This window comes from Micromonospora sp. NPDC048871 (assembly GCF_043198155.1).
GTDB lineage: Bacteria > Actinomycetota > Actinomycetes > Mycobacteriales > Micromonosporaceae > Micromonospora.
In genome coordinates, this window is sequence record NZ_JBICUM010000006.1 from 55,650 (window position 1) to 113,320 (window position 57,671).

52 protein-coding genes (2 of these 52 cut by a window edge) are annotated in these 57,671 nt (G+C 72.1%); 6 read left to right on the top strand and 46 right to left on the bottom strand.

All coding sequences use genetic code 11. The annotated features are described in order from the left end of the window. Nucleotides 1–542, top strand: the 3' portion of a protein-coding gene (locus ACGFIK_RS15690) for a septum formation family protein (protein WP_393339905.1). Its footprint begins 343 nt before the window's first position; 542 of the gene's 885 nt are visible here — the last part of the coding sequence; the start codon falls outside the window, past its left edge; the stop codon is at nt 540–542. A 42-nt stretch (nt 543–584) separates the two neighbouring features. On the opposite strand, the gene ACGFIK_RS15695 is transcribed toward ACGFIK_RS15690, so the two are convergent. From ACGFIK_RS15695 to pyrR, 18 genes are all read right to left on the bottom strand, one after another. After that, nucleotides 585–1,937, bottom strand: coding sequence for an RsmB/NOP family class I SAM-dependent RNA methyltransferase (locus ACGFIK_RS15695; protein ID WP_393340158.1), 1,353 nt, complete (start codon nt 1,935–1,937; stop codon nt 585–587). A 59-nt stretch (nt 1,938–1,996) separates the two neighbouring features. After that, nucleotides 1,997–2,923: a methionyl-tRNA formyltransferase gene (gene fmt, locus ACGFIK_RS15700; RefSeq protein ID WP_393339907.1), complete on the bottom strand. Its 927-nt coding sequence runs from the start codon at nt 2,921–2,923 to the stop codon at nt 1,997–1,999. A gap of 5 nt (nt 2,924–2,928) precedes the next feature. Next, nucleotides 2,929–3,489 carry a peptide deformylase gene (gene def, locus ACGFIK_RS15705; protein ID WP_327026735.1) on the bottom strand — a complete coding sequence of 187 codons (561 nt, stop codon included), beginning with the start codon at nt 3,487–3,489 and terminating at the stop codon, nt 2,929–2,931. A gap of 107 nt (nt 3,490–3,596) precedes the next feature. Then, a complete protein-coding gene (locus tag ACGFIK_RS15710; protein WP_327026736.1) occupies nt 3,597–4,586 on the bottom strand; it encodes an AAA family ATPase in 990 nt (329 codons plus the stop codon). A 292-nt stretch (nt 4,587–4,878) separates the two neighbouring features. Beyond that, entirely contained in the window at nt 4,879–6,882 is a 2,004-nt protein-coding gene (locus ACGFIK_RS15715; RefSeq protein ID WP_393339911.1) for a primosomal protein N', read from the bottom strand. Nucleotides 6,883–6,947: 65 nt separating this feature from the next. Further along, nucleotides 6,948–8,141 carry a methionine adenosyltransferase gene (metK, locus tag ACGFIK_RS15720; protein WP_327026738.1) on the bottom strand — a complete coding sequence of 398 codons (1,194 nt, stop codon included), beginning with the start codon at nt 8,139–8,141 and terminating at the stop codon, nt 6,948–6,950. Between the two features lie 93 nt (nt 8,142–8,234). Further along, the gene (coaBC, locus tag ACGFIK_RS15725; RefSeq protein ID WP_327026739.1) at nt 8,235–9,461 is read right to left on the bottom strand and encodes a bifunctional phosphopantothenoylcysteine decarboxylase/phosphopantothenate--cysteine ligase CoaBC; all 1,227 of its coding nucleotides are present in this window, start codon (nt 9,459–9,461) and stop codon (nt 8,235–8,237) included. 14 nt (nt 9,462–9,475) lie between these two features. Continuing rightward, nucleotides 9,476–9,739 (bottom strand): DNA-directed RNA polymerase subunit omega, encoded by a 264-nt coding sequence (gene rpoZ, locus ACGFIK_RS15730; RefSeq protein ID WP_007075826.1) that lies wholly within the window; start codon nt 9,737–9,739, stop codon nt 9,476–9,478. 51 nt (nt 9,740–9,790) lie between these two features. Further along, the gene (locus ACGFIK_RS15735) at nt 9,791–10,324 is read right to left on the bottom strand and encodes a guanylate kinase (RefSeq protein WP_327026740.1); all 534 of its coding nucleotides are present in this window, start codon (nt 10,322–10,324) and stop codon (nt 9,791–9,793) included. Nucleotides 10,325–10,349: 25 nt separating this feature from the next. Next, entirely contained in the window at nt 10,350–10,667 is a 318-nt protein-coding gene (mihF, locus tag ACGFIK_RS15740) for an integration host factor, actinobacterial type (protein WP_327026741.1), read from the bottom strand. A 171-nt stretch (nt 10,668–10,838) separates the two neighbouring features. After that, nucleotides 10,839–11,675, bottom strand: a complete 837-nt coding sequence (gene pyrF, locus ACGFIK_RS15745; RefSeq protein WP_327026742.1) for an orotidine-5'-phosphate decarboxylase — start codon at nt 11,673–11,675, stop codon at nt 10,839–10,841. Between the two features lie 77 nt (nt 11,676–11,752). Continuing rightward, entirely contained in the window at nt 11,753–13,027 is a 1,275-nt protein-coding gene (locus tag ACGFIK_RS15750) for an adenosylmethionine--8-amino-7-oxononanoate transaminase (protein WP_327026743.1), read from the bottom strand. Between the two features lie 141 nt (nt 13,028–13,168). Then, nucleotides 13,169–14,209: a quinone-dependent dihydroorotate dehydrogenase gene (locus tag ACGFIK_RS15755; RefSeq protein ID WP_393339918.1), complete on the bottom strand. Its 1,041-nt coding sequence runs from the start codon at nt 14,207–14,209 to the stop codon at nt 13,169–13,171. 139 nt (nt 14,210–14,348) lie between these two features. Next, nucleotides 14,349–17,708 carry a carbamoyl-phosphate synthase large subunit gene (carB, locus tag ACGFIK_RS15760; protein WP_327026745.1) on the bottom strand — a complete coding sequence of 1,120 codons (3,360 nt, stop codon included), beginning with the start codon at nt 17,706–17,708 and terminating at the stop codon, nt 14,349–14,351. Then, the gene (carA, locus tag ACGFIK_RS15765; RefSeq protein WP_327026746.1) at nt 17,701–18,864 is read right to left on the bottom strand and encodes a glutamine-hydrolyzing carbamoyl-phosphate synthase small subunit; all 1,164 of its coding nucleotides are present in this window, start codon (nt 18,862–18,864) and stop codon (nt 17,701–17,703) included. Before carA ends, carB begins: the two co-directional genes overlap by 8 nt. Nucleotides 18,865–18,967: 103 nt before the next feature. Beyond that, nucleotides 18,968–20,245: a dihydroorotase gene (locus ACGFIK_RS15770; protein WP_327026747.1), complete on the bottom strand. Its 1,278-nt coding sequence runs from the start codon at nt 20,243–20,245 to the stop codon at nt 18,968–18,970. Further along, on the bottom strand, nt 20,242–21,168 hold the full coding sequence (locus ACGFIK_RS15775; RefSeq protein ID WP_327026748.1) for an aspartate carbamoyltransferase catalytic subunit: 927 nt from the start codon (nt 21,166–21,168) through the stop codon (nt 20,242–20,244). Before ACGFIK_RS15775 ends, ACGFIK_RS15770 begins: the two co-directional genes overlap by 4 nt. Further along, nucleotides 21,165–21,752 carry a bifunctional pyr operon transcriptional regulator/uracil phosphoribosyltransferase PyrR gene (gene pyrR / locus ACGFIK_RS15780; RefSeq protein WP_327026749.1) on the bottom strand — a complete coding sequence of 196 codons (588 nt, stop codon included), beginning with the start codon at nt 21,750–21,752 and terminating at the stop codon, nt 21,165–21,167. Before pyrR ends, ACGFIK_RS15775 begins: the two co-directional genes overlap by 4 nt. Before the next feature lie 317 nt (nt 21,753–22,069). Between pyrR and ACGFIK_RS15785 the strand changes: the two genes are divergently transcribed. Continuing rightward, a complete protein-coding gene (locus ACGFIK_RS15785) occupies nt 22,070–22,558 on the top strand; it encodes a transcriptional regulator (protein ID WP_117229180.1) in 489 nt (162 codons plus the stop codon). A 79-nt stretch (nt 22,559–22,637) separates the two neighbouring features. On the opposite strand, the gene nusB is transcribed toward ACGFIK_RS15785, so the two are convergent. The 4 genes from nusB to aroB form a co-directional block, all read right to left on the bottom strand. Further along, nucleotides 22,638–23,048 (bottom strand): transcription antitermination factor NusB, encoded by a 411-nt coding sequence (nusB, locus tag ACGFIK_RS15790; RefSeq protein WP_327027166.1) that lies wholly within the window; start codon nt 23,046–23,048, stop codon nt 22,638–22,640. A gap of 23 nt (nt 23,049–23,071) precedes the next feature. Further along, nucleotides 23,072–23,629, bottom strand: coding sequence for an elongation factor P (gene efp, locus ACGFIK_RS15795; RefSeq protein ID WP_327026750.1), 558 nt, complete (start codon nt 23,627–23,629; stop codon nt 23,072–23,074). Between the two features lie 329 nt (nt 23,630–23,958). Beyond that, a complete protein-coding gene (gene aroQ, locus ACGFIK_RS15800) occupies nt 23,959–24,399 on the bottom strand; it encodes a type II 3-dehydroquinate dehydratase (RefSeq protein ID WP_327026751.1) in 441 nt (146 codons plus the stop codon). After that, nucleotides 24,396–25,490, bottom strand: a complete 1,095-nt coding sequence (gene aroB / locus ACGFIK_RS15805; protein WP_327026752.1) for a 3-dehydroquinate synthase — start codon at nt 25,488–25,490, stop codon at nt 24,396–24,398. Before aroB ends, aroQ begins: the two co-directional genes overlap by 4 nt. Nucleotides 25,491–25,621: 131 nt before the next feature. Between aroB and ACGFIK_RS15810 the strand changes: the two genes are divergently transcribed. Both ACGFIK_RS15810 and ACGFIK_RS15815 read left to right on the top strand, forming a co-directional pair. Beyond that, nucleotides 25,622–26,164, top strand: a complete 543-nt coding sequence (locus tag ACGFIK_RS15810; RefSeq protein WP_327026753.1) for a DUF2243 domain-containing protein — start codon at nt 25,622–25,624, stop codon at nt 26,162–26,164. Continuing rightward, entirely contained in the window at nt 26,161–26,946 is a 786-nt protein-coding gene (locus ACGFIK_RS15815) for a cytochrome c oxidase assembly protein (protein ID WP_327026754.1), read from the top strand. The genes ACGFIK_RS15810 and ACGFIK_RS15815 overlap by 4 nt, the downstream gene beginning before the upstream one ends. Here ACGFIK_RS15815 and ACGFIK_RS15820 read toward each other — a convergent pair. From ACGFIK_RS15820 to ACGFIK_RS15885, 14 genes are all read right to left on the bottom strand, one after another. Further along, the gene (locus ACGFIK_RS15820) at nt 26,939–27,451 is read right to left on the bottom strand and encodes a shikimate kinase (protein ID WP_327026755.1); all 513 of its coding nucleotides are present in this window, start codon (nt 27,449–27,451) and stop codon (nt 26,939–26,941) included. The two genes, ACGFIK_RS15815 and ACGFIK_RS15820, sit on opposite strands and share 8 nt — an antisense overlap. Then, nucleotides 27,448–28,626 carry a chorismate synthase gene (gene aroC, locus ACGFIK_RS15825; protein ID WP_327026756.1) on the bottom strand — a complete coding sequence of 393 codons (1,179 nt, stop codon included), beginning with the start codon at nt 28,624–28,626 and terminating at the stop codon, nt 27,448–27,450. Before aroC ends, ACGFIK_RS15820 begins: the two co-directional genes overlap by 4 nt. Nucleotides 28,627–28,764: 138 nt before the next feature. Continuing rightward, nucleotides 28,765–29,418 carry a class I SAM-dependent methyltransferase gene (locus ACGFIK_RS15830; protein WP_327026757.1) on the bottom strand — a complete coding sequence of 218 codons (654 nt, stop codon included), beginning with the start codon at nt 29,416–29,418 and terminating at the stop codon, nt 28,765–28,767. Between the two features lie 35 nt (nt 29,419–29,453). Further along, nucleotides 29,454–30,374: a glycosyltransferase family A protein gene (locus ACGFIK_RS15835; RefSeq protein ID WP_327026758.1), complete on the bottom strand. Its 921-nt coding sequence runs from the start codon at nt 30,372–30,374 to the stop codon at nt 29,454–29,456. Next, on the bottom strand, nt 30,371–31,048 hold the full coding sequence (locus tag ACGFIK_RS15840; protein WP_393339930.1) for a glycosyltransferase: 678 nt from the start codon (nt 31,046–31,048) through the stop codon (nt 30,371–30,373). The genes ACGFIK_RS15835 and ACGFIK_RS15840 overlap by 4 nt, the downstream gene beginning before the upstream one ends. After that, a complete protein-coding gene (locus ACGFIK_RS15845) occupies nt 31,045–31,524 on the bottom strand; it encodes a UDP-N-acetylglucosamine--LPS N-acetylglucosamine transferase (RefSeq protein WP_393339933.1) in 480 nt (159 codons plus the stop codon). Before ACGFIK_RS15845 ends, ACGFIK_RS15840 begins: the two co-directional genes overlap by 4 nt. A gap of 71 nt (nt 31,525–31,595) precedes the next feature. After that, nucleotides 31,596–32,843 carry a hypothetical protein gene (locus tag ACGFIK_RS15850; RefSeq protein WP_393339935.1) on the bottom strand — a complete coding sequence of 416 codons (1,248 nt, stop codon included), beginning with the start codon at nt 32,841–32,843 and terminating at the stop codon, nt 31,596–31,598. 37 nt (nt 32,844–32,880) lie between these two features. Beyond that, complete coding sequence (locus tag ACGFIK_RS15855) at nt 32,881–33,783, bottom strand: sulfotransferase domain-containing protein (RefSeq protein WP_327026761.1); 903 nt, start codon at nt 33,781–33,783, stop codon at nt 32,881–32,883. Nucleotides 33,784–33,790: 7 nt separating this feature from the next. Continuing rightward, nucleotides 33,791–35,389, bottom strand: coding sequence for a lipopolysaccharide biosynthesis protein (locus ACGFIK_RS15860; RefSeq protein ID WP_393339938.1), 1,599 nt, complete (start codon nt 35,387–35,389; stop codon nt 33,791–33,793). Between the two features lie 67 nt (nt 35,390–35,456). Further along, nucleotides 35,457–36,800, bottom strand: a complete 1,344-nt coding sequence (locus ACGFIK_RS15865) for an O-antigen ligase family protein (RefSeq protein ID WP_393340161.1) — start codon at nt 36,798–36,800, stop codon at nt 35,457–35,459. 9 nt (nt 36,801–36,809) lie between these two features. Beyond that, nucleotides 36,810–38,405 carry a lipopolysaccharide biosynthesis protein gene (locus tag ACGFIK_RS15870; RefSeq protein WP_327026763.1) on the bottom strand — a complete coding sequence of 532 codons (1,596 nt, stop codon included), beginning with the start codon at nt 38,403–38,405 and terminating at the stop codon, nt 36,810–36,812. A 149-nt stretch (nt 38,406–38,554) separates the two neighbouring features. Beyond that, nucleotides 38,555–40,477, bottom strand: a complete 1,923-nt coding sequence (locus ACGFIK_RS15875) for a hypothetical protein (RefSeq protein ID WP_393339939.1) — start codon at nt 40,475–40,477, stop codon at nt 38,555–38,557. Between the two features lie 227 nt (nt 40,478–40,704). Further along, complete coding sequence (locus ACGFIK_RS15880; protein ID WP_393339942.1) at nt 40,705–42,417, bottom strand: glycosyl hydrolase; 1,713 nt, start codon at nt 42,415–42,417, stop codon at nt 40,705–40,707. A gap of 192 nt (nt 42,418–42,609) precedes the next feature. Then, on the bottom strand, nt 42,610–43,443 hold the full coding sequence (locus ACGFIK_RS15885; protein ID WP_393339945.1) for a shikimate dehydrogenase: 834 nt from the start codon (nt 43,441–43,443) through the stop codon (nt 42,610–42,612). 45 nt (nt 43,444–43,488) lie between these two features. Between ACGFIK_RS15885 and ACGFIK_RS15890 the strand changes: the two genes are divergently transcribed. Continuing rightward, the gene (locus tag ACGFIK_RS15890) at nt 43,489–44,745 is read left to right on the top strand and encodes an endo-1,4-beta-xylanase (protein WP_393339948.1); all 1,257 of its coding nucleotides are present in this window, start codon (nt 43,489–43,491) and stop codon (nt 44,743–44,745) included. Nucleotides 44,746–44,775: 30 nt separating this feature from the next. Here ACGFIK_RS15890 and mltG read toward each other — a convergent pair whose 3' ends face one another. From mltG to ACGFIK_RS15930, 8 genes are all read right to left on the bottom strand, one after another. Further along, on the bottom strand, nt 44,776–45,972 hold the full coding sequence (gene mltG, locus ACGFIK_RS15895; RefSeq protein ID WP_327026768.1) for an endolytic transglycosylase MltG: 1,197 nt from the start codon (nt 45,970–45,972) through the stop codon (nt 44,776–44,778). Further along, entirely contained in the window at nt 45,973–46,431 is a 459-nt protein-coding gene (ruvX, locus tag ACGFIK_RS15900; protein WP_327026769.1) for a Holliday junction resolvase RuvX, read from the bottom strand. 72 nt (nt 46,432–46,503) lie between these two features. After that, nucleotides 46,504–49,182 carry an alanine--tRNA ligase gene (gene alaS, locus ACGFIK_RS15905; protein WP_327026770.1) on the bottom strand — a complete coding sequence of 893 codons (2,679 nt, stop codon included), beginning with the start codon at nt 49,180–49,182 and terminating at the stop codon, nt 46,504–46,506. After that, nucleotides 49,179–49,484: a hypothetical protein gene (locus ACGFIK_RS15910; protein WP_327026771.1), complete on the bottom strand. Its 306-nt coding sequence runs from the start codon at nt 49,482–49,484 to the stop codon at nt 49,179–49,181. The genes alaS and ACGFIK_RS15910 overlap by 4 nt, the downstream gene beginning before the upstream one ends. A gap of 24 nt (nt 49,485–49,508) precedes the next feature. Then, on the bottom strand, nt 49,509–49,970 hold the full coding sequence (locus ACGFIK_RS15915) for a DUF948 domain-containing protein (protein ID WP_327026772.1): 462 nt from the start codon (nt 49,968–49,970) through the stop codon (nt 49,509–49,511). 153 nt (nt 49,971–50,123) lie between these two features. Beyond that, nucleotides 50,124–50,732 carry a hypothetical protein gene (locus ACGFIK_RS15920; RefSeq protein WP_327027169.1) on the bottom strand — a complete coding sequence of 203 codons (609 nt, stop codon included), beginning with the start codon at nt 50,730–50,732 and terminating at the stop codon, nt 50,124–50,126. Between the two features lie 2,567 nt (nt 50,733–53,299). Beyond that, on the bottom strand, nt 53,300–54,817 hold the full coding sequence (locus ACGFIK_RS15925) for a replication-associated recombination protein A (protein ID WP_327026773.1): 1,518 nt from the start codon (nt 54,815–54,817) through the stop codon (nt 53,300–53,302). Nucleotides 54,818–54,892: 75 nt separating this feature from the next. After that, a complete protein-coding gene (locus tag ACGFIK_RS15930) occupies nt 54,893–55,090 on the bottom strand; it encodes a hypothetical protein (protein WP_327026774.1) in 198 nt (65 codons plus the stop codon). Nucleotides 55,091–55,219: 129 nt separating this feature from the next. Between ACGFIK_RS15930 and ACGFIK_RS15935 the strand changes: the two genes are divergently transcribed. Further along, complete coding sequence (locus tag ACGFIK_RS15935) at nt 55,220–55,963, top strand: GNAT family N-acetyltransferase (RefSeq protein ID WP_327026775.1); 744 nt, start codon at nt 55,220–55,222, stop codon at nt 55,961–55,963. Here ACGFIK_RS15935 and ACGFIK_RS15940 read toward each other — a convergent pair. Beyond that, a complete protein-coding gene (locus ACGFIK_RS15940; protein ID WP_327026776.1) occupies nt 55,921–57,309 on the bottom strand; it encodes an MFS transporter in 1,389 nt (462 codons plus the stop codon). The two genes, ACGFIK_RS15935 and ACGFIK_RS15940, sit on opposite strands and share 43 nt — an antisense overlap. Further along, nucleotides 57,306–57,671, bottom strand: the 3' portion of a protein-coding gene (locus tag ACGFIK_RS15945) for a helix-turn-helix domain-containing protein (protein WP_327026777.1). Its footprint extends 228 nt past the window's final position; only the last 366 of its 594 coding nucleotides appear in the window; the start codon falls outside the window, past its right edge; it ends in the stop codon at nt 57,306–57,308. The genes ACGFIK_RS15940 and ACGFIK_RS15945 overlap by 4 nt, the downstream gene beginning before the upstream one ends.

Consider the following 57,671-nt stretch of genomic DNA (forward strand, 5'->3'; position numbering starts at 1 on the left):
GCGCCGACTGGCGGATCGCTCGGGTCAGGTTGAGTGTGGTCCTGCCCTCGCCGCAGGGGTGGACCGGCGGAGCACGCTGGTTCCGCTGCGACGTTCGCGAACTGTCCGACCTGGAGGACTCGACTTCGGTACGCCGCACCGCCAGCCTGGCCGGGGCCCTGTCCGGGTCCTCCCCCCTGCGGCACGGGTGTTTCCGGGCCAAGACCGACGGCAGCCTGGTGACCGAGATGGTCGCCGTGAAGTGCACGGCACGGCACCGGGCCGAGTTCGTCGGTGTCTGGAAGGCCCCGAACAGCAGCTACGAGAAATTCCTGAACAACTCCACCCGCAACCATCGGGCCTGCCGCAGCCTGGTCGCCAAGTACGCCAAGGTGCCGGACGACGGCAACCTCGAGTACCGCACCGGCACCATCTTCTACCACCCCGACGAGGACGAGTGGCGCAGCGGCGACCGGGGTGTGCGGTGCTTCCTGTGGAGCAACCGGCGGGAGCTGACCCGTTCGGTGAAGGGGGCCGGCACCCGAACCCTGCCGATCGGCTGAGTGCGACCGGCAGGGCTCGGCGTCAACCCGCCCCGCAGGGGGTCAACCGCGGCGCAGCATGGCGAGGAACATGGCGTCCGTGCCGTGCCGATGCGGCCACAACTGCACCGTGGGCCCGTCCCCTAGACCCGGCATCCCCGCCGGCAGCAACGGCCGGGCGTCGATGAAGTCCACCGGGGTGCCACTGCGGCGGGCCGCCTCGGTGACGGTCACATGGGTCTCCACCGTGTGCGGTGAACAGGTCACGTAGGCCACCACCCCACCCGGGCGGACCGCTCGGATCCCGGCGGTGAGCAGTTCCCGCTGCAACCGGGTCAGCGCCGGCAGATCCGAGGGCTGACGCCGCCACCGCGACTCCGGTCGACGGCGCAACGAACCCAGCCCGGTGCACGGGGCGTCGACGAGCACCCGGTCGAAGTGCCCCTCCGGCAGCTTAGGCTCGGCACCGACCAGCCGTCCGTCGGTGTGCAGCACCGTCACCGGCAGACCCCGGGTGGCGTTCTCGACCAGACGCGCCCGGTGCTCGGCCACCTCCACCGCGGTCAGCCGGGCCTCGCGCTGGGCCGCCAGGGCCCCCAGCAGCCCGGACTTGCCACCCGGCCCGGCACACAGGTCGAGCCAGCGACCGTCCGGGCCCTCCACCGGTGCCTGCACCAGGGCGGCGGCCACCAGTTGGGAACCCTCGTCCTGGACGTGGGCCCGCCCGTCGACCACCGCGGCCAGGTCCCCGGGGGCGCCGCCGGCGAGATAGACCGCGTACGGCGAGAAGGCACCCGGGGCGCCACCGGAGGCGTCGGCCAGCTCGACCGGGTCGGCCAGACCCGGCCGGGCGCACAGGTGCACCGGTGGGCGTTCGTTGTTCTCGATCAGCAGCCGGGTGGTCTCGCCGAGGTCCCCGCCGAGCGCCTCCGCGAAGGACCGGACGATCCACTGCGGATGGCTGTGGGCCAGGGCCAGGTGACCGATCGGGTCGGTCTCCATCGACGGCGCCAGCCGGGCCACCCACTTGTCAAGGTCAGATGCCGACACCTCGCGCAGCACCGCGTTGGCGAACCCGGTGGCCCCCTGACCGACCATCCGCACCAGGTCGACCGTCGAGGAGACGGCCGCGTGCGGGGGCACCCGGGTGTGCAGCAACTGGTACGCGCCGATGCGCAGGGCGTCGCGGACCGGCGGGTCGATGCGCTCCACGTCCCGCCCGGCCGCGGCGGTGAGGATCGCGTCCAGGGTGCCGGAGTGTCGCAGGGTGCCGTAGGTCAGCTCGGTGGCGAAGGCGGCATCCCGCCCGTACAGCCCCTCGTCCCGCAGGATCGCCGGCAATACCAGATTTGCGTACGCGTCGTCCCGGTTGACCGCGGCGACGGCCTGGTACGCGGCGTACCGGGGGCGGTCCATGGCCGGGCGCGGGGCACGCGGGCCCCGGCGGTCCGCCTCCCGGCGGGGTGCGGCGTCCCTCACGCGAAGTCCTCCCCGGCGCTGACCCGGGCGCCCCGCGCCCAGTCGGTGGCCGACATGGCCCGTTTGCCGGCCGCCCGCACCTCGCCCAGACGGATCGGGACGGTGGCCGTGCCGACGAGTACCCGCGACTTCTCCACCAGCAGCTCACCGGGCTTGAGGGCGGCGGCGTCCGGGGCCGCTACGACCGGTCCCAGCTTCACCCGCTCGCCCCGGAAGGTCGTCCAGGGGCCGGGTGCCGGGGTGCAGGCGCGGATCCGGCGGTCCACCGCGAAGGCCGGGTCGGACCAGCGGACCCGGGCGTCCTCCACGGTCAGCTTCGGGGCCAGGGTTACCCCCTCGGCGGGCTGGGGCTCGGCCCGGGCGGTGCCGTCCTCCAAGGCGTCCAGCACCGCCACCAGCAGCCCGGCGCCGGAGTGGGCCAGCCGCTCCAGCAGGTCACCGGAGGTGTCGGCCGGCCGGATCTCGTCCGTGAGGGTGCCGTAGACCGGGCCGGTGTCCAGCCCCTCCTCCAGTTGGAAGACGCTGGCCCCGGTGATCTCGTCACCGTGCAGCACCGCGTGCTGCACCGGGGCGGCCCCCCGCCAGGCGGGCAGCAGCGAGAAGTGCAGGTTCACCCAGCCCAGCCGGGGGATCTCCAGCGCCACCGGCGGCACCAGGGCCCCGTAGGCCACCACCGGTACGCAGTCCGGGGCCAGCTCGCGTAGCCGGTCCAGGAACTCCGGCTCGCGGGGGCGGGCCGGGGTGAGCACCTCGATGCCGTGCTCGTCGGCCCAGGCACCCACCGGGGAGCGGACCAGGCCGCGACCGCGACCGGCCGGGGCGTCCGGGCGGGTGACCACGGCGACCAGCTCGTGCCGGGACTCGGCGACGGCGGCCAGGGCGGGTACGGCGACGGCCGGGGTTCCGGCGAAGATCACACGCATGCCGGTCACCGCCCCAGACCGAAGGGGCTGCCGGCGCTGTGTGGGCTCAGCTTGACCGTGGGCGGGGCGGCGTCGTCGTACCACTCGGCCTGGCGGATGGCCTTCATGGCCTCCTTGCGGCCGGCCGGGTCCAGCCGGTCGATGAACAGCACGCCGTCGAGGTGGTCGGTCTCGTGCTGCACGCAGCGGGCCATCAGGCCGGTGCCGACGATCTGCAGGGGGTCGCCGTAGCCGTTGAACCCCTTGGCGATGACGTTCTGCCGGCGCTTGGTGTCGAAGTACATCCCGGGGATGGACAGGCAGCCCTCCGGGCCGTCCTGCTCCTCGGCGTCCGGGAACTCCAGCACCGGGTTGACCAGGTGGCCCACCACGTCGTCGACATCGAAGGTGAACACCCGCAGGCCCACGCCGAGCTGTGGCGCGGCGAGACCCGCCCCGCTGCTGTCACGCATGGTGTCGGTCAGGTCGGCGATGAGCTTGCGCAGCTCGACGTCGAAATCGACCACCGGATCGGCCGGCGTGCGCAGCACCGGATCGCCGAACAGACGGATGGGCTGGACGGTCACGCGGTTTGACTCCTTAGCGGCGGACAGCAGTGCCTCACCAGTCTACGGAGTGTCCCGGGTCGGCCCGACCGGCGCATCATGATCGCCGGCCGGGCGGCGGGCCGTGGTCAGCCGATGCTGCCGGGCTCCCCGGCCAGCACCGCGTCCCCGGCCAGCAGGGCGTGCTCCGGCAGGGGCAGGCGGATGTCGTGCGCGGCCTCCCAGTCGTGGATCAGGCTGGGGCGGGCCTGCGCGGCGAAGAAGTCGACCGCGCTGGTCGTACCCACCACCGGCTCGTCGACCTCGGCGACCAGGCGGCCGGGGACCATCCGGAAGCCGTTGCGCAGGGCGGCGCTGAGCCGCCGGTGCCCGTTGACCACGAAGAAGTACTCACCGGTGTAGCCGATCTCCAGCGGCTCCAGGCCGGTCTCGCCGGCCTCGGCCACCTCCCCGAGGAAGGTCGAGTCGGAGTCCCACAGGCCGCGCAGACCGGAGACGTCCTCGGTCGGGTAGACCCGCGCGGGATCCAGCAGCAGCAGCGGGGGCGCCTCCCGCAGCACCTCGGGAGCCAGCCGCCCCTCGTAGGCGTCGATGATCCGCTCGATCACCTCGTCGGCCGGGGCCCGGGTGGTGTCGCAGATCAGGTCGTAGTTGCGCAGCCGGGCCTTGTCCACGCCGTAGCGGATCAGGAACCGGCCCCGCTCACTCTCGCTGCGCTCCCGGAGCTTGGCCTTGGCCTCCTCCATGGAGGTGTAGCTCTCGGCCGGCCCGGAGGGGCGCAGCAGCACCCGACGGGCCGCCTCACCCGGCTCGGTGATCATGTGCACCTTGAGGGCGTCCGTGAAGAAGTGCCAGGCCAGCCGCGAGTCCATGACCAGGCTCTCACCGGAGGCGGCGATGTCGCGCTGAAGCTGGTCGACATAGCCGTCGACGGCCTGGTCCAGCTCGGCGTGCAGATTGAGTTGCAGGGCGGTCATCTGACGATCCTGGGCCATCTGCCGGTAGAGGTCCCCGACACTGACCCGGCGCAGCCCCAGCCGCTTGGAGATCTCCACCGACACGGTGCTCTTGCCGCTGCCGAGGTCACCGTTGAAGACGATCGACTGACGAACGGTCACGACTGGCCACCCCTGATCACGGCTGAATTGAAGCATCGATTTCGCGCCGGACCGACGCGGTCGCGCCGTCCTGCGACAACCCCTACCCTGCGCGCCTGCCGCCGCACCGTGACCTGGAGCGGTCGTGCGCCCCGGCATGACGGGCGACTCTATCACCTTCGGCGGGACCGCCCCGAAGACACGACCAGCGATGGGGGCATCGCCACAGAGGGCGTTGATCGCCTCACATATGGCGACAATTGCCGTGCCGAGCATCACATTCCGTGATCACCCGACCGTAGGGGTGTCCGGGTCAGAACATCGCCAGGGGGTCGATCTGCAGGCGTACCGGATCGGCCGCCTTCCGGGCGCTGCGCACCCCGGCCGCGACATGCAACGCCTCGGCCAGCGCGGCGGCCCGGGCCCGGGGCACCCGGATCAGCATCCGCTCCCGCTCACCGTCGGCCGGCACCGGACCCAGCAGTTGTGCCTGCTCGGGCAGGCGGGCCTGCGCCAACAGGTCGGCCACCGCCTCCGGAGCACCGGTCAGGCTGGCCATCCGTACCGCCGGTGGGAAGCCCAGTTCCCGCCGCTCGGCCAGCTCCCGGGCGGCGAACCAGGCGGGATCCCAGCGCAGCAGCGCCTGCACCGGGGCCAGGGCCCCGTCCGCGACCACCACCACCCGGCCACCCTGGGCAGCCGGGCGGGCCAGGGCGGCCGCCGCCGCCCACCGCCGCAGCGCCTCCTCCCCCGCGCGCAGGTCGGCCCGGGTCAGCAGGGCCCAGGTGTCCAGCAGCAGCACCGCCCCGTAGCCACCGGCGGCGACCGGCTCGGCCCCCGGGGTGGCGATCACCAGTCCGGGGCCGCCGGGAACCTCCACCAGCACCTCCTCCCGACCGGAGGTGCGTACCGGCACCCCCGGGAAGGCCCGGCCCAACTCCTCCGCGGTGCGGCGGGCCCCGGTGACGGAGGCCCGCAGCCGCCGTCCATGGCAGTGCGGGCAGGCGTACGCGGCCGCCACCCGGGCGCACCAGCGGCAGTGCGGGGCCCCACCGGCCGAGGGCAGCGCCAACGGCCCGGCGCAGTGCGGACAGCGGGCCGGGGTACGACAGTCGTCGCAGGCCACCGACGGCAGGTAACCCCGCCGGGGCACCTGCACCAGCACCGGGGACTCCGCCCGTAGCGCCTCCCGGGCGGCGGTCCAGGCCAGGCTGGGCAGCCGGGCGGTAGCCGCTCCCGGGTCCCGGGCCAACTGGGGGTCGTCCCCGGTCGGCGCGACCGCCGGGGCCCGCGCCCGCAGCACCTCCCGGGTCGGCACCACCTCGCGGGCCCACCCGGTCTCCACCAGCAACTGCGCCTCGGCGGTACGGGCGTAGCCGCCGACCAGCGCCGCGGCCCCGTCCAGGTGGGCGCGGGTGAGCAGCACCTCCCGGGCGTGCGGGTACGGCGCCCGGGGCTCGGCGTGCAGGTCGTCACCGTCGTCCCAGATGGCCACCAGGCCCAGCCGGGACACCGGGGCGAACATCGCGGCCCGGGTACCGATGACCACCGGGGCATCGTGGTGCCGGGCGGTGAGGAAGGCGCGGTACCGGCGGGCCGGACCCAGCGCGGCGGACAGGCAGACGTGCCGGTCCGGTCCCAGGGTGGCGGTCAGGGCGGCGTCCAGCCGGTCCAGGTCCCGGCCGTCGGCGACCACCACCAGAGCGCCCCGACCGGCGGCCACCGTGGCCGCCACCGCAGTGGCGTACCGCGCCGCCCAGTCCTCCCCCGGCAGGGCCGACCAGACGGCCCGGGGTGCCCGCCCGGCGGCCAGGGCCCGCAGCAGGGCCGGCCCGGCCGGATAGTCCCCCCACCCCCCCGGTTCCGGCCCGCCCGAACCGCTCGGCTCGGTGGGCTCGCTCGGCTGGTTGGCCTCACCCGACGCGGTGGGCTGACTCGAATCGGCGGGCTCGCTGGGTTCGGTGGTCGGGTCGGTCGGGGGTTCGCCGGTAGCGGTGCGGGCCAGGAAATCCTTCTCCACCCGGGCATGCCGGGGTGGGACGGCCAGGCGCAGCACATCGGCCAGGCTGCCGGCGTACCGGTCGGCGACCGCACGGGCCAGCCGACGCACCTCGGCGGCGAGCACCGGCACCGGCGAGACCACCTTCTCCAGGTACGCCAGCCGGGGATGCTCGGAGCTGTCGTGGCGTTCCAGCAACCAGCCGTCGACCAGCTGACCGGCGAAACGCACCTTGACCCGCACCCCGGGGCGCGCCTGCGCGTCCAGCGCCTGCGGGACCAGATAGTCGAAGGGACGGTCCAGGTGGGGCAGCGGCACATCGACACAGACACGAGCGACCGGCGACCCGTCAGCGGGTCGCCGGTCGTCTCGCCTGGTGCCGGTCAGGCTCCCGCGGCCGACTTGAGGTCGGCGGCCCGGTCGGTGCTCTCCCAGGTCAGCTCCGGCAGTTCCCGGCCGAAGTGACCGTAGGCGGCGGTCTGCGCGTAGATCGGACGCAGCAGGTGCAGGTCCCGGATGATCGCGGCCGGACGCAGGTCGAAGACCTCCGTGACGGCCTTCTCGATCGAGGCCACCGGCACGGTCTCGGTGCCGAAGGTCTCGATGAACAGGCTCACCGGGTGCGCCTTGCCGATGGCGTAGGCGACCTGCGCCTCGCACCGCTCCGCCAGGCCGGCGGCGACCACGTTCTTGGCCACCCACCGCATCGCGTACGCGGCCGACCGGTCGACCTTCGAGGGGTCCTTGCCGGAGAAGGCGCCACCACCGTGCCGGGCGTACCCGCCGTAGGTGTCGACGATGATCTTCCGCCCGGTCAGGCCGGCGTCACCCATCGGGCCACCGATCTCGAAGCGGCCGGTCGGGTTGACCAGCAGCCGGTAGCCCTCGGTGTCCAGGCCCAGGCCCTCAAGCTCCGGGGCGATGACGTGGTCCCGGACGTCCGGGGTCAGCAGCGACTCCAGGGAGATGTCCGCGGCGTGCTGACTGGAGACCACGACGGTGTTGAGGCGTACCGGCCGCAGGCCCTCGTACTCGATGGTGACCTGGGTCTTGCCGTCCGGCCGCAGGTAGGGGACGGTGCCGTCCTTGCGGACCGCGGCCAGGCGACGGGCCAGGCGGTGGGCCAGGGCGATCGGCAGCGGCATCAACTCCGGGGTCTCGGAGCAGGCGAAGCCGAACATCATGCCCTGGTCGCCGGCGCCCTGCGCGTCCAGTGCGCTCTCCGAGGCGCCGGTGCGCAACTCGAAGGCGTTGTCGACACCCTGGGCGATGTCCGGCGACTGGGAGCCGATCGAGACGCTGACGCCGCACGAGGCGCCGTCGAAGCCCTTCTTCGACGAGTCGTAGCCGATGCCGAGGATGGTCTCCCGCACGATGGTCGGGATGTCGGCGTACGCCTTGGTGGTCACCTCGCCCGCGACGTGCACCTGACCAGTGGTGATCAGGGTCTCCACCGCCACCCGGCTGTGCGGGTCCTGGCTGAGGAGGGCGTCGAGGATGCCGTCACTGATCTGGTCGGCAATCTTGTCCGGGTGGCCTTCCGTGACCGATTCGGACGTAAATAGGCGGCGTGTCACGGCACTCCTAAGTCAGTGGAAGTCGTTGGGAGTCAGTGGATGTCGTTGGGCGGCAGTGTAGTCACCAAACGGTACGGGTACGTCGATCGTCGTCTAGGGGGCCACTCGTACGGAGGATCGCCCCGAAAGCCTGACGACGACCAGATCCCACACCTCGTCGGCAAGCTCCTCCTTGGACTGTTCGGCCAGCCGGGTGACCGAACCCGCCACGTCGATCACGGTGGCCGCGTTGGTGTCCGCGCCGAAGACCTTGTCCAGCCCCACCTCGTTGATGACGATGAGGTCAGCCCTCTTGCGGGCCAGCTTGGCCCGCCCGTTGGCCTCGGCGTCACCGGTCTCGGCGGCGAAGACCACCAGCACCTGTCCCGGCCGCCGCCGCTGGCCCAACTCGGCGGCGATGTCCGGGTTGGTGACCAGTTCGATGGTCGGGGCCACCCCGTCGTCCGCCTTCTTGATCTTGCCTTCAGCGTAGCTGGCGGGTCGGAAATCCGACGGAGCCGCCGCCATCACCACCACCTCGGCGTCGGCCGCGGCCCGCACCGTGGCCTCCCGCAGCTCGGCGGTGGTGCCCACCCGGATCAGGTCCACCCCGGCCGGATCGGGCAGTGACACGTTGGCCGAGATCAAGGTGACCCGGGCACCCCGGGCCACTGCGGCGCGGGCGAAGGCGTAGCCCTGCTTGCCGGAGGAGCGGTTACCCAGGAAGCGCACCGGGTCCAGGGGTTCCCGGGTGCCTCCGGCGGTGACCAGCACGTGCCGACCGGCCAGGTCGGCCGGGGCGGCCGCGCCCCGGGCCAGGGTCCGGCGGGCTACCGCGAAGATCTCCGCCGGATCGGGCAGCCGACCCTTGCCGGTGTCGGCCCCGGTGAGCCGCCCCACGGCGGGCTCGATGACCCGTACCCCCCGGCCGCGCAGGGTGGCCACGTTGTCGACCGTGGCGGGGTGCTCCCACATCTCGGTGTGCATGGCCGGTGCCAGCAGCACCGGGCAGCGGGCCGTCAGCAGGGTGTTGGTCAGCAGGTCGTCGGCGATGCCGTGGGCGGCCTTGGCCAACAGGTCGGCGGTGGTGGGTGCGACCACCACCAGGTCGGCCTGCTGACCCAGGCGTACGTGCGGCACCTCGTGCACGTCGGCCCAGACCTCCTCGGTCACCGGCTGACCGGAGAGCGCGGCCCAGGTCGGGGCGCCGACGAACCGCAGCGCGGCGGCGGTCGGCACGACCCGCACCTGGTGTCCCGACTCGGTGAACAGCCGCAGCAGTTCACATGCCTTGTACGCGGCGATCCCGCCGCCGACCCCGAGGATGATCCGGGCGCTCATCGCACGCGCAGGGATTACGGCTGGTCGGTCGGCTCAGCGGTGAGCAGGCCCGCGTTGATCTCCCGCATCGCGATGGAGAGGGGCTTCTCCTGAGGGGTGGTCTCGACCAGCGGGCCGACGTACTCCAACAGACCCTCACCGAGCTGGCTGTAGTAGGCGTTGACCTGACGCGCGCGCTTGGCCGCGAAGATGACCAGAGCGTACTTCGACGTCGTCTTCTCCAGAAGCTCGTCGATCGGCGGGTTGGTGATGCCTTCTGGGTTGGCGATGGATCCCACGGATTAACCTCTGCGTCTTTCGCACGGACCGCGCTAGCGCGGTGCCGGCGCTCAACCGCGCGGGCGCGGCCGGGCCGGAGCCAGGAAGGAAGAACCGATGAATCCTACCAGTTCGCCCACGACCCGCTCCGTGCGGTCGTACGACACGGTGTGGTCGAAGGCCGACACCACGGTCATGGCCGGCATTCGGCCGGGCGGGTGGAGCAACACCAGTCGGGCCTGCGGCCAGGCGGCCCGCACCAGCAGGGCCCCGTCCAGATCCAGGGGCAGCAGGACCGGCACTCCGGCGGCGAGCCGGAGACGCAGCGGGGCGGTCTCGGTGCCCCGGCGATGCGCGCCCAGCCAACTCCACTCCAGCAGTTCGCCCGCGGCCAGGCGGCGGTCGAACTCCGGTGGGCTCAGGAAGTGACGATCGACCCCGTCACACTCGCCCTCACGTCGGGGTCGGGTGGTGACCGTGATCGGCCGCCACACGGACGGAGAACGCGCCCGGACCAACTCGACGACACTCTCCCTACCGGCACCGGATGGGCCAGCCAGGACAGTGAGCCGAGCCGCCGGGCGCGTCTCGTCATCCAAGCTCACTGCTTGTTTCTACACGCAGCCTCGCTCAGTTGGCAGCGAACTCCCCAAGCAGGGCCTTGCGCTGCTGCTCGCCGAGGCCACGCAGGCGACGGCTCTCGGCGATCTTGAGCTTCTCCATGATCTGGGTGGCCCGGATCTTGCCGATGCCCGGCATCGCCTGCAGCACGGCCGACACCTTGAGCTTGCCGACGACATCGTCGGACTCGGCCCGCGCAAGAACGGCACCGAGGGTGGTCTTGCCCTGCTTGAGCTGCTCCTTCAGCTCGGCACGGGCTTTGCGGATCTCCGCAGCCTTCTCCAGCGCGGCTGCGCGCTGCTCGGGGGTCAGTGACGGGAGCGGCACCAGTTCTCCTCAGGTCCCTATCGCGACGGGCGGGACGCACCGCCGCATCTGTGAAACGTGGTGTCGCTGTGAACCAAGGGGTTCCCAGCGCCGGGAAAACTAGCGGTCAACGGAGCTTTCGGCAACGTGGGCGCGCGATGATCACCACAAAGTGATCGAGCCATCAGTCAGTCAGGACATCCTCAGCGCGGCCTGGCAGTCGGTTACCGCCCGGTCAGCTGCGGCCCGCAGAGCATCCGGGTGTGGGCCCGCTCCCAACACCTCCCGGGAGTACGACGGCAGCACGGCGGGCAGACTGGAACCGAACACCACCCGCAGATCGGCCGCCGTGGCACCCTGCGCGCCGAGCCCCGGCGCCAGCAACGGACCGTTCATCGCCGACAGGTCGCAGCCGGTCTCGCCGACAGTCGCCCCGATCACCGCACCGATACTCCCGAGCGGTTCCGCACCCGCGTTGAGCTGCGCAATCTCGTCGATCACCGTCTGCGCCACGGTGCGTCCGTCCGCCGTCGTGGCCCGCTGGACCGCAGCGCCCTCGGGGTTGGAGGTGAGCGCCAGAACGAAGACCCCGCCGCCGTGTTCGGCGGCGAGTTCGAACATGGGGGCGAGCGATCCGACCCCCAGGAACGGGCTTGCCGTGACCGCGTCGACATGCATGGGGCTGGATGGATGAAGGTACGCCGTGGCGTACGCGTGGACGGTCGAGCCGATGTCGCCACGCTTGACGTCGAGCAGAACGAGCGCGCCGCGCTCGCGCAACTGTCGGATAGTTGACTCAAGCACCGCCACACCGTGGGACCCGAATCGCTCGAAGAAGGCCGACTGAGGCTTCACCACCGCAACTCGGTCACCGAGGGCGTCCACGACGGTCGCGGCGAACCGGCTGAGCCCCTCGACGTCGTCGGCGAGACCCCAGCGGGCCAGCAGGGCCGGGTGCGGGTCGATGCCGACGCAGAGCGGACCCCGTTCACGGACGGCCCGGTGCAGTCGGGTGCCGAAGCTCTCCATCCTTCGCGCCTTTCTCTCATTGCTCAACTTGCCCTGTCCGGCTACTCAATCGCGGCACCCAGGTCGGGTCCGACTACTCAGGCGACCCGGGCCGCCGCACCGATAGCCGCCGTGATCAGCGCCAGGTCGGCGTCCTCGGTGAGGTACGGCGGCATCGTGTAGATCAGATCCCGGAAGGGACGCAGCCACACTCCCGCTGCAACCGCGGCGGCGGTGGCGGCGGCCATGTCGACCTCGTGGTCGAGTTGCACCACACCGATGCCGCCGAGGACCCGGACATCCGCCACCCCCGGGGTGCCACGCAACGGTTCCAGGCCGACCCGCAGGTTGCGCTCCAGCCGGGCCACCTGCCCGGCCCAGTCCCCGCCGGTCAGCAGGCCCAGCGAGGCGTTGGCGACCGCACAGGCCAGCGGGTTGCCCATGAAGGTCGGCCCGTGTGCCAGCACCCCACCGGCCCGGATGCCGGCCGCGATCTGCGGGGTGCACAGCGCGGCCGCCAGGGTCAGGTAGCCGCCGGTGAGGGCCTTGCCGACACACATCACGTCCGGAACCACCCCGGCGTGCTCGGCGGCGAACATCGTCCCGGTACGCCCGAACCCGGTGGCGATCTCGTCGAAGATCAGCAGCACCCCGTGCGCCCGGGTCACCTCGCGCAGCACCTTCAGGTAGTGGGGGTTGTGGAACCGCATCCCCCCGGCCCCCTGCACCACCGGCTCGACGATCACCGCGGCCAACTCGTCGGCGTGCCGCTGCACCGCCTCGACCAGCGCGGCCTCGTACCCCGGATCGACCGGTGTGTCGAAGCCGCCCGGCGGCACCGGGGCGAAGACCTGCCGGGGCAGCACCTCGCCCCAGAGATGGTGCATGCCCCCCTCGGGGTCGCAGACGCTCATCGGGTGGAAGGTGTCCCCGTGGTAGCCACCCCGCCAGGTGCCCAACCGTCGGCGCTGCGGCCGGCCGGTGGCCCGCTGGTACTGGAGGCACATCTTGATCGCCACCTCGACGCTGACCGAGCCCGAGTCGGCCAGGAACACGTGCTCCAGCCCCTCGGGGGCCAACTCGACAAGGGTGCGGGCCAGCTCGACGGCGGGGGCGTGGGTCAGTCCGCCGAACATGACATGACTCATCCGGCCCAGCTGGTCGGTCACCGCGGCGTCCAGCACGGGATGCCGGTAGCCGTGGATCGCCGCCCACCACGACGACATCCCGTCGACCAGCTCACGCCCGTCCGCCAGCCGCAGCCGTACCCCCTGGGCGCTCTCGACCAGGTACGGCGACATGGCCGGCGGCAGGGCCGCGTACGGATGCCAGACGTGCGCGGCGTCAGCGGCGAGAATCTCCTCCGGCCTCACCGGGTCTCCCCTCCGGCACCGACCGGGCGGGGCCCCGACCCGCCCGCCCCCGGCGCCCGTCGCTCGTACACCTCGGTAGGTGGGTCGGGCCGGTCGCTGTCTCCCCCTCAGGTCCGGCACCGCCCGCCCCACCGTGGTCTGTCATCGTGTGGTGGTGGTCGGCTGCGGGGCGGCCGCCGCCGCGCGGGCGACCGCGCGGGGCAGGGCCGGGCCACGGTAGATGAAGCCGGTGTAGAGCTGCACCAGGCTGGCTCCGGCGTCGAACATCCGGGCCGCGTCGTCGGGGTGGAGGATGCCGCCCACCCCGATGATCGGCAGCCGTCCGCCGGTCTCGCGGTGGACGAAGGAGACCACCCGGCGGGCCCGGTCGGTCAGCGGTCGACCGGACAGGCCGCCCGCCTCCCCGGCCCGCGGCTGGTCGCTCGGGGCCAGGCCCTCGCGGCCCAGGGTGGTGTTCGTGGCGATCACCCCGGCGGCCCCCCGCGCCAGACACACCTCCAGCAGTTCGGCGATGGCGGGCTCGGTGAGATCCGGGGCGATCTTCACCAGCACGGGCTTCTCGCCTACCAGGGCGGCCAGCAGGGCGTCCAGGTGGTCCCGGTCCTGCAGGGCGCGCAGGCCGGGGGTGTTCGGTGAGGAGACGTTGACCGCGAAGTAGTCGCCGTGCCCGCGCAGGGCGCGGTACGACGCCTGGTAGTCGGCCACCGCCTCCTCCAGCGGTGTCACCTTGGACTTGCCCAGGGAGATCCCCAGGGGTACGCCCAACGGGCGGGGCAACGCCGCCAGCCGGGCCGCCAGGGCCTCGGCTCCGGCGTTGTTGAAGCCCATCCGGTTGATCACCGCCTCGCTGTCCGGCAGGCGGAACAGCCGGGGACGGGGGTTACCGGGCTGCGGGTGGGCCGTCACCGTACCGACCTCGACGAAGCCGAAGCCCAGGGCCGGCCAGGCCGGCAGCGCCGCCCCGTCCTTGTCCATCCCGGCCGCCAGTCCGACCGGGTTGGGGAACCGCACCCCGAACACCGTGCGGGGTGCGGCCACCGCGTACCGGGCCCGCAGCACCGCCAACGCGGCCGGCATCCGCGACAGCGCGCTCAACCGCCGCAACGTCCACTCATGGGCCGCCTCCGCGTCCCCGCCCCCGACCCGGAACAACCCCCGCCGAACCGTCCGCTCAAACATCACCCAGCACCTCCCCCGCCCCCGGCATCGCCCCGTTGATCATGAGATTGACGGCGGTGTGGATCTCCTCCACTGCCGCCAACCTCATGATCAACCGACAGGAAGCGGGGTGGGGTGAGGGGGTGGGGGTGGGTGGGGTTTTTCATTGGGGGGTCCGGAGGGTGGCGTGGAGGGCCTGGAGGGGGCGGACCTGCATGTCGCCACGGATGCGGGCCTCGATGCCCATGACCGCGGCGGCGGCACCGGGGACCGTGGTGATGCAGGGGATGTCAGCGGTCACCGCGGCGCTGCGGATCTCGTAGCCGTCGGAACGGGCGCTGGCACCGGAACCCTGCGGGGTGTTGATCACCAGAGCGATCCGGCCGTTGCGGATCAGCGACACCGCGTCGTCGTCGGAGCCGGCCTCGTAGTGCTTGGGGGCAAGCTCGCAGGCGATGCCGTGCCGACGCAGCACCTCGGCGGTACCGGCCGTCGCGACGATCTCGAAGCCCAGATCGGCCAGGCGCTTCACCGGGAAGATCATGCTGCGCTTGTCGCGGTTCGCCACCGAGACGAAGATCTTGCCCTGGGTCGGCAGGTCACCGTACGCGGCCGACTGGGACTTGGCGAAGGCGTACCCGAAGGCAGTGTCGATGCCCATCACCTCGCCGGTCGACTTCATCTCCGGGCCGAGCAGGGAATCCACCCCCTTGCCGGCCGGGGTCCGGAAGCGCTTGAAGGGCAGGACCGCCTCCTTGACCGCTACCGGGGCGTCCAGCGGCAGGGTGCCACCGTCCCCGGTCGCCGGCAGCAGACCCTCCGCCCGCAGTTCGGCGATGGTCGCCCCGAGGGCGATCCGGGCCGCCGCCTTGGCCAGCGGCACCGCGGTGGCCTTGGAGACGAACGGCACCGTACGCGAGGCGCGCGGGTTGGCCTCCAACACGTACAGGGTGTCGTCCTTCAACGCGTACTGCACGTTGAGCAGGCCGCGTACCCCGATGCCCCGGGCGATCGCCTCGGTGTACCGGCGGACCTGTGCCACATGGGAGCCGGCCAGGGTGATCGGCGGCAGGGCGCAGGAGGAGTCGCCGGAGTGGATGCCGGCCTCCTCGATGTGTTCCATCACACCGCCGAGGTACACCTCCCCGTCGGCGTCGCAGAGGGCGTCCACGTCGATCTCGATGGCGTCGTCGAGGAACCGGTCGACCAGCACCGGGTGGTCCGGGGAGATGTCCGTGGCCCGCCCGATGTAGTCACGCAGGGTGGCGTCGTCGTAGACGATCTCCATCCCCCGCCCGCCCAGCACGTACGACGGCCGGACCAGCACCGGGTAGCCGATCGCGTCGGCGATCTCCTTGGCCTCCTCGTACGAGGTGGCGGTGCCGTGGTCCGGGGCCCGCAGACCGGCCCGGGCCAGTAGGGCCCCGAAGGCGCCCCGCTCCTCGGCCAGGTGAATCGACTCCGGGGAGGTGCCGACCACCGGTACCCCGGCGTCCTTGAGTCGCTGCGCCAACCCGAGGGGGGTCTGCCCGCCCAGTTGCACGATCACGCCCACCACGCCCGGCCCTCCGGCCGCCCGGCCGGAGGAGTCCTCCGCGTGCCAGACCTCCAGCACGTCCTCGAAGGTCAGCGGCTCGAAGTAGAGCCGGTCGGCGGTGTCGTAGTCGGTGGAGACCGTCTCCGGGTTGCAGTTGACCATCACGGTCTCGAACCCGGCCCCGGAACCCGTACCCCGCAACGCCTGCACGGCGTGCACGCAGGAGTAGTCGAACTCGATGCCCTGCCCGATCCGGTTCGGCCCGGAACCCAGGATCAGCACCTTGGGCCGGTCCGAGCCGACCACCTCGGTCTCCGCGTCGTACGAGGAGTAGTGGTACGGGGTGGTGGCCTCGAACTCCGCGGCGCAGGTGTCCACCGTCTTGTAGACCGGTCGGATCCCCAGCCGGTGACGCAGGGTCCGTACCCCGTCCTCGGCGGCCAGTTCGGGACGCAGCGCGGCCAACTGGCGGTCGGACAGGCCGGCCCGCTTGGCCTGGTGCAGCAGTTCGCCGTCCAGCACCGGGGCGGCCACGATCTCCGCGCGCAACTCCACCAACGCGGCGATCTGGTCCACGAACCAGGGGTCGATCCCACCGGAGGCCGCGGTGACCTCCGCGATCGAGGCACCCAGGCGCAGCGCCCGCTCCACCGTGTAGAGCCGACCGTCGTGCGGGGTGGCCAGGGCGGCGAGGGTGTTCTCCTTGGTCGCGCCGGCCGGGTCGGGCACCGTCCAGAACCCGGCGGCCTTGGTCTCCATGGACCGCATCGCCTTGTTCAGGGCCTCGCTGAAGTTGCGGCCGAGACTCATCGCCTCGCCGACGGACTTCATCGTGGTGGTCAGCTCCGGATCCGCGCCGGGGAACTTCTCGAAGGCGAACCGGGGGATCTTCACCACCACGTAATCCAGGGTCGGCTCGAAGGCCGCCGGGGTCTTGCGGGTGATGTCGTTCGGGATCTCGTCGAGGGTGTAGCCGATGGCCAGCTTCGCGGCGATCTTCGCGATCGGGAAGCCGGTCGCCTTGGAGGCCAGCGCCGAGGAGCGGGACACCCGGGGGTTCATCTCGATGACCACGATCCGCCCGTCGGCCGGGTTGATCGCGAACTGGATGTTGCAGCCGCCGGTGTCCACCCCGACCTCCCGCAGCACCGCGATGCCCAGGTCACGCAGGCGCTGGAACTCGCGGTCGGTCAGGGTCATGGCCGGTGCCACCGTGACGCTGTCGCCGGTGTGCACGCCCATCGGGTCGATGTTCTCGATCGAGCAGACCACCACCACGTTGTCGTGGCGGTCCCGCATGAGTTCGAGCTCGTACTCCTTCCAGCCGAGCACGCTCTCCTCGATCAGCACCTCGTGCACCGGGCTGGCGGCCAGCCCCGAGCCGGCGATGCGCTCCAGGTCCTCGTCGTTGTGCGCCATGCCGGAGCCGAGGCCGCCCATGGTGAACGACGGCCGGATCACCACCGGCAGGCCCAGCTCGACGACGGTCTCGCGGACCTCGTCCATCGAGTGGCAGACCCTTGAGCGGGGCACCAGGCTCGTGGGATCCGCCATGCCGAGCTGTACGCCCGCCTTGGCCACGATGTCCTTGAACAGCTGCCGGTCCTCGCCGCGACGGATCGCGTCGATGTTGGCGCCGATCAGCTCGACACCGTACTTCTCCAGCACCCCGGCCTCGTGCAGGGCGACCGCGGTGTTCAGCGCGGTCTGCCCGCCCAGGGTGGGCAGCACCGCGTCCGGCCGCTCCTTGGCGATGACCAGTTCGACGAACTCCGGGGTGATCGGCTCGACGTAGGTGGCGTCGGCGAACTCTGGATCCGTCATGATCGTGGCCGGGTTCGAGTTGACCAGGCTGACCCGGATCCCCTCGCTGCGCAGCACCCGGCAGGCCTGGGTGCCGGAGTAGTCGAACTCGCAGGCCTGCCCGATGACGATCGGCCCGGAGCCGATCACCAGGATGTGCTTGAGATCGTCGCGCTTAGGCATTGCTGCGCCCCTTGCTGTGGTTCCGGCCCTCGATCAGTTCGGCGAAACGGTCGAAGAGGTAGTCCGCGTCGTGTGGACCGGCCGCCGCCTCCGGGTGGTACTGCACGGTGAAGGCCGGGACCTCCAGGGCCCGCAGCCCCTCGACCACGTTGTCGTTGAGGCAGACATGGCTGACCTGTACGCCCCCGAACTCGGTCTCGATGACCTGGTCGGGCACGACCGCGCCCGGGGCCACCCCGGGCACCTGCACGGCGAAGCCGTGGTTGTGGCTGGTCACCTCGACCTTGCCGGTCATCCGGTCCAGCACCGGCTGGTTGATGCCCCGGTGGCCGTAGCCGAGCTTGTAGGTGCCGAAGCCCAGCGCCCGGCCGAGGATCTGGCTGCCGAAGCAGATGCCGAACAAGGGCACCTTCCGACGCAGCACCTCACGGGCCAGCTTGACCGGCCCGTCGGCGGTGGCCGGGTCACCCGGGCCGGGTGAGAAGAAGACCGCGTCCGCCCCGGTGGCCAGCAGATCGTCGATGGTCGCCGTCACCGGCAGCACGTGGGTGGTAACCCCCCGGGCGGCGAGCCGACGCGGCACGTTGCGCTTGATGCCCAGGTCCAGAGCGGCCACCGTGAACCGGTGCTCCCCCTCGGCCGGCACCACGTACGGCGCGGTCGTGCTCACCTCGGCGGACAGGTCCGCGCCGACCATGTGCGGCGACTGGCGGACCCGGGCCAGCAGGGCGCGGGGGTCGTCGTCGATGCTGGAGATGCCGACCCGCATGGCGCCCCGGTCGCGCAGGTGCCGGGTCAGGGCCCGGGTGTCCACCCCGCTGATGCCGACGATCCCCTCGGTGGCCAGCCGGTCCTCCAGCCCGCCGGTGGCGCGCCAGTTGGAGCTGATCCGTGCGGGGTCTCGCACCACGTAGCCGGCCACCCAGATCCGCCGGGACTCGTCGTCCTCGTCATTGACACCGGTGTTGCCGATGTGCGGGGCGGTCTGCACCACGACCTGCCGGTAGTACGAGGGGTCGGTCAGGGTCTCCTGGTAGCCGGTCATCCCGGTGTTGAAGACCGCCTCACCGAAGGTCTCCCCGACGCTGCCGTAGGCCTCGCCGTGGAAGGTGCGCCCGTCCTCCAGGACGAGAATCGCCGGACGCCTACGACTCATGCCGCGCCTCCGATCCGGACGACGTTGCTCCGCTGGGCTGCGCTCACTTGAGTACGCCTTTCGTTCGCGACTGCGGGACTCCGCTCCGCTACATTCCTCGCGCTCACCGGACTGCCTTTCCGTCCAGGACCGTCGCCTCGCCGCGCAGGAAGGTCGCCACGATGCGACCCGGCAGCGTCATCCGGGCGTACGGGGTGTTGCGGCTGCGACTGGCCGACTCCGCCGGGTCGATCGTCCGGCGGGCCGCCGGGTCGACCAGGGTCAGGTTGGCCGGGGCTCCGGGGGCGGGGTCGTGCCCGTGTTCGGTCAGCCCGGCGATGCGGGCCGGGGTGCGGGACATCCGCTCGGCGATCAGATCCCACTCGGGGCCGAGCACCTCTAGGGCGATCGACAGCGCCGTCTCCAGCCCGAGCATTCCCGGGCGGGCGTACGCCCACTCGCACTCCTTGTCCTCCACGGCGTGCGGGGCGTGGTCGGTGGCGATGATGTCGATCACCCCCTCGACCAGCGCGGCCCGCAGGGCGGCGATGTCCGTGGCGGTCCGCAGCGGTGGGTTGACCTTGTACACCGGGTCGTAGGTCTCCGCCCGGGTGTCGGTGAGCAGCAGGTGGTGCGGGGTCACCTCGGCGGTGACCCGGACCCCCCGTGCCTTCGCCTGGCGCAGCACCTCGACACTGCCGGCGGTGGAGAGGTGGCAGACGTGCAGTCGGCTGCCGACGTGCTCGGCCAGCAGCACGTCCCGGGCGATGATCGCCTCCTCGGCCACGGCCGGCCAGCCGGTCAGGCCCAGCCGGGTGGAGACCTCACCCTCGTGCATCTGCGCGCCCTCGGTGAGCCGGGGCTCCTCGGCGTGCTGGGCGATGATGCCGTCGAAGGCCTTGACGTACTCCAGGGCCCGGCGCATCAGCCGGGGGTCGGCCACACAGTGCCCGTCGTCGGAGAAGATCCGCACCCGGGCGGCGGAGTCGGCCATCGCCCCCAACTCGGCCAGCCGCTCGCCGGCCAGCCCTACGGTGACCGCGCCGATCGGCTGCACGTCGACCAGCCCGGCCTCCCGGCCTAGCCGCCAGACCTGCTCGACCACTCCGGCGGTGTCGGCCACCGGGGAGGTGTTGGCCATCGCGCAGACCGCGGTGTAGCCGCCCAGCGCCGCCGCCCGGGAACCGGTCTCCACGGTCTCGGCGTCCTCCCGCCCGGGCTCACGCAGGTGGGTGTGCAGGTCGACCAGGCCGGGCAGGGCCACCAGGCCGGTGGCGTCGAGCACAGTGGCCTCCGGCGCGGACAGCCCCGGGCCGGCCTCGGCGACCACGCCGTCGCGCAGCAGCAGGTCGGTAGGTGCCGCGCCGAGCACACTGACGTTCTTGATCAGGTACGAGTTCACCGGTTGTTTCCCCCGAGCAGCAGGTAGAGGACGGCCATCCGCACGGAGACCCCGTTGGTGACCTGTTCGACGATGGTGGAGCGGGGCGAGTCGGCCACCTCCGGAGTGATCTCCATGCCCCGGTTCATCGGACCGGGGTGCATGACGATCGCGTGCTCCGGCAGCCGGCGCATCCGGGTGCCGTCCAGGCCGTAGCGGCGGGCGTACTCGCGGGCGGAGGGGAAGTAGGAGTCGCCCATCCGCTCCCGCTGCACCCGCAGCATCATCACCACGTCCGTCGAGGGCAGCACGGCGTCCAGGTCGTAGCAGACGGCGGTACCGGGGGCCAGGGCGGCGGAGATGTCGACCGGGATCAGGGTGGGCGGCCCGACCAGGGTGACCTTGGCACCCAGGGTGGACAGCAGCAGCACGTTCGACCGGGCCACCCGCGAGTGCAGCACGTCACCGACGACGGCCACGGACAGGCCGGCCAGCCGGCCCATCCGGGAGCGCATGGTGTACGCGTCCAGCAGCGCCTGGGTGGGATGCTCGTGGGTACCGTCGCCGGCGTTGACCACGGAACCGTCGACCCAGTCGGCCAGCCGGTGCGGGGCGCCGGAGGCCGGGTGCCGGACGACCACCGCGTCGGCCCCCATGGCCTGCAGGGTCAGCGCGGTGTCCTTGAGGCTCTCCCCCTTGGCGACGCTGGACCCCTTGGCCGAGAAGTTGATCACATCGGCGCTGAGCCGCTTGGCCGCCGCCTCGAAGGAGATCCGGGTCCGGGTGGAGTCCTCGTAGAAGAGGTTGACCACCGTACGCCCGCGCAGCGCGGGCAGCTTCTTGACCTCACGGCCGGAGACGGCTGCCATCTCCGCGGCGGTGTCCAGGATCTGCAGGGCGGTGTCGGCGTCCAGGTCGGCGCCGGAGAGCAGGTGCCTGATCATGAGAGGGCGTCCTCCGCGTAGAGCCGGACCTCGTCGGCACCGTCGGTCTCGGCGAGGGTCACCTTCACGCTCTCGGCCAGGGCGGTGGGGATGTTCTTGCCGACGTAGTCGGCGCGGATCGGCAGTTGCCGGTGGCCCCGGTCGACCAGCACCGCGAGTTGTACGGACGCCGGGCGCCCCAGGTCCCCCAGGGCGTCGAGGGCGGCGCGCACCGTACGGCCGGAGAAGAGCACATCGTCGACGAGGATCACCCGCATGCCGTCGATCCCGCCGGGCGGCACCTGGGTCGGGCCGACCGCCCGGGTGGCGTTGCGCCGCAGGTCGTCGCGGTAGAGGGTGATGTCGAGCACCCCTACGGGTACCGCTATGCCCTCGAAGGCGTTGATCCGGTCGGCGAGTCGGCGAGCCAGCGGAGCGCCCCGGGTCGGCACACCGAGCAGTACGGTGTCCGACGCCCCCTGGGTCTTCTCCAGGATCTGGTGGGCGATCCGGTCGACGACCCGCTGCACCTCGGCGCTGGTCAAAATCACCTTCACCGAGGGTTGTCGCGGCGGCGACGGGTGGGCAGCCGGTGGGTAGGCCACGGCGGACCTCCTTCCCCGCCTCACGGGACGGGTCGTTAAAGGATGTCGGATCCTCCAGGTCAGCCGGGTTGCGGCCGGCGGGAGGGCTTGGGCCACGTTACCAGTGGTCGTTGCCGTGACCACGGTCGGGCACGAGTGGCTCAGGCCACGTCGGCGGAGGACCGGTCGACGTATCGGTTCAGCGGGCAGAACGGGACAAGTCGACCGGGGTGCCCAACTGGAGTCTCAGCACCACTTGACCACGTTTACGAATCCCCGTACCGTCACGCTCCGTAGCGATCGCTGGGAGAACCCCGAGCAGCACTGGGAGTGTCCGAATGCCCTCTGAATACGCCAAGTCTCTGGGCGCCCGCCTGCGCTCCATCCGCCAGCAGCAGGGTCTGTCCCTGCAGGGCGTGGAGGAGAAGTCGAACGGGCGTTGGAAGGCGGTTGTGGTCGGCTCGTACGAGCGCGGCGACCGGGCCGTCACGGTGTCCCGCTTGGCCGAGTTGGCCGAGTTCTACCGCGTCCCGGTCTCGGAGCTGCTGCCGGACGGCAGTGGGGTGCGGCACGAGCCCACCAGCAAGATCGTTCTGGACCTGGAGCGGCTCTACGACGAGGCCAGCGAGGAACTCGCCTACGTGGCGCGGTACGCCCGGGCCATCCAGCAGCAGCGCGGTGACTACAACGGCCGGGTGCTGTCCATCCGCGCCGACGACCTGCGCGCCCTCGCGATCGTCTACGACGCCTCCCCCTCCGGCCTGATCGAGCGGCTGACCGAGCACGGCGTGCTGGTCGCCGACCCCCGGGCGTTCTTCGCCTCCTGACCCCCCACAGCACGAAAGGCCCGCGCCGGATGGCGCGGGCCTTTCTTCGTTGCGGAGCCCTCCTCGGTGCGAGGAGGGGTCAGCGGGTGGCGTACTCGGCGATGCGGCCGAGCAGGCCGTTGAGGAACCGGGGAGAGTCGTCCGTGGACATCTGCCGGGCCAACTCCACGGCCTCACTGATCGCCACCGCGTCGTCGATCTCGTCGATGTAGAGCAGCTCGTAGACCGCGATGCGGGCCAGGTTGCGGTCCACCACCGGCATCCGGTCCAGGGTCCAGCCCTCGGCGTAGCTGGCGATCAACTCGTCGATCCGGCCCAGGTGACCGGCCACCCCCTCGACCAGGCCGACCGCGTACCCCAGATGGTCCGGGCGCGGCTTCTCGATCCGCTCGATGTAGCCGGCCAGCACCTCGACCGGCGGACGATCACGCAGGTCGGCCTCGAAGAGCACGTCCAGCGCCCGCTTGCGCGCCTTGCGGCGCGCCGGCATCTGCTGCTTCGGACCCTCGGCCATCAGGCGCGGCCGAGGTAACGGCCGTCGCGAGTGTCGACCTTGATCTTCTCGCCGGTGGTGATGAAGAGCGGCACCTGTACGGTCGCGCCGGTCTCCACCGTCGCCGGCTTGTTGCCACCGGTGGACCGGTCGCCCTGAAGGCCCGGCTCGGTGTAGGTGATCTCCAGCACCACGGAGGTCGGCAGCTCGACGTAGAGCGGCACCCCCTCGTGGGTGGCCACAGTCGCCTCGGCCTCGGGCAGCAGGTAGTTGGCGGCATCGCCGACCGTGGCGCCCGGGACGGTGATCTGGTCGAAGGTCTCCATGTCCATGAAGACGTAGTCTTCGCCGTCGGCGTAGAGGTACTGCATGGTGCGCTTGTCCACGGTCGCGGTCTCGACCTTGGTGCCCGCGTTGAAGGTCTTGTCGACGACCTTGCCGGAGAGCACGTTCTTCAGCGTGGTACGCACGAACGCACCACCCTTACCGGGCTTGACGTGCTGGAACTCGACGACGGCCCAGAGCTCCCCGTCGAGGTTGAGTACCAGGCCGTTCTTCAGGTCGTTGGTGGTGGCCATTTCCTGCCTTGATCGTCATTTGGCGGACAGACCTAGCAAGTCTACTAGCCGGGCGCGGACCCACCGGCCGTCCCCTCGACCCATCGAGGTCCCACCCACCACCCTCGGTAACCACTCCCTCTCCCGCAGTCCCACCCCCGCCAACCCACGGCACGATGGCGCTGCTCAGCGGCCGTTGCGTCCGTTGAAGCAGAGCAAAGGAGGCGGGGGCAGTCGGGAGGGGAGGCCAGGATCTCACTCAGCGCGACGAAAGCGGAGGGTAGTCGCGGTGTCCAGCCTCTCCGCGGCTGAGCGGGACGCGTCGACCCAGCGGGATGACCAGCAGGACCTCAGCCGTTCTGGTCGCGGCGGTAGGCCAGGTGGTGCAGGGCCAGGCGGTAGCCGTCCACACCGAGCCCGCAGATCACCCCGGTCGCCACCGCCGAGACGACGGAGTGGTGCCGGAACTGCTCCCGGGCGTGGATGTTGGACAGGTGCACCTCCACCAGCGGCCCCCGGAGCATGGCGCAGGCGTCCCGTACCGCGATGGAGTAGTGCGACCAGGCCGCCGGGTTGAGCACCACGGCGGCACCCTCGTCCGCGGCCGCGTGCAGCCAGCCGAGCAGTTCATGCTCGGCGTCGGTCTGCCGTACGACGACCTCCAAGCCCAGCTTCCGCCCGGTCGACTCGCAGAGCTGCACCAGGTCGGCGTAGCTGGTCGCCCCGTAGACCTCTACCTGGCGGGTGCCCAGGCGGCCCAGGTTGGGTCCGTTGAACACGTACACCTTCATGCCGAGCCACCTTCCGGTGCCGACACCGCAGCGTAGGCGGCTCGCAGCAGGTCGTCGTCGGGCCCCTCCAGCAGCGCCGGTCGGGCCAGGCCGTCGAGCACCACGAACCGTAGCAGGTTGCCGCGGGCCTTCTTGTCGACCCGCATGGTCTCCAGCAGGCGGGGCCAGGCCTCGGCCGCGTACCGGGTGGGCAGGTCGAGCGCGGTCAGCACCGCGCGGTGCCGGGCGGCGGTGTCCGGGTCCAGTCGGCCGGCGAGGCGGGCCAGTTCGGCGGCGTAGATCAGGCCGACCGAGACGGCGTGACCGTGCCGCCAGCGGTACCCCTCGACCTTCTCGATCGCGTGGGCCAGGGTGTGCCCGTAGTTGAGCACCTCGCGTACGCCGGACTCGCGCAGGTCTCCCCCGACCACCTCGGCCTTGACCCGGATGGCCCGCTCAATCAGCTCCCGGGTCGCCGGGCCGGTGGGGTCGACCGCCCCGGCCGGGTCCCGCTCGACCAGGTCCAGGATGGCCGGGTCGGCGATGAAGCCGCACTTGACCACCTCGGCCAGGCCGGCGGCCAGGTCCGCCGGTGGCAGGGTGTCCAGGGTGCTGAGGTCGGCCAACACCCCCACCGGGGGGTGGAAGGCGCCGACCAGGTTCTTGCCGGCCGTGGTGTTGATGCCGGTCTTGCCGCCCACCGCCGCGTCGACCATGCCGAGCAGGGAGGTGGCCACCGGCACCCACCGCACCCCGCGCAGCCAGCAGGCGGCCACGAAGCCGGCCAGGTCGGTGACCGCGCCGCCGCCCACCCCGACAACCGCGTCGGTACGGGTGAAACCGGCCGCACCCAGCCGGTCCCAGCAGGCCGCCGCGACATCGACATGTTTGCCGGCCTCGGCGTCGGGCACCTCGATCGGCAGCGGTGTCAGGCCGGCGGCACCCAGCCGGTCGGAGATCGCATCGGCCAACTCCTTCAGTGGCGGGGCGTGCAGCACCGCCACCCGGGTGGCGTCGGGCAGCAGACCGGGCAGCGTGTCGAGCAGGCCACGGCCGACCAGCACGTCGTACGGCTGCTCGCCGCCGACCGGGATCCGGGTCACCTTGTCCATCGCCGGGAGCCTAGCCCACCGATGACCGCCTCGACCGGATCCGTCCGGGGGTGCCCGAGGTGTGGAACGCAGGTTTACCGCTGCCCGCTCGGGGCAGGGCAGCAGCATCGCAGACCACCAGGGAGACGCCCATGACCGAGCGAACGATCGACGGGGCCGACATCCGGCTGCCGGCCGCCATCCTCGGCGTCGGGCTCGGCGGCTTCGTCGACGGCATCCTGCTGCATCAGGTGCTCCAGTGGCATCACCTGCTCAGCAACACCGGTGCCGACAACATCGGGATCCGCGAGTACCCGGTGGACACCGTGGCCGGGTTGCAGATGAACACCCTGTGGGACGGGCTCTTCCACGTGGTCACCTGGGTGGCGGTGCTGACCGGCCTGGCGATGCTCTATGCCCGGGTGACCCGGTCCCGAGGACGGCTGTGGCGCTCGCCGATGTTGTGGGGCTGGGCGCTGCTCGGGTGGGGACTGTTCAACCTGGTCGAGGGCGTCGTCAACCATCACCTGCTGGCCATCCACCACGTCCGCCCCGGGTCGCATCGACTGTGGTGGGACCTGGGTTTCCTCGCCCTGGGGGTGGTGCTGATCGTGGTCGGCCTGCTGGTGCAGCGCCGGGCCACCGCGGTGGACCTCTGCGACGAGGATTCGTCGACCGTACGTCGGCACCGATGAGCCTGGCGCACACCGCCCAGCACCCCACGACGGTCGGCCCGGCGCTGCTCGTACCCCTGGTGGTGGGGTGGTGTTATCTGGCTGCCGCGTTGCGGCAGCGCGAACCGGACCGGGCCGGTTGGAGTCACTGGCGTACGGCGGCCTTCGCCGCCGGGTGCGCCCTGCTCGCCACCGCCCTGCTGCTGCCGACGAACGGGTTCGCCGCACACATGTGGCAGCACCTGCTGCTCGGCATGCTCGCCCCGTTGGGTCTGGTGCTCGGCGCCCCCGGCACCCTGCTGTTGCGTACGGTCGACCGGCGGTTCGGGCGGGCGGCGCTGCGGGCGCTGAGACATCCGGTGGCGCGGACTCTTCTGCACCCGGTCACCGGGCTGCTGCTCACCGCCGGTGGGCTGTGGCTGCTGTACCTGACTCCCCTGTACCGGGCCACTTTCAGCAGCTCTGCGCTGCACGACCTGGTCAACCTGCACTTCCTGCTCAGCGGGTTGCTGTTCACCTGGTCGATCGCCGGTCCGGAGCCCTACCGGCACCGGGCCCGCGTACCGGTGCGGCTGGTGGTGCTCGGCGCCGCGATCGTCGCGCACGCCAGCCTGGCCCAGCTGTTGTACGCGGGACTACTGGTCGATGTACCCGCTTCGCCCGATCAGCTACGCGCCGGTGCGGCGGTGATGTACTACGGCGGGGACCTGGCCGAGATCCTGCTGGCCCTGGCCCTGTTGGCCAGTTGGCGCCCCCAGCCGCGCCGGGTGCCGACACCGGCCGCCGCGTCAGCGGCTACTTGAGCAGGGGGAGGATCTCGGCGGCGACCTCGGCGGGGGTACGACCGTCGGTCACCACGGTCTCGGTCGCCACCTCGGCGTAGAGGGGGCGACGCTGCTCCAGCAGGTACTTCAGGGTGGCCCGTGGGTTGATCGCCAGCAACGGACGCCCGACACCCAGACCCACCCGCTTCACCGCGTCGGTCAACTCCACCGACAGGTGCACCACCCGGTGCCCGATCAGCGCGGCGCGGGTCTGCTCGTCCAGCACCGCCCCTCCGCCGAGGGCCAGCACCCCCGCGCAGGAGGCCAGGGCCGCGGCCACGGCCGCCCGTTCCAGGGCCCGGAAGTGCTCCTCGCCCTCGTCGACGAAGATCTCCGGGATCGGCTTGCCGGCCTGGCGTTCGATGTCGGTGTCGGTGTCGCGGAACTCCACCCCCAACTCGGCGGCGAGGAGCTGCCCGACGGTGGTCTTGCCGGAGCCGGGGGCGCCGACCAGCACGCAGACCGGACGGGTCGAACCGGTCACCGGATCACCAGCGCGTCCAGGTAGCCGGCCAGGTTACGGCGCATCTCGGCGATCGAGTCACCGCCGAACTTCTCCACCGCCGCCTCGGCCAGCACCAGGGCCACCATCGCCTCGGCGACGACGGCGGCGGCCGGTACCGCGCAGACGTCGGAACGCTGGTTGATCGCGGTGGCCGGCTCACCGGTGGTGATGTCCACCGTGGCCAGGGCCCGGTTCAGGGAGGAGATCGGCTTCATCGCGGCCTTGACCCGCAACGGCTCGCCGGTGGTGATACCGCCCTCCAGGCCACCGGCCCGGTCAGTGACCCGGCGTACCCCGGTGGCGGTGTTGATGATCTCGTCGTGGGCCTCGGAGCCGCGTGAGCGGGCCTGCTGCCAGCCGTCGCCGATCTCCACACCCTTGATCGCCTGGATCGACATCAGGGCGGTGGCCAGCCTGGCGTCGAGCTTGCGGTCCCACTGCACGTGGCTGCCCAGGCCGGGCGGCACACCGTAGGCCAGCACCTCGACCACCCCACCCAGGGTGTCCGCGGCCTTCTTGGCGGCGTCGACCTCGGCGACCATCCGGGCGCTGGCCTCCGGATCGAGGCAGCGCAGGGGGTCGGCGTCGATGCGCTCGGCGTCCTCCGGTCGGGGGCGCAGCCCCGCCTTGACGCTCACCGGGCCCAGCTCCACGACGTGCGAGACGATCTCCACGTCGAGGGCCTGCCGCAGCAGCGCCTTGGCCACCGTGCCGACGGCCACCCGGGCGGCGGTCTCCCGCGCGCTGGCCCGCTCCAGGATCGGCCGGGCGTCCGTGTGGCCGTACTTCTGCATGCCGGCCAGGTCGGCGTGGCCCGGCCGGGGTCGGGTCAGCGGGGCGTTGCGGGCCTGGCTGGCCAGTTCCTCGGCATCGACCGGGTCGGCGGCCATCACGGTGCGCCACTTGGGCCATTCGGAGTTGCCGACCCGGATGGCGACCGGGCTGCCCAGGGTCACCCCGTGTCGCAGGCCGCCGATCACCTCGACCTCGTCCTGCTCGAAGGCCATCCGTGCCCCCCGGCCGTAGCCGAGCCGGCGGCGGGCCAGTTCCCCGGCGATCTCGGTGGTGGTCACCTCGATCCCGGCCGGCACCCCCTCCAGCAACGCGACGAGGGCGGGTCCGTGTGATTCCCCTGCGGTAAGCCAGCGCAACACAGCCATGAGTGTGTCACGCCCGGTGTCCGCGGCCTCGCACGGTCCCGCCCTACGGACTCACCGTCCCGGACCTGGGGGTACGCCGAGGTCGCAGGGGCGGCACCGGCGCCACACCCGCGTGCGGCGCCAGTGCGGGCGCTACCTGCGGATCGCGATGATCGACTTGGTCAGGCCCAGTAGGCGTTCGGCGCGGATGGTGGCGTCCGGGAACAGGTACCGCATCTCCGCCCGGCCGATCAGCTCCGTGGTGAGCACCTGCCGCATCGCCGCGTCGTAGGACTTGCCGGGGGTGTACGCCAGCGGCCATTTGCGGGCCACGAGGGCCCGGGCCGGTACCGGCAGGAACTGCATGCCGGGGGCCACCCAGTGCGGCTCCACCGGGAAGTACCGGTAGGGGGTCTGCACCCAGTAGGCCGGGGCCATCTCCCGGATCGCCTCCGCCATTCGGCGACGACGTTCGTGGCCCCCGACGTGCTCCAGCACACTGTTGCTGAAGACCAGGTCGTACCGGCGGCTGAGGATCTCCTTCGGCAGCTCGCAGGCATCGGCGTGATCGGCCTCGGCCCAGTCGGGCAACTGCGCCGGCAGGGGCTCCAGGTTGACGACATGGACCCGGGCCGGGCGGACCGGCACCTTGGTCCAGCTCTCCACCCGTCCGCCGAGGTCCAGGACGCTCATCTCGGCGAGGTCGGGGAAGGTCTGCGACAACCAGGCGGCCCGTTGGGCACGTCGTCGTGCCCCGTAGGAGTTGGGTGAGTCGACCAGACGGAATCTGAGCGAGTGAAGTGCCATCGACTGATCCTTCGGTAGGGGTGAAGGTGGAGTGGTCAGATGCCTCGGCCGCGCTTGTGCAGGGTGCGCAGGACGGCGTCGGCCCGGACCACCCGGCCGGCCACCGCCAGCGCCAGGTACGCCCGCGGCTCACGCGGATTGCGGCGGATGGTCTGCCGGGCCCAGCGCAGGGCCCCCCGAGGATCCCCGGAGGCGGCTCGGGCGAAGGCGATCTGCCCGGTGACCCGGGCCTGTCCCGCCGGCTGGGTGGCGAACTCGGGATAGCGGTCCAGCAGCCACTGCAACGCCTCGGAGATGGTGTCCCAGCGCTGGGCGAAGTACGACCGCTTGTGCCAGCGCACCAGCACGTACGGGGTGCGCAGGTTGACCAGCGGGGCGCTGCGGGCGGCCCGCAGCAGGAACTCGTAGTCCTCGGCGTAGCTGCCCGGGATCTCCTCGTCGACCAGCCCGAACCCGTCGCGCAGGGCCGCCGCCCGGATCAGGAAGGTCGAGGGGTGCAGTTCGGTCATCCGGTCCCGCAGCAGGTCGGCCAGGCTGATCGAGTCGCGTTCCAATACCCGCTCGACGGTGTGCCCGTCGTAGCTGACCCGGATGCCGCAGCTGACGAACTCCGCCCCGGGCACCGCGTTCAGGGCCTCGACCTGGGCCGCCAGCTTGCCCGGCAGCCACTCGTCGTCGTCGTCGCAGAAGGCGATCAGGTCCCCGGTGGCGGCCATGGTGCCGGAGTTACGGGCCCCGGCCAGTCCCGGGGTGCGGGTGTTGGTCACCACCCGGACCGGCCGGTCCGGGGCGGACAACTCGGCCAGGGCGGGGTCCGGCTCGGACTGGTCGTACACCACGACGGTCTCGACCTGCCCCGGATAGTCCTGCCCGACGATGGCCCGCACCGCCGCCCGGAGCAGTTCGGGACGGTCCCGGGTGGGGACGACGGCGGTGACGCTCGGGTACGCGGTCATTGCTTGTGCCTTCCGTTCGGGCCGGGCCCGCGCCACGGCCGCCATCGGGGCCGGTGACGCCGCTGCGCGGCCTCGGCCACCAACTCCTCGACGATCACGCCCACCCGGCGTACCGCAGCGCGTTGCGCCTCGGCCGCCTCGGCGTCCACCGTCACCGCGAACCGGCCCGGGTCGGCCAGCCCGGCGGTCAGCGCCGCCAGCAGTTCCTGCCGGGACTCGCAGAGCGCCACCAGGCCGGCCGCGCCGAGGCGGCGGGCGAACAGCTGCTGGTGGTTGTCGACATGCTCACCGAGGCTCGGGTCCCGGGGCACCACGATCGGCAGGTGTCCGTGCCGACGGGCCTCCAGGATGGTCGCCGGGCCGCCGTGGCAGACCACCAGGTCGGCCCCGGCCATCGCGGTCTGCAACTCGGCGTGCCCCAGGAAGGGCACCGCGTCCGGCAGGCCCTCGACCCGGGTGTGGCCGTGTTGCACGGTCAGCACCACCTCGTCGGCGACCTCCGCGTACCACTCCCGCAGCCAGCCGACCAGCCGGTCGAAGGGATGCTTGTCGGTGCCGACCGCCACCAGCAGCTGGGCCCGGCCGACCCGGCCACCCTCGCGGGGGGCCGGGATGTGCACCTCGGCCCGGTCCCCGCCGAACTGCTCCTCCGTGTGGGTCGCCTCGCCGCTCACAGCAGGGTCCCCACGACGGTGGCCTCCGGGTACTGGCGGCGCTGCTCCTCCCACTGCACGAGCATCTTCGACAGGAAGGGCCGACACAGCCGGGCGGTCAGGGTCGGGGTGTCGATCCGGTCGTAGACCTCGATGTAGACCGTCGGGATCCGGCGGAGCCGGGCCAGCACGACGAAGGGCAGGGCCACCCCGGCCCCGGTGGTCACCACGGCGGCGATCCGCCGTCGGCGCAGCACCCGGGCCGCCAGCAGGGTGTTGCGCAGCAGGTTGCGCACGTTGCGGGTGGTCGGATGGTAGGCCGGGATCAGGTCCTCCCCGGCCAGCAGGGACACCGCCTCCGGGGTGTCGAAGGTCACCCAGCAGCGTTGCCAGGTCTCGTACCAGGGTTTCAGGGCGAGCAGTTGGGCCAGATGCCCACCGCTCGACCCGACCAGCAGCAACTGTGACCGCTGCTGGTCGTTGTCGAAGTTGTCCACGCGACTCCCCACAAGTCCGCTGTGCCTGCACCGGGTCGGGTCGCACTCCCAGCGGTGGCCCGACTCCTCTCTCACTGTCGTTTCTCGACGACGTCCAGCAGCGCCGGATGCAACGCCGGATTCCAGCCGGCCCCGGCGTCGGCCAGACGCCAGGTACGCAGCCACATCTCCACCAGGTAGGCGTCGGCGACCAGACCGCGGCGGGCCGGGTCCAGACCCAGCCGGTCGCCGTACCGGTCCAGCCATCGGCGTACCTGCTCGGCCGCGGTCGCGGCCGGTTCCCCCCGCAACACCAGGGAGCGCTGGAAGGCGTCGTGGGCCAGGTCGAACCCGACCGGTACGTCCGGCCCGCTGTGCTCCCAGTCCCAGGCGACCAGCCCACCGGCGTGCCGACCGAGATTCCACGGCACCCAGTCGCCGTGCCAGTGGCCGAACTCGACGGCCACCTCCCCGTGCCGGCGGGCCAGGTCGGCCACGGCCGCCACCGCCCGCCCCCCGGTGGCCGGGTCCTTCTCGGCCGCCCGCTGGGCCTGCGCGGTCAACCGGGCCAGGAAGGCGGAGCCGGCCAGGGGGCGGGCCGGTGCCGGCGTCCGGCCCCGGCGGGCCACCGCCAGCAGGGCCGCCAGCTCCGGTTCGGCCTCGACCGGCATTCCGCGTACCCCGGTGGGCAGCGGCTCGACCAGGGCTACCGCCTGTCCGGCCCAGTTGGTCTCGGCCAGCAGCCGGGGGGTACCCGGATGCCCGGCGACGCCGGCCACCTCGGCCACCTCGCGCAAGGCCGCCGCCTCGGCGGTGACCAGGGCCCGGGTGGCCTCGTTCCAGCCGATCTTGGCGTAGCCGCGCGGGGTGCCGGCGTGGTCGAACAGTTGCAGGGTCGGCTTGTGGTTGGGGTCCGGGGGACGCACCCCGCAGGCCGCGTACGCCCGGGGGCCGCCCAACTCGGCGGCCAGCCGCTCGGCGAGCAGCACCTCAGCCGGGTCCAGGGCGGCCGGCACGGCGACGGTCAGCACCGGAAAGGGCGCCCGGGCCAGCATCCCGGAGCGGGCCGCCATGCCCAGGGCCGCCCGCACGGCCCGCACCTTGGCCGGCCGCAACGCGTTGTACGCCAGCAGCGCCGCCGCCGTGGCCCGGGAGGAGCCCAGCGGCAGCAGGAACCGGGCCCGGTCCACCGAGGGGACGACCGCGTAGCGGGCCACCACGGTGTGCCCGGCCGGAGCCGGGGCGTCCACCGCCAGGGCTATCCGCTCGTCACCGAAGACGGCCCGGGTGACCCACCCCAGTCCGTCCTCGCGGCTCCGCAGGTCTGCCGCGGCGGTCACCGCAGGGCCCCGGGGCGGTGCCCGGCACCGATCGGCCTCACGAGACCTGGTCCGGCCAGTCCAGGTGCAGCCCCAGTCGCTGCCGCAACGCCTCGTTGTACGGGCGGTAGTACTCCGTCAGCTCGGCGCGTAGCGCCGGTTCCAGGGGTGCCGAACGCCGATCGTTGTAGACCTTGAAGTCGGGCAGGTCGTACGCCGGCAGCCCGAGGAAGTCCAGGGTGCGCCGGTAGGTGGCCCGGGCGTCGCGGTACAGGTCCTCGCTGGGCAGGAAGAGCAGTTGTCCCCGGTCGAAGTGGGTGAGCCAGGGCTCCAGGTGCTCCAGGTAGCGGCCCCGGGCCCGGTAGGTGTACCAGTCGTAGGGCTCACTGAAGTACTCCGGCTCGGCGATCAGCCGCTCCCGCTCCCCCGCCGTACGCTCTTCTTCGGCGGCCAGGGCGGCGGCGAAGTCCAACGGCTCCACCCCGTTGGTCCGCCGCTCCTTCCAGTGCGAGTACGCCCGCTCCACCGGATCGCGCAGCAACACGATCAGCTTCACCTGGGGCATCAGCGCGGCCACCCGCTGCGCGGCCAACGGATGGAACATGTACAGCGGGGCGGCCTCACCCACCCGCACCGGACCACCGTGGCGGCTCTCCAGCGCCTCCCGGTGCCGCTGGGTGGGAAAGTGCGACCGGTACCAGGCCTCGCCCCGGCCCCAGTTCTCCTCGAAGTAGTGCGAGGACTTGGTGTTCCAGGCCGGGAAGAGGCGCGGCACCAGGGGATGCTGGATGAGGTAGTTCCACAGCGAGGTCGTACCGCCCCGCTTGGTGCCGATGATGAGGAAATCCGGCAGCGGCCGACGGTCGCTGGTGCGTACCCCGTAGTCGACGAGGCCCTCCCGCACCCGGCTCGTCACCTGGGTGGGCACCAACTGCTTCACCCGGTCGCGGATGGACGCCACGACGATGTCACCTGCCTTTCGAGGGTCGTGCCGAGGCGCTGGGCGCCCCGCCACGGATCTGCACCATGGTCGCCCGGATGCCGGCGCGCACCCGAGGCAACGTCAGCAAGCCGACGCAACCGGCGGCCAGCACCGCCAGGGCCACCGCCAGGCCGGCGATGCCCCGGCCGCCGACCAGCACACCGAGGGTCGCGGCGGCGCCCACCCCGCCGGCGGTGATCAGTGCGGCCCGCACCATGCCCCGGTCGGCCAAGGGCTGGCCGACGACCAGCCGGGCGAAGGTCACCGCCGTCAGGTTCTCCGTGACGATGCCGGCGGCCCAGGCCCAGGCCGCCCCGGTGGCCCCGTGGGCGGGGATCAGCAGCAGGCCCAGGGAGACCGTGACCGTCAGACCGGCCACGGTGGCCACCAGGTGCAGCCCGCTGCGCCCGCTCATCAACAGCAGGCTCTGCACATTGCCCACGCCGGTGTTGACGAGCATGGCCAGCGCGAGCACGGTCATCGCGGTGGCGCCACCGGCGAACCCGGACCCGAACAGGGCCAGGAAGCCCGCGCCGAAGACCGCCAGCAGCAGGTACACCGGCCAGGACAGCACCAGGGCCCAGGTGGTCAACTGCCGGTGCAGGGCGGCGGCCGCGTCGTGGCGGTCCTGGCCGAACAGCCGGGACAGTTGTGGCGCCACCGCCACCCGCAGCCCCTGCATGGCGAGTTGACCGGCCAGGATGTAGCGGCTGACCGCGCCGAAGATGCCGGCCTCGGCCGCACCGGCGAGCATGGTGGTCAGCAGCACCCCGACCCAGACCGCGCCCGCGTCGATCGCCGCCGAGGCGGCCCGGGGCAGGGCGAACCGCCAGAAGGAGCCCCACTCCTCGGGCCGGGCCCGCAGCCGGGCCCCCCGGCCCAGTCCCAGCGGGCCGGCGACCAGCAGGAAGGTCACCAGCAGGGCGATCAGCGCCGGCACCGCCCAGCCGGTCAGGCCGGCCAGCAGGCCACCCCCGGCCAGCAGCACGGCCGCGGCGATCAGCAGGGGTCGGGCGGTGGGCAGCAGCACCGACTGCACCGCCACGTACGCTCGCATCGGCCGTACGCTGCGCAGCACCGCGAACAGCAGGGTCATCACCACGACCACCGGTACGGCGGCGAAACTGACCCGCAGCAGGTCGCCGCCCTCGGCGCCCGCGCCGTCGAGCAGTCGGCGGGCCAGCGGCTCGGCGGCGAGGATCCCCAGGGTGGCCACCGCCAGGGCGGCCGTCAGGGGCGGGATCAGCGCCACCGGCAGCATCCGGGCGGCGTCTCCCTGCGGACCGAGCCGGCGCCGGGGCAGGCTCCAGATCAGTCCGGTCTCCGCGCCGAGCACGCACAACGCGGCCGCCACGGTCACCACCCCGATCGCGGCGAAGAAGACCCCGGACCCCTCCGTGCCGTAGCCGCGGGTGATGACGACCACCAGCACGAAGCCCATCAGCCCGTTGACGGCGGCACCGAACAGCCCGGCGGCGCCACTGCGGGCGCCCCGGCGGGCCTCGCTGGCGTCGCGGTCCGCGGCCGCCTGGGCCGGTCCGCCGGTGCCGGCCGGCTGGGGGGCCGGGTGCACGGGAATGCTCATGAGGGCCTTCCGCTGGACTGGATGGGGCCCGGCGGGACCACCGCGCCGCACCTGACGACCGGCTCGCTCATGCCACCGCCTCCGGCGCCGCCGACGGCTGGGGCAGGGCCGGGCCGGAGGGTCGGGCCTCCCGTTCCACCAGGGCCATGGTGAGGGCGATGGCGAAGAAGGCCACCGCGAGGTTCGGGCTGGCCATGCCGTAGAACGGCATCTGCACCAGACACACCACCGGAATCACCGCCAGCCACTGCCCGGCCGCCGACCGGGCCCGGGCGCAGAGCACCGCCGCGAGCACGAACCACCCCAAAAAGAACAACAACGCCGGTACGCCGTGACAGAACAGCACCATCCACAGTTGACCCTGGGTGCCCACCGGAACGGGGGCGCTGATCGTGTCGACCGTGGCCGGTGACCCGTAGCCGAGCCAGGGTGACTCCGCCACCCGCCGCAGCACCTCCCCGTAGAGGGCGAACCGGTCGCTGTTGGTGTCGCTGGACTCGACCCGGTTGTCGATCATCTCGGTGACCGGGATGAACAGGGTGGCCAGTCCACCGATGAGCAGCACACCGACCACGGAGGCGCCGACCCGGACGTTGCCGCGCCGGGCGGCCCGCAGCCCGAGCACCAGCAGACCCGCCCCTAGGCTGACGAACATCGTCCGGTTGAGGGTGAAGAAGGCCGGGGCCAGCGACAGCGGCAGGGAGACGATCAACGCCCAGCGCAGCAGGCCGTGCCGACGGAGCATGACGAAGGCCACCACGCAGGGCAGGGTCATCGCGTACGCGCTGCCGTAGTTGTTGGTGTACGGGAACGGCGCCGAGGGCCGGAAGATGGGATTCAGTGCGCGGGGACTGAACTCGCTGGCCCGGACCCGTACCAGGTCCTGGATGTAGGGGTTGCCGGAGACGCCACCGGGCAGCAGCATCTCCATCGGTGTGCTGAGGCTGAACCGGGGCGCCAGCACCCCCAACCAGCCGAGCAGGACCAACCCGAACCAGAACAGGCAGATCGGCACCAGCAGGGCGGCCAGGTCGATGCCCTGCCGCGCCACCGCGTACACGTAGACCCCCACCACCAGGGCGGTCACGTAGAAGCCCAGCCGCAGACCGAAGGCGAGCAACGAGCCGACCGAGGTCAGTTGGGTGGCACTGACCACGACCAGCGCCAGGAACAACAACCACACCCCGGTGGCCGGCGGCAGGGGCACCCGACCCCGCACCAGCAGCAGGGCCAGCAGCACCGCGCCCAGCAGGGACCAGCCCAGATAGAAGGCTCCGGCCGCCCACCAGACCGGCACCAGCCCGAACATCACCACCAGGGGCCACACCGGCAGCCGGGGCAGCATCGGGGCGGCCAGCCGGGCCACCGGTCGCTCGCCGGCCGGCTCCTCGACCGACGGCGGGCTGAGGATGGGCACCGCTCACCCCCGGCCGCTGCGGGTCAGCACGAATCCCAGCGGGGCCACTCCGGCGGCCCGCAGTCGCTCCGCCAGACGGCGCAGATCGTCCTGCTTCGTCCGGTCCTGCTCGACCACCACGACCGCGGTGCCCTGCCGGGCGGCGGCCACGCCACGCTCGTCTGCCTCGGCCGGGGGGGCGTTGAACAGCACCAGCCCCTTGGCGGCCCGCTGTCGCCAGGTGCCGAAGCGGACCCCACCGCCGCCCACCGGCACCTCGTCGGGGTGCTCGGCCACCGGACTCTTCGCGGTCACCGGGCCACCGCTCATCCGGGGCAGCATCATGGTCGCCTCCGGGTCGGTGCCGGGCCGGGCCGGGTTGGGATGCGGGGAGGGACGGCGTACCGCGATCTGCTCGGTGATGTCGTCGATGGGGCCGGTGCCGTCCGGGCGGGGCTTGGGGATGGTGGGTCGGGCCTGGTTGACCGCGGCCGGCAGCCGACCCCGGTCCGTCATCACGGTCGCCCGCAACCGGTCCAGCCGGCCGCTGTCGTCGGCCACGTAGACCTCCCGGCCGGTGGCCGCCAGGGCCACCGCCAGACCGGCGGTGAGGGTGGTCTGATCCTCCCGGGTCGTCAGCAGGGCCACCCGGGCCGGTTCGCGGACCCGCTCCGCGATGGCCATCGCCACATAGCGGATGTCGGCGTCCACCGGTCGGCGCCGGCCGAACAGCCCCTGCCCCCGTACCGTGCCCAGCAGCGGCAGGCCGGTGGCGTCCCGCCCGTCGTCGACCGAACGGATCCGCCGGTCCATGGACTCCCAGACGAAGGCCAGCACGACACCGAACAGCAGCCCACCCAGCAGCCCCGCCGCCAGGTAGAGCGGACCCCGCCCACCGGCGGAGACCAGGGCCTTCTCCGCGGTCTGGGTCACCCAGCCCGGATTGACGTCGACCGCGGCGATCTCGGTACGGGCCGAGCTGAGCTGGGTCAACTGGTTGTTCACGCCGGCGAGCTCGGCGACGGCCGCGTCCCGGGCCCCGTCGCGGGCGTTGGCCACCCGCTTCTGCAGGGCGGTCTGCTGGGCGGCGACCTTCTCGATGCTCTCGTCGTAGGAACGCAGCATCTCCTCGCGCTGCCGTTCGTACATCGCCCGGCGCACTTCCAGGTATGACTGGGCGGCCAGGTTGGCACTGGACACCGCCGCCTCGGGGGAGTTCGCGGTGAAGGTGAAACGCAGGATCTGCCCCCCGGCGGGTACCTCCACCTCCAGGGCGTTGCGCACCTCACGGGGATGCAGGTCACCCGCGTCGGCCAGCCGCTGGACCACCTCCGTGCCGGTGGCGATGCCGCTCTCCACGTTCATGTTCACCGCCCGGTCGGCCGCCGCCCCGCTGGGGGTGAAGGCGTCCGTGACCACCGGACGGACCGCTACCACCGCGCTCGCACTGACCGCGCCCGGCACCAGCAGGACGTACCCGAGCGCCGCCAGCAGGCCCAGCACCGCCACCGCGGCCACCAGCCGGATCCGGTGCAGCGGAACCCGCAACATATCGGTCAGTGTGACCGTACGAGCCGCAACCGTACCGCCGGACCAACCGCCGGGCTGTGCATCAGTCATGAACGCCACCGTCGCTACGTTGTCGAAAAGGAGCATCGCGGGTGCAGCGGCCCGCGAGACAGCTCCGCCCGACGCTCGGGCCGGCGACGGAATCCGCCGCCGGCCCGACCTGAACAAGTTACCGACCTTCTGCTACAACGGGTACACCCCTACTGCACCGCGAAGAACATTCGGGGGATCGACCAGGACAGCCCGTCCGCAGTCGTGGCCAGCACCGTGATGTTCGCACCGTTGACCGCGGGCGCGGCCGTCGGGTCGAACGGCACGCTGCGCAGACTGCCGTCGGTGTGACCGTACACGATCTTGCCGTCGACCCAGGCCAGCCCCCGCACCGCCGACCAGGTCACGCCCGTGGTCGGCAGGCTGAACTCGGTGGCGCCCAGGTAGTTGCCGTCCACCTCGAAGTACCGGTAGTAGAGCCCGTTGGCCCCGGTACGGGTGTAGTAGAGGCGACCGTCGAGGAAGAAGGCGCCGGTCAGGTTCGCCGGGTTGTACCAGTCGTTGAAACCGGAGGCCTCCCACGGGACCCCGACATTGCCGCCGTTGAACATCGAGATGTCGATCCGGCTGCCGGTGGGGCTGCCGGGGACGGTCCGCGACCAGTAGATCCGGTCCCCCAGACCCCAGGTCGCGCCGGCACCGGTGTAGTTGGGCTGGCTGACCGTGGTCGGGGTGCCGACGGTGGTGCCGTCGAACGGCACCCGCTGCAACTCGCCCGCGGTGACACCCAGGTACAGGTTGCCGGAGCTGGCCGCCGACGGGTTCCGCGGAGTGATCGTCCGACCACCGGCGATCGGGAACATGCCCAGTCGACCGTGGTACTCGTTGGCCATGCCGTCGGAGTTGTGCCCGAAGTACAGACCGGTGCTGCCCCGCCAGATCACCGGCACCTGCGAGCCCCAGTTGCTGGCCCCTGAAGGCAGGGCGTTGCCGCCCCGGCGACCGGGGTTCCAGTTGACCGGCATGCCGGTGGCCGGGGTGACCGCGCCGATACCCAGCCGGTCGACCGCACCGGCGCCGGCCCGGTCGCTGGCGTTGGGGTTGTTCAGCCAGCGGAAGTGCCCGCCCAGGTAGATGATGTTGTCGGCCACCTCGACCGAGGTGATGGTGTCGTTTCCGGTGTAGTTGACCCAGGTGCCCACCTGGTTGGGTCCCCGGTTGGCGGTCTCGAACCGGACCAGAGCGTCGCAGTAGGCGGCCGGCCAGCCGGTGCCACCGTTGGTGCCGACGACGAACCAGCTGCCGTCCCCACCGAAGCGCAGGTCCTGTACGTAGTGCACGAAGGTGGTCGGCGCCCCGCACGGCGACACGAACCTCTCCGTGCTCCAGTCGATGACGCTGGGGGTGCCGGTCAGGTCGATCAGCACCATCTGGTTGCGGGGCAGGTCGTCGACGAACATGAAGTTGCCGCCGACGGCCAGGGTGCTGCCGTCCGGGGTGATGTCGATGGTCCAGGCGTACGAACTGGTGCCGTGCCGACCGACCGTGGCGTTGACGTTGAAGGTCGGGTCGATCGCACCGGTGCTGGCGTTGATCCGGGCGATGCCGGAGTGCGCCGTGCCGTTGATCCAGTTGAAGGCACCGGCCAGGTAGAGGTCGTTGCCGTGCAGCACCATGTCGCGGATCATGCCGCCGTCGGAACGGCCGACCCAGCTGGCGATGGTCTCGCCGGTGGCCGGGTCCAGGGCGACCAGGTTCCGACGCGACACCCCGTTGACGTTCTTGAAGGTCCCACCGACGATCAGCGTGCCGCCCGGCCCGGCGATCAGGGAGTTGACCGCGCCGTCCAGGTCCGGCACGAAGGTGGCGTTGATGGTGCCGGTGCTGCGGTTGTAGGCGAACAGGTAACGCTGGGTGATCCAGGGAGAACTGGCGGTCTGCCGGATCTGGGTGAAGTTGCCACCCACGAACACGTCGTCGCCCACCTCGGCGAAGGCGCGGGCCTCACCGTCACGGGCGTGCGGGGTCTGGTCTACCGGATTCGTCGACACCAGGGTGCCGGTTTCCGGTACGGGCAGTACGGCCGCTTCGGCCGCCTTCGGCACGGCCAGTACGGCCGCGAGAGTTACCAACGCTACGGCTCCGACCCGTGCTCTACGGCTACGGGTGGGATGCCGCTGGAAGGAGATTGTGGGCACGCTTCGCCTCCAGGGTGGACGGGATAGCGCCGGTAGCCTCTCGCGTCCACCCAGCAGGGCGACATCCGCCGATTGGGCGGTCGGTGCATCGGTTGTCGGACAGTAGCGACGCGAGGGGCTTCAGCAGCCACCGAGTGTCGCAAACGGCTGTCCGGTCGCGGTCAGCGGCTCCCTCCCGTGGGCTGCCGGAGGTAGCTGTCCCGCCCGGCGGCGGTGAATCCGGCCAGCGATGCCGCGTCGTGATTCATCGTCATGTTGCAGGTCTTGGTCGTGGTCGTCACGCCGGGCGAATTGAAGTAGATCGCTGCCTTGATCTTGGGGTGGGCCTTCAACGCCGCCGGGAACTCCTCGAACCACCGCCGCTTGGCATTCGGATCCGCCGCGTCGAAGTTCGTACCGAACTCGGCCAGCATCCGCGGCTTGCCCGCACCGATGCCCTTCTCGTCCAGCCAGCGGTAGAAGGATCCGATGGTGGTGCTCGGGCTCTTCCAGACCGTGCTGCCGTTGCAGACGTGGAAGTTGTACGGGTCCCAGGCCACCCAGTCGACATACCGGTCACCGGGGTAGAGCCCGGCATACCGGTCGTAGTGCCCGGACCAGCCCATCATCGTCCACACCCAGACCGCGTTGCGTACGCCGGCCGCGCCGAACCGGTCGTGCACGTACCGCCAGGCCTTGACGAAGTCGGCGTCACTGCCCTTGGCCGGCTCGTCCTCCGGCTCGTGGTCGAAGCCGATGAAGACCGGCTGCCCGACCGCCCGGATCCGCCCGGCGACCGCGTCGATGGTCTCGTCGTACCGGCCGCTGTACACGTCCTTCCAGGTCAGCACCGTGCCCTGGGAGAACACCCGGCTCTCCCAGGCGAAGAACATCAGCCGACCCTCACGCATCTGCTGCTGCTGGTACGTGTCCGGGAAGGCGCCGTTGCTGCCGTTGTTGGAGAAGTCGTGGTACCGGTGCACGATGTCGAACTTGCGACCCACCTGGGCCTCGACATCGGTGATGGCCCTACCGTGGTCCCAGGTCTGGGGGTTGGTCGGTGAGTACATCCCCCACCAGGCCCCACAGGAGGGCACCAGCTTCTCCGAGACCTGTCCACACTTGCCGGAGTCGGCCGGGGGTCGGGTGGTGCTCGGAGCCGACGGGGTGGGACTCGGCGCCCGGCTGGGCGACACGCTGGGCGAGGCGCTCGGCGCGACCGTGGCCGTCGGTGCCGGGGTGGCCGGCAGGGTGGCGCTCGGCGGCGCCGACGGCGGACGGGCGGCCAGGTCGTAGGTCACCACCAGGTTGGGCCGCAGATCCGCGTTGCGGTTCTCCGCCGAGGCCCAGTAGATGCGGGTGTCCAACCCGACCTGGGCCAGCGACAACGTCCAGATGCCGTTACCGGTGACCAGCCCGGAGACGTCCCACTCGTTGAAGCCCTTGCCCACCCCGGTCAGGGTGTCCAGGACCGTACCCGCCCGCTGCGGCGCGGGCCGCTGCGCGGTGGCGTCCAGATTCGAGGCGTGTGCGGTGACCGTGGCCTTGAAGGCCTGCCAGGTGTGCACCCGCAGGGTCGCCCGGACGTTTGTGGCGTTCTTCGGCAGGGAGGTGACCATGAAGGCGAGCACGGCCTCCCGGCCACCACGGGTGTTCCCGTCGCAGCGGGCCGGGCAGGTCGCCAGGGTCGTCTTGACACTGTTGTCCCCGTCCTGCACCACCGAGGTGGCCGTGGTGTCGGCGACCACCGGGATGGACAGGTTGTCGTCGGCCAGCAGGGGCACCATGGTCGCGGTGAGTCCGAGCACGACCGTGATGCCGAGGGCACCTAGGACAACGGCCTTGCGCCGAGGACCGGGGTGCCGGATGAGCCGATGCAGTCCACGCCTGGTCACGAAGAACTCCTTGCGTCTGCGGCGGTAACGCTGAGCAGCGTATCGGTGTACACCACAGAGCATGGGCATGACAGGGGGACCTAAGCGCGTCTTAACCCTTACCTAAGACTCCACCCAGGAAGGTGCTTCCGCTGCGTGATCACCTTCAATTTCGGGGGACCGGACCGGGCCACACCGCGCCCCCGGTCCGGTTCAGGAATGGTCCGCGCGGACGGCGGCCAGGGCGGCGGCCATCGCCGCCCGCGGGGCCGGCACCCCGGTGAAGTGCTCGAACTGGCCGATCGCCTGTGCCAGCAACAGATCCAGACCGGAGACGATGCGGCAGCCGGCGGCGGCGGCCGAGGCGGCCAGTGGGGTGGGCCAGGGATCGTAGATGGCGTCGAAGAGGACCGTGGTGGGACGCCAGGCCACCGTGTCGGCCAACTCGTCGGCGGCCCCCTTGGGCACAGTGGAGATCCACACCTCGGCGTCCGTCAGGGTCGCCGCCTGCGGCCAGGGCGCGGCCGTCAGGGCCAGACCCAGGGTGTGCGCCACCGGTGCCAGTTCGGCCACCGCCTCCGGCCGGCGGGCGACCAGGGTGACCCCGGCCGCCCGCAACCGGGCCGCCGCCGCCAGGGCCGCCCGGGCGGTGCCACCGGCCCCCAGCACGGTGACCGTGGCACCGGGACTCACCCCCGCCTCGGTCAACACCTCGACCATGCCGGTGACGTCGGTGTTGTCGGCGTACCAGGAACCGTCGGGTCGGCGTACCAACGTGTTGGCCGCGCCGACGGCGGCGGCGGCCGGCGAGGCCTCGGCGGCCACCGCGAGCGCCGCCTCCTTGCCAGGCATGGTGACCGACAACCCGGCCCACTCCGGGCCCAGGCCCGCGACCAGATCCGCCAGCTGGGCCGCCGAACACTCGATCCGGGTGTACGACCACCCGTCGAGCCCGGCGGCGGCGTAGCCGGCATTGTGGATCACCGGGGAGAGCGAGTGCGCGATCGGCTTGCCCACCACCGCCGCCTTGTGCACCGAGACCGCCAACGAGGCTCCTCCACCGCAGGGACGACTGTCACCTAACATCCAACAATGTCCGACAGCAGACTGCGACACCGCACCGGAAAGACCACACTTACCGTGCGCGGGCCGGATCGGCGGGTGCTCGCCGAGCAGGTCGTGACGGTCGAGCAGCGGCGGCACGCCTTCGCCTTCGGCAACATCGGTTTCGACTTCGTCGACCTGGTCGGCGGTCCCGGCCCCGAGATCGCCCAGCCCTTCGGCGGCACGGATTCCTCGGATCTCGACCGGCTCGGCGACCTGTGGCTGCACCTCTTCAACACCGCCACGCTGCCGTTCTACTGGGGTAGTTACGAGCCACGACGCGGCGCACCCGACACCGAGCGGCTGACCAGGACCGCCCGCTGGCTGGCCGGTCACGGCGTGACGGTCAAGGGCCACCCGCTGGTCTGGCACACCGTGCAGCCGCCGTGGCTGCTCGGCCTCGACCTCGACGAGGTCGAGGCGCTGCAACGGGCCCGGATCCGCGACCTGGTCGGTGGGTTCGCCGGTCTGATCGACACCTGGGACGCGATCAACGAGGCGGTCATCATGCCCGTCTTCGGCAACGGGGACAACGCCATCACTGACCTGGCCCGGGCCCGGGGCCGGATCCACATGGTGCGGATGGCGTTCGAGGAGGCCCGTGCGGCCAACCCGGCGGCGACCCTGGTGCTCAACGACTTCGACCTCAGCTCGGCCTACGAGTGCCTGATCGAGGGCGTCCTCGAAGCCGGCGTCCGCCTCGACGCGATCGGCCTGCAGACCCACATGCACCAGGGGTACCGGGGCGAGGAGTACACGCACGAGATGCTCGACCGGTTCGCCCGCTACGGCCTGCCGCTGCACCTGACCGAGACCACGCTGGTCTCCGGCCACCTCATGCCGCCGGAGATCGAGGACCTGAACGACTACCAGATCCCGCAGTGGCCGAGCACCCCCGAAGGCGAGGCCCGGCAGGCCGAGGAGATCGTCCGGCACTACCGGTCCCTGCTCGCCCACCCCGCCGTGCAGGCGGTCAACTACTGGGGACTCACCGACCGGGGCGCGTGGTTGGGTGCCCCCGCCGGCCTCGTTCGTTCCGACGGCAGCCGCAAGCCGTCGTACGACGCCCTCGAAGCCCTGATCAAGGGCGAGTGGTGGCTACCCCCGACCCCGATGCGCACCGACCCGGACGGCATGATCACCGTCGCCGGCTTCCTCGGCGACTACACCGTCTCGGCTGGTGAGCGCACCACGCACTTCACCATCGACGCGTCCGACACCACTGCCACGATCGACCTGGCCTGACCACCGCCACGCCGTGCGGAGGCCGGCTCGTCACAGGACGCCGGCCTCCTTGGCCTTATCGATGTTCCTCAGGTGCTGGTTGTAGTCCTTCGTGAAGGCGGAGTTGCCCGCCTTGTCGATCGCCACGAAGAAGAGCCAGTCGCCGTTCGGCGGGGCCATCGCACCTTCGAGGGCCTCCTTGCCCGGATTGTTGATCGGGGTCGGGATCATGCCGCGCAGCTTGCGGTTGTACGGGTTCTTCGGGTTGTCGAGGTCGGCCGCGGTCATCTGGCCGGAGGTCTTGCCCTCCTGACCGATCGACTCGAAGTAGTAGTTGACCGTGACGTCCATCTCCAGGCAACCGCAGGGGAAGGTCTCCGAGTAGACCCGGTTGTAGGCGACCCGGGCGACCTTGCCGAGATCCTTCTTGGTGCCGGCCTCGGCCTGGGCGAGCGACGCCACGATCAACGCCTCGTACGGGCTGATCCCGCCGCGTTCCTTCTGCACCCGGTCGGCGAACTCCATCTCCCCGGTGACGGTCAGGAAGTGGTCGACCATCTGCCCGAGGATGGTCTCGGCGGTGGAGTTCGGCGGGATCTCGTAGGTGTCCGGGAAGAGGAAGCCCTCGATGGACTTCTTGGCCTTCTTGCCGTCCTCCCGCTTGAACCACCAGTCCGGTACGCCGAGCTTCTCCGGGTCCTTCGCGGCGGCCTCGAACTCCTTGACCGGGATGTCGGTCTTGTCGCTGAGCAGTTTGAAGATGCTCTTGGCGGTGCGTCCCTCGGGGATGGTGATCCCGTTGACGATTCGGTTGGCCGGGTCGAGCATCGCGGCCAGGGCCAGCTCACCACTCATCTGCTTGCGCAGCTTGTAGGTGCCCGACTGGATGTTGCGGCTGCGGGAGTTCTTCTCGGCGGCCTCGATGAACGCCTTGGTGCTCTTGATCACGTCCGCGTCGCGGAGCACCACGGCCATGTCGGCCAGGAAGGCGCCCTGCGGGATCTGGATCGTCACCTCCTCGGCGCCCGCGCCGTCGTAGTCGGGGGTGACGAAGTAGTTCTGGATCCGGTCGAAACCGTAGAAGGCACCGCCGCCGATGCCGCCGAGCAGCACCAGGGCCAGCAACAGGGCCAGTGCCGTCCTGCCTCGGCCCCCGCCGGAGCGACCGTCCCGCTTACGACCTCGGCGGTGCTTGCCCTTGTCCCCCCGATCCTGCTCGTCGTGACCGAGGTCCAGCTCGTCAAACATCTACGTCCGCCTCCGCTGCGTGTCCAGCCAGCTCTGCAGAATCTCCACCGCGGCGGCCTGGTCGACCACCGCACGTTGCTTCTTCCCCCGGACACCTCGTTCGGCCAGCCTACGACTCGCCACGACCGTGGACATCCTCTCGTCGGTCAACGTCACCGGGACAGGCGATATCACCTCGGCCAGTTGTCGAGCGTACGCCTTGACGTGCTCGGCTGCGGGCCCATGTCGACCGGCGAGGTTGACCGGAAGGCCCACCACCACCTCCACGGCCTCGTGCTCGACGACCAACGCGGCGAGCTGGGCAAGATCGCTCGACACCGCGTCCGGCCTGGGATTCTGCTCCCGGGCGACCGTGACCAGCGGGGTGGCCAGCACCCCGTGCGGGTCGGACCGGGAGACCCCGATGCGGACCTGGCCGACGTCCACCCCCAGCCGCACACCACGGGACAGCTCAGTCACCGAAAGTCACCTCTGGGTAGAAAGAGGCCAGGGCGGACCCACCGGTCCGCCCTGGCCCGCTGTGCCGATGACTCACGCCTCGGCGATCGCCTTCTCGACCGTCATCAGCAGGGTCGGCACCTCCGACTCGGGCAGGCCACCGCCCTGAGCCAGATCCGGGCTGCCCCCACCACGACCGGAGAACGCCGCCTTGACCAGGTCGTTGGCGGCCAGCCCCCGCCCACGGGCGGCGGGATTGACCGACACCACCAGGGAGGCCTTGCCGCCGGAGCGGGCCGCCACCGCGACCACCCCCGGCCGGGCCGGATCGATCCGGCCACGGATCTCCTGGGCCAGGGTGCGTACGTCGTTGCCGGCCGCACCCTCCGGCGCCTCGATGCCGACGTAGGCGACCCCGCGGACGTCCTTGGCCTGGGCGGCGAAGGCCGCCGCACCCCCGAGCACCAGCTGGGCGCGCAGCTTCTCCAGCTCCTTCTCCGCGTCGCGCAGCTGGGTGACGGTCTGCTCGACCCGGTCGGCCACCTGCTCGGAGGGGACCCGGTACAGCTCGGCCAGGCGGGCCACCAGCAGGTGCTCCCGGGCCAGGAAGTTGAAGGCGTCCATGCCGACCAGCGCCTCGACCCGGCGGACCCCGGACCCGATGGAGGACTCCGAGAGGATCTTCACCAGGCCGAGCTGACCGGAACGGGACACGTGGGTGCCGCCGCACAGCTCCCGGGCGTAGTCACCGACCTCTACCACCCGGACCTGCTCGCCGTACTTCTCGCCGAACAGGGCCATCGCCCCGATGCGGCGGGCCTCGTCCAGCGAGGTGACGAAGGCGTGCACCTCCAGGTCGGCCAGGAGCACCTCGTTGACCTGCTGCTCCACGTCCCGCAGCACGCTAGGGGCCACCCCGGTGGCGGTATTGAAGTCGAACCGCAGCCGACCCGGGGCGTTCAGCGAACCGGCCTGGGTGGCGGACTCGCCGAGGAAGTTGCGCATGGTCTGGTGCACCAGGTGGGTGGCGGTGTGCGACCGGGAGATGGCCCGCCGCCGACTGGTGTCGATCTCGGCGTACCCGGTCTCCCCGGCCCGCACCTCACCCCGGATCACCCGGGCCCGGTGCACGATCAGACCGGGCACCGGCTGCTGCACGTCGAGCACCTCGACCTGCCCGCCGCCCACGGTGATCATGCCCAGGTCGGGCTGCTGCCCACCGCCCTCGGCGTAGAAGGGGGTGGTGTCCAGCACCAGCTCCACCAGGTCGCCCTCGACCGCGGCCGCACGCGGGCCGTCCGTGCCGAGCACCGCCCGTACGGTCGACTCCCGGGCCGTCTCGGTGTAGCCGGTGAAGGTCACCGGGCCCCCGGAGTCGAGCACGGACCGGTACGCCGACAGGTCGGTGTGCCCGGTCTTGCGGGCCTGCGCGTCGGCCTTGGCCCGGGCCCGCTGGTCGGCCATCAGCCGGCGGAAACCCTCCCGGTCGACGTCGAGCCCCTGCTCGGCGGCGATCTCCAGGGTCAGGTCGATCGGGAAGCCGTAGGTGTCGTGCAGCTGGAACGCCTTGGCTCCGGAAAGCGCCGGATTGCCGGCCGACTTCGTCTCCGTGATCGCGGTGTCCAGGATCGTGGTGCCGGCCCGCAGGGTGGCGAGGAAGGCGTCCTCCTCGGCGTACGCGTACGCCGAGATCCGGTCGAAGTCCGTGGCCAGCTCCGGGTAGGAGGGGGCCATGCAGTCCCGGGCCACCGGCAGCAGCTCGGGCAGGGCCCGGTCCTGCCAGCCGAGCAGTCGCACCGACCGGATGGCCCGGCGCATGATCCGCCGCAGCACGTACCCCCGGCCCTCGTTGGAGGGGGTCACCCCGTCACCGATGAGCATCAGGGCGGTCCGCACGTGGTCGGCGACCACCCGCAGCCGTACGTCGTCCGGGTGGGACTGGTTGGCCGCCTGGCCGGAGTGGGCGCCGTAGCGCTTGCCGGTCAGCTCGGCCGCCCGCTCCAGGATCGGCCGGACCTCGTCGATCTCGTAGAGGTTGTCGACCCCCTGGAGGATGGAGGCCATCCGCTCCAGGCCCATGCCGGTGTCGATGTTCTTCTTCGGCAGCTCGCCGACGATCCGGAACTCCTCCTTGCTCCGGACGTCCGCGATCTCGTACTGCATGAAGACCAGGTTCCAGAACTCCAGGTACCGGTCCTCGTCGACCTCCGGGCCGCCTTCCAGGCCGTACTCCGGGCCCCGGTCGTAGTACAGCTCCGAGCAGGGGCCGGCCGGGCCGGGGATGCCCATCGACCAGAAGTTGTCCTTCTTGCCCCGACGCACGATCCGCTCTGCCGGCACCCCGGTGCGCAGCCAGATGTCGCGCGCCTCGTCGTCGTCCAGGTAGACCGTCGCCCAAATCCGCTCCGGGTCCAGCCCGAAGCCCCCCGCCTCGACGGACTTGGTGGCCAGGTCCCAGGCGAACGGGATCGCCCCGTCCTTGAAGTAGTCACCGAAGGAGAAGTTGCCGTTCATCTGGAAGAACGTGCCGTGCCGACTGGTCTTGCCGACCTCGTCGATGTCCGGGGTACGGATGCACTTCTGCACGCTGACCGCCCGCGGGTACGGCGGGGTCTGCTGGCCCAGGAAGTAGGGGACGAACTGCACCATGCCGGCGTTGACGAACAGCAGGTTCGGGTCGCTGATGGCGGGCAGCGGAGCGGACGGCACCACGGCATGACCGTTCGCCTCGAAATGGGCGAGAAACCGCCGCTTGATCTCCGCCGTCTTCATCGCTGGTGTTCCTCCGGAAAGATTTCTCGATCGCCGATCCGCGGGTCCTCCCGCAGCTCGGCGAACTGGTCGTCGAACGCCTCACCCTGGGCGAACGCCTCGTGGATCTCCTGCTCCCGCTCGGCCATCCCGGCGCGTACGTCCGCCACGAAGCTACGCAGCTCCTCGACCAGCCCGCCAGCGGATTGTGACAGGTTGTCGGCGATGCCGGCCGGGGTGTACGCATGCGCGGCCTGGGTCGCCTTGCGGACCACCACCACCCCGACGGCCAGCCCGATACCCAGCCAGAACAGACGCCTCATGCTCGTACCTCCGCCTTCGTCGGGTCAGCGGTTCCCGCGCCGGGCGGCGCGCCGCTGGGCCTTGATGGTGTCGCGGACCTCGCGCTCGGTCTCGGCGTGCCGACGGGCGGAGGCGGCCTTGCGCACCCCGTACCCGAAGGCCGCCACCTTGACCAGGGGATTGGCCGCGGCGGCGGAGACGACCGTGACCAGGTTGGCGACATTGGCGCTGACGTTCTGCGCGTGGCTGGTCATGGTGTCGACCTTGGCCAGTTGGAGGTTCACCCCGTCGAGGGAGGTCTGCACCTGCTCCAGGGTGACATTGACGTTGCGGACCGTGGTGTTGACCTCACCCAGCAGCGGACCGGTCCGGTCGTTGAGCTCGTTGATCATCCGGGTGGTGGCGTCCACGGTGTGCCGCAGCCGCAGGATGGGCAGCGTCAGGATCAGCACCAGCATCGCGAATGCGATTGCCGCGATCAGCGCCGCGACCTCCAGAAAGCCCACGCCTGTCCTCCTCAACGAGATGTCTCGGGGCGGCATTATCCCCGATCCGCGCGGTCGTCCCGCCCGCGCCGACGCCCGGTGGCCCGCCACAGGACCGGCCGGGTCACACGCGGGACGCCAGGTGAGACCCTACCGTCCGTGATGACATTCGGCTCAGGACGGTGGTGAGGGCGTCAAGTCACCCAACGGATCATCGCCCAGGGTCGGGAAGGGGTCCACACCGGTCAGTGACGGATCGGTGCTCGGCTGTGGCCGGGTCCGGTCGTCGTCGATCGCGTTACGCACCTTCACCGTCACCAACGATCCGGCGCACTCCTCGGCGGCGGCCTCCGGATCCAGCGAGGGCACCACGGCCGGCTCGCCGTCCACCGGCGGAGGTACGCAGGTCGGCGGGCGGACCCAGAGATCCAGGGTCAGCTCATCCCGCCGCCAGCAGGTGTAGCGGCCCTTCTCCTCCTGCTCCGGGCAGTAGGCCGGCTTCCACGGCTGCCAGCCGTCCTGACTCAGCGCCGACTCGTACACCTGGGCGGTCTCCTCCGGTGACCGCTCGGAGGTCACCGTCCGCTCCCGCAGCCGGCAGTCCAGCAGACACCAGCGGCTGCCGCTGACCGCATCGGTGGTGCTGACCGCGGCCCAGGTGGGCACCTCCAGTTCGTCCAGGGAGGCGAAGACCGGGTCCCGGCCCGCCGCGCGCAGGCCGAAGAAGACCGGCACCGCGCCGAGCAGCAGCACACTGACCACGGCCAGGATCATCACCCGCATCCGGCGGTTGCCGCCGTCCTGGTGGCGCTCCTGCGCCCCGTCGTCCGGCCCGTCGCCGCCCGGCCCGTCGGAGTGCGCCGGTGGCGCCTCGGCGGGTTTCCGTACCTGCGGCTCCCCGGGTCGGAGCACCGGGCCCATCGGAACGACCGCCGCAGCCGCCCGAGCCACCGCCGGGCCCGCACCGGCTCGCGCCGGTGGGGGTACCGCGGCGACGCCGGAGGGCTCCGGACGGCCCGGGTTGCGGGCGGGCGGAGCGGCCCGGCCCGCCGGCCGTTCCTCGGCCCGAGGCGCGGCGGCGCCCCGGGCGACCACCGGCGACCCGGGGGGGCCCGGCGGCAGGTCAGCGGGGCGTCCGACCGGTGGGCCATCGGGGCGGGCGGTACCGCGCGGCGGGGCGGGCGGCTGCTCCGGAGCCCGGGTACGCCCGGTCGCCGGCCCCCCACCCGGCTGCCCCGGCACCGGTCCGGGCCGTCCGGGGGGTACGGCTGATCCGGGCCGTCCCGGCGGTACGGCTGATCCTGGTCGGCCGGGCGGCGGCTCGTTCCCGGCCGACGGGGTAACCGGTGCCCCGGCCGGGGGCAGGACCCGCCCACGGCCGGTAGGCGGCCCGTCCTGGCGGGCTGCTCCGCCGGTCGGCGGCCGTACCCCACCCTCGGGTCGACCCGCCTCGGCGGCGGCGCGGCCCGGCGGCGGCCCGGCGGGCTTCTCCACACCGCGCTGCCCCCGCACGGTCGGCACATCGCCGGTGGGGGCACCCTCGGGGCGGCCCGGCTCCGACCTCGTGATCGTCCGAAGGGCCGGATCGGTGTGGTGGGCCCGTCCGGCCTGGCGCAGCCAGTCCGCCGGCCGCTGCGGTCGGTCCGGTCCGCCGCTGCCGGAGCGGGGGTCCACCGACCGCCCGCCGGGGTCGTCGACCGGGCCGGTGGCGGTCACCGGCCCGTCCTCGGCCGCCCGGCGACCCGCCCTGCTCGGCGGCGGCGGTGTGCCGGTGCCGGGGGGCATCTCCGGCAGGTCCGCAGCTCGACGTGGTGATTCCGGCACCGTCCGACGGCCCTGGGGCGGCGTCTGCGGCCCTGGCGGCACCACCGGTACGCCGTGCGCTGCCGTAGACCGTCCCGGCGGCACCGCCGAGGGGCCCGGCGGCGCGGTCGCGGGACCGCGCTGCCCTGCCGACGGGCCCGGTGGGGCGGTCGCAGGACCGCGCGGCGCTGTCGAGGGGCCCGGCGGCGCGACGGAAGGGCCTCGCTGGCCGGTCGAGGGGTCCTGTGGCGCGGTCGCGGGGCCTCGCTGCCCCATCGAGGGGCCCTGCGGCGTGGTGGACGGGCCTCGCTGCGCGGCGGACGGACCCTGCGCAGTGGTGGGCGGGGCCGGCGGCGCGGAGCGGCGGCCCCGGAGGGGATTGTCGTCGCCGGTGTCACGCGATGCCGGCTCGGGGATCGGCGGCGCATTGCCGGAGGCCGGCACCACCGGCTGGTCCGTCTCGGGCTCGGCGGCGCGTCGCCGCCCCACCCGTCGGCCGCTGGCGGGTGCGCCGGTCGGTGCCCCCGCAGCGGGCGCCATGCCTGCTGCCGGACGGCCCAGGCCACCCTCGGCGGTCGAGGGTGCCTCCGGGACGGCACGTCGGCCCGGCTGAGCGGGCAGCGGAGATACCGCAGGGTCGATCTCGGGGGCACCGGGGACCCGGGGGCCACCCATCGGTTCCGGCATCGCACGGCGGGGACCGGCAGGCGCCCCGGTCGGCCGGACCGGGCGGCGCGCTGCGGGGGGACCCGACACCGGGCCGACCGGAGCACCCGAGACGGGTCCCTCCGGTGCGTTGGTCGGCGGCCCGATCACCGGACCGGTCCTCGGTTCGCCCCGGTACCGCCCCTGACCTGTCTGCGGCCACCCACCCGGCGGGGTGTCCGTCATGCCGGGGCCCTGGCGGCCACGAGGTCCGGCGGGCGCCGGGGGTTGCCCGGCGGGGGCGGGTAGCTGTTCACGGGCACCCACCACCGGTTGGTGTCCGGTGCCGGGCATCGGCGTCGCACCCGGCGAGGCAGCGGACCCGGGGGCCTCAGCGGGCCTAGGCCCACCGGCGGCCACGGGCCCACCGGCCGGACGAGGGCCGCCGGTCGGGGCGGGGCCGCCACCGGCCGGGCGGGTGATCGGGGTACCCGGCCAGGGGCCGTCCACCGGGCGGGCGCGGGGCGCCTCCGCGGGGCGGGGTGCGTCGTGGGGCGGAAGGCCGGTGCCCCGCGCCGGCATCGACTGCGTACGCCCGTCGGCAGGGGGTCGGACCGGCCCGGTCGGCGGGGCTTGCGGCCCGGCCGGGGCGGGGCCACCCGGGATCGGGCCGGGGTGAACGGGTCGGGACGACGCCGCCGGGCCCTCGGAGACGGGGGTGATCCCGTCGGGACCCAGTTCACCGCGCTGCTGCTTGGCCGAGCGCAGATCGTCGATCCAGCCGAAGTCCTCACCGCCGTCCGGCTCCTGCGGGACGGCCTCCGACTTGTTTCGGCCCCAGCGGCGGGGCTTGGCGCGCCGCTCCTCCTGGCCGTCCTCCGGTCGCTCGGAACCAGGCGATCTCACTGTTGACCCTTCCCGTCGGCGCGATCGCCGACCTCCTCGGTCACCTCGGCGGCCGCGGTCGTCGACTGCGGGTCATCGGTACCGGAGCGGACCTGATCCCGGCCGCCGCCCGGCGACGTTCCCGTGGCGGCGGGGGCGGGTAGTCCACGAACGATCCGGCGTAGCAACGGCAGCCGGGTGGCCACCGCGCGTTCCGCACCGTGCTGGCTCGGCTGGTAGTAGTCGGTCCCGACCAGGTCGTCCGGGACGTACTGCTGGCGGACCACCCCCCGGTGGTCGTCGTGGGGGTAGCGGTACCCGGTGCCGTGACCGAGGCCGCGGGCCCCGGCGTAGTGGGCGTCGCGCAGGCCCCGCGGCACCGCGCCACCCCGCCCGGCCCGTACGTCCGCGATCGCCGCCCCGATCGCGGTGGTGGCCGAGTTCGACTTGGGTGCGGTGGCCAGGTGGATCACCGCCTGGGCGAGGTTGAGCTGCACCTCCGGCAGGCCGACGTACTCCACCGCGTGGGCGACAGCAGTCGCCACGCTGAGGGCACTCGGATCGGCCATGCCGACATCCTCGCTGGCGAAGATGACCAGTCGGCGGGCGATGAACCGGGCGTCCTCCCCGGCGACCAGCATCCGGGCCAGCCAGTGCAGGGCGGCGTCCACGTCCGAGCCCCGCATGCTCTTGATGAAGGCGCTGGTCACGTCGTAGTGGGCATCCCCGGCCCGGTCGTACCGGACCGCGGCGGTGTCCACCGCCCGTTCGGCGGTGGCCAGGTCGATGCGGCCGGTGCCCAGGGCGGTGGCCGCACCGGCGGCGGCCTCCAGGGCGGTCAGGGCCTTGCGGACGTCCCCGCCGGCCAACCGGACCAGATGCTCCTCCGCCTCGGGATCCAGGGTGAGGGCCCCGGCCAGGCCCCGCTCGTCGGTCAGGGCCCGATGCAGCAGGCGACGCACCGCGGTGTCGTCTAGCGGGTGCAGGGTGAGCAGCACACACCGGGACAGCAGCGGGGAGATGACCGAGAAGTACGGATTCTCCGTGGTGGCCGCCAGCAGGGTGACCGTACGGTCCTCGACGGCGGCGAGCAGGGAGTCCTGCTGGGTCTTGCTGAACCGGTGCACCTCGTCGATGAAGAGCACCGTGGGCGGGCCGCCGGAGCGCCGCTGCCGGCGAGCGGTGTCGATCACCGCGCGGACGTCCTTGACCCCGGCCGACAGGGCCGACATGGCGACGAACCGCCGGTCGGTGGCGGTGGCCACCAGGTGGGCGATGGTGGTCTTGCCGCTTCCGGGTGGCCCCCAGAGGATGACCGACATCGGGGCCTGACCGGTGACCAGTTGTCGCAGTGGCGCACCGGGGGCGAGCAGATGCTCCTGACCGACGAGTTCGTCCAGGTTCGCCGGACGCATCCGGACCGGCAGCGGCGCGTCCGGGCCGACCGGGCTGAAGCCGCCGACGCCGCTGGAACCTGCCACCGCACTGACTGCTGCGGCAGGTTGACCCAGGGTGAACAGCGTCTCGGACTCCATCACGAGAACAGTACCGGGCTCGACCGAGCGCGCCAGAATCACGCCACCGATCGAGCCCGGGATGATCACTCTCGGTCAGCCGCGACCGGGACGACGCCCCCGATACCAGCGGCCACCCCGGCTGCCGACCCCGGCCAGGTGCAGTGCCAGCAGCAGCAGGCCGATCAGTACGAGGGTGTTCCAGTTGAACAGATCCGGGGCTCCGAGATCGGTACCGAGCAGGTCCAGCAGCAAGGTGAAGCCGAAGACCGCAGCGGCGGCAATGGCGAGCATGGCGTTCCTCCGGTGGGGGTTCCAGTAGGTCGGCCCGGGATGTACCCGATCGGTCCCCCCGCCAATCTCCACCCTGGACCCCGGGCCACCCTCTCCTGACCGGATGCGGGCCCATCTAGGCTCAATCCCATGGTCATCTTCGACGGGGGGCTAGCCGAGCGGGAGGCGATTCTGCGCGCCGTGGGCCCGCACCCCTTCCTCCGACATTCGCTGCCGCTGCGGGAGCCGGTACGGGCCTGGCGCCGGGACGGTGCGGTCTGCTGGCTGCTGCCCGAGGTCACGACGGGGCCGCTGGGTGGGATGGTCGGGCCGCCGGCCGAGGCGGCAGACCTGTTCGGCGTGCTCGCCGCCGAGGGCGTCTTGCAGCCCGGCCGCTGGGTGCATCTGCCCCGACTGGACCGGGCCACCCTCGACACCGCACCCGGGGTGGCGGCCCACGAGGACTGGGACTTCCTCTGGACCACCACCCCGCCGCCCCCGCAACCCGGCGAGGAACGGGTCGTCCGGCTCACCGAGGCGGATCACCCCGAACTGGCGGCCCTCATCGAGGAGTCCTTCCCCACCTCCACGGCACGGCCGGGCAATCCCCAGGTCGTCGACTGGTACGGCATCCGCGAGGGTGACCGGCTGATCGCCTGCGGGGCCGACCGCACCCGGGGTGACGTCGGTTTCCTCGCCGGGCTGACGGTGGCGCCGGCCTGGCGGGGCCGGGGCCTGGGCGCCGCCCTCACCGCCGGGATGAGCCGGGCCCTGGCGGCCCGCCACGACATGCTGGCGCTGGGCGTCTTCCCGGCCAACGTCGGTGCGATCCGGCTCTACCGTCGGCTCGGTTACGTCGAGGCCGTCGGGCTCACCTCGGTGCGCTGCGCCTGACCGGGGATCGACACTCCGTTGCCGGTCGACCCCCCACCCTCCTCCGGCTCGGCGGAGTGCTGCTGCCGATCGGCGGGGTGCTGCTGCCGATCGGCGGTCATCGGCGGTTCGGGGTGGCGGCCGGCCCGCCAGGCCGGCAGGTACAGCGGCGCGGCGACCGCCAGCACCACCGCGCCGACCAGCATCGCCGCGCTGACCCCGGCCCGGTCGCCGATGTAGCCGAGCACCACCCCACCCAGGGCGCCGGCCGGCATCGCCACCATGGAGTTCAGCGAGATCAGGCTGGTCCGGTACGGGCCGGCGACCTGCCGGTGCAGCAGCCCCATGTGCAGGGGGTTGGAGGCGCCGTGCACGGCGTAGCAGGCGAAGAAGGCGATCAACACTCCGGTCGGCCCGGCGAACAGGGCCATGCCGACCACGGTGATCCCCTGCATGATCCGCAGCAGGGCGGCACCGGGGGCGGCACCCAGCCACCGGATGATCAGTGGGGTGAGCGCCGCGCCGGCGGCCGAGGCCAGCCATGCCGCCGTACTGGCCGGCCCGAGCAGGACACCGGCCCGCTCCGGGTCGCCCACCACCTCGGCCAACCGGATCGGCAACAGACCCTCGAAGGTGGCCATGCCGAAGCCCCAGAACAACTCGACCGCCACCAGGGCCAGCAGCACCCGGGACCGGCGCAGCAGACCGAGGGCCTCCCCCACCATGCGCGGGGCATCGCGCACGGAGGCCCGCAACGTGGCCCGGCCGATCACCGCCCGACCCTCCACCAGCAGGATCAGCAACGCCACCAGGTAGACCACCTGCAAGCCGACGGCAGCCAGCACCGGCCCGGTCAAGGCGCTCAGCGGCCCGATCGGCCCCAGGGCCACCAGACCGCCACTGAGCAGCGCCCCGGCCGCCATGGCCAGGCCGAGCACCATGCCCCCCTGACCCAACCCCTTCTCGTACCCGGCGTCCGGGTCCGCGGCCAGGGTGGTGTCGACGTACCAGGACTCCAGGGGGCCGCTGTCCAGGGCGCGGAACACCCCTTGCAGCGCCCAGACGACGACCAGCAGGGCGAAGGAGTCCGCCACCACCAGCAGCCCGGTCGAGACCAGGCCGACCAGGCTCGCCACCACCAGCACGGGCTTGCGGCCCAGGGCGTCGGCCACCCCGCCGGTCGGCAACTCCAGGGCGAGCACCACCACGCCCTGCGCGGCGACGGCCAGACCGATCTGGGTCAGGGACAGGCCGCGTTCCTGCATGAGCAGGATGGTCACCGGGATCAACAGGCCGACCGGCAACCAGCGCAGGCCGTGCAGGACCAGGTAACGCCGCCGGACCTGGCGTACGGACAGGGGGTTCACCGGGTGCCACCGATCAGCATCGGCAGGGCGGTGAGGAAGATCTGCACCTGCTCGGCCCCGGGCTCGGTCGGGTCCGACTCGGCCCGGTAGCGCTCCAGCACCTGCCACAACTCCGCGCGCAGCTGCGCCAACCGGGCCGCCGGAATGGTCATGAAGGCGTCACTGGTACCGAAGAGGTCACGCCAGGCCGGCGGCCACTGATCGCGTACGGCGAACCACCGCTCGGCGTACTCGACGTACTGGCGTACCTGCTCGGCCTGGATCCACTCGATCGCGGCCCGGGCGTCCGGGTCGTCGTCGAAGTCGGTGTTCTCCCAGTTCGTGACGTCGTGGGCGGCCCGCCACCACCGCTGCCGCCCGGT

Excerpts from the sequence above, each read along its gene's own strand:
- ACGFIK_RS15695 (WP_393340158.1), bottom strand. The coding sequence starts at position 1,937 with ATGGACCGCCCCCGGTACGCCGCGTACCAGGCCGTCGCCGCGGTCAAC.
- fmt (WP_393339907.1), bottom strand. The coding sequence starts at position 2,923 with ATGCGTGTGATCTTCGCCGGAACCCCGGCCGTCGCCGTACCCGCCCTG.
- coaBC (WP_327026739.1), bottom strand. The coding sequence starts at position 9,461 with ATGAGCGCCCGGATCATCCTCGGGGTCGGCGGCGGGATCGCCGCGTAC.
- pyrF (WP_327026742.1), bottom strand. The coding sequence starts at position 11,675 with ATGGAGAGCTTCGGCACCCGACTGCACCGGGCCGTCCGTGAACGGGGT.
- carB (WP_327026745.1), bottom strand. The coding sequence starts at position 17,708 with ATGCCTAAGCGCGACGATCTCAAGCACATCCTGGTGATCGGCTCCGGG.
- carA (WP_327026746.1), bottom strand. The coding sequence starts at position 18,864 with ATGAGTCGTAGGCGTCCGGCGATTCTCGTCCTGGAGGACGGGCGCACC.
- ACGFIK_RS15775 (WP_327026748.1), bottom strand. The coding sequence starts at position 21,168 with ATGATCAGGCACCTGCTCTCCGGCGCCGACCTGGACGCCGACACCGCC.
- ACGFIK_RS15785 (WP_117229180.1), top strand. The coding sequence starts at position 22,070 with ATGCCCTCTGAATACGCCAAGTCTCTGGGCGCCCGCCTGCGCTCCATC.
- nusB (WP_327027166.1), bottom strand. The coding sequence starts at position 23,048 with ATGCCGGCGCGCCGCAAGGCGCGCAAGCGGGCGCTGGACGTGCTCTTC.
- efp (WP_327026750.1), bottom strand. The coding sequence starts at position 23,629 with ATGGCCACCACCAACGACCTGAAGAACGGCCTGGTACTCAACCTCGAC.
- aroQ (WP_327026751.1), bottom strand. The coding sequence starts at position 24,399 with ATGAAGGTGTACGTGTTCAACGGACCCAACCTGGGCCGCCTGGGCACC.
- aroB (WP_327026752.1), bottom strand. The coding sequence starts at position 25,490 with ATGGACAAGGTGACCCGGATCCCGGTCGGCGGCGAGCAGCCGTACGAC.
- ACGFIK_RS15810 (WP_327026753.1), top strand. The coding sequence starts at position 25,622 with ATGACCGAGCGAACGATCGACGGGGCCGACATCCGGCTGCCGGCCGCC.
- ACGFIK_RS15815 (WP_327026754.1), top strand. The coding sequence starts at position 26,161 with ATGAGCCTGGCGCACACCGCCCAGCACCCCACGACGGTCGGCCCGGCG.
- ACGFIK_RS15830 (WP_327026757.1), bottom strand. The coding sequence starts at position 29,418 with ATGGCACTTCACTCGCTCAGATTCCGTCTGGTCGACTCACCCAACTCC.
- ACGFIK_RS15835 (WP_327026758.1), bottom strand. The coding sequence starts at position 30,374 with ATGACCGCGTACCCGAGCGTCACCGCCGTCGTCCCCACCCGGGACCGT.
- ACGFIK_RS15860 (WP_393339938.1), bottom strand. The coding sequence starts at position 35,389 with ATGAGCATTCCCGTGCACCCGGCCCCCCAGCCGGCCGGCACCGGCGGA.
- ACGFIK_RS15870 (WP_327026763.1), bottom strand. The coding sequence starts at position 38,405 with ATGACTGATGCACAGCCCGGCGGTTGGTCCGGCGGTACGGTTGCGGCT.
- ACGFIK_RS15890 (WP_393339948.1), top strand. The coding sequence starts at position 43,489 with ATGTCCGACAGCAGACTGCGACACCGCACCGGAAAGACCACACTTACC.
- mltG (WP_327026768.1), bottom strand. The coding sequence starts at position 45,972 with ATGTTTGACGAGCTGGACCTCGGTCACGACGAGCAGGATCGGGGGGAC.
- alaS (WP_327026770.1), bottom strand. The coding sequence starts at position 49,182 with ATGAAGACGGCGGAGATCAAGCGGCGGTTTCTCGCCCATTTCGAGGCG.
- ACGFIK_RS15910 (WP_327026771.1), bottom strand. The coding sequence starts at position 49,484 with ATGAGGCGTCTGTTCTGGCTGGGTATCGGGCTGGCCGTCGGGGTGGTG.
- ACGFIK_RS15920 (WP_327027169.1), bottom strand. The coding sequence starts at position 50,732 with ATGCGGGTGATGATCCTGGCCGTGGTCAGTGTGCTGCTGCTCGGCGCG.
- ACGFIK_RS15925 (WP_327026773.1), bottom strand. The coding sequence starts at position 54,817 with ATGGAGTCCGAGACGCTGTTCACCCTGGGTCAACCTGCCGCAGCAGTC.
- ACGFIK_RS15930 (WP_327026774.1), bottom strand. The coding sequence starts at position 55,090 with ATGCTCGCCATTGCCGCCGCTGCGGTCTTCGGCTTCACCTTGCTGCTG.
- ACGFIK_RS15935 (WP_327026775.1), top strand. The coding sequence starts at position 55,220 with ATGGTCATCTTCGACGGGGGGCTAGCCGAGCGGGAGGCGATTCTGCGC.